Annotated in this window: 53 protein-coding genes (1 of these 53 only partly in view); 16 read left to right on the forward strand and 37 right to left on the reverse strand. The window is 53.5% G+C overall.

Going from position 1 to position 53,855, the window contains the following annotated elements; translation table 11 throughout:
• The 11 genes from ON072_RS09530 to ffh all read right to left on the reverse strand — a co-directional run.
• On the reverse strand, nt 1–324 hold the start of the coding sequence (locus ON072_RS09530) for a cation:proton antiporter (RefSeq protein WP_096140804.1). 978 nt of this gene lie to the left of the window's left edge; the window shows 324 of its 1,302 coding nt (coding positions 1–324); the start codon lies at nt 322–324; the stop codon falls past the left edge of the window.
• 46 nt (nt 325–370) lie between these two features.
• Complete coding sequence (locus ON072_RS09535; RefSeq protein WP_028779791.1) at nt 371–706, reverse strand: hypothetical protein; 336 nt, start codon at nt 704–706, stop codon at nt 371–373.
• Between the two features lie 99 nt (nt 707–805).
• Entirely contained in the window at nt 806–1,903 is a 1,098-nt protein-coding gene (locus ON072_RS09540; RefSeq protein WP_181317278.1) for a hybrid-cluster NAD(P)-dependent oxidoreductase, read from the reverse strand.
• Nucleotides 1,904–1,971: 68 nt separating this feature from the next.
• Nucleotides 1,972–3,633 (reverse strand): hydroxylamine reductase, encoded by a 1,662-nt coding sequence (gene hcp, locus ON072_RS09545; protein WP_107110673.1) that lies wholly within the window; start codon nt 3,631–3,633, stop codon nt 1,972–1,974.
• Nucleotides 3,634–3,862: 229 nt separating this feature from the next.
• Nucleotides 3,863–5,002, reverse strand: a complete 1,140-nt coding sequence (tyrA, locus tag ON072_RS09550) for a bifunctional chorismate mutase/prephenate dehydrogenase (RefSeq protein WP_144128622.1) — start codon at nt 5,000–5,002, stop codon at nt 3,863–3,865.
• A 13-nt stretch (nt 5,003–5,015) separates the two neighbouring features.
• A complete protein-coding gene (locus tag ON072_RS09555) occupies nt 5,016–6,107 on the reverse strand; it encodes a 3-deoxy-7-phosphoheptulonate synthase (protein WP_044734945.1) in 1,092 nt (363 codons plus the stop codon).
• A gap of 311 nt (nt 6,108–6,418) precedes the next feature.
• Nucleotides 6,419–6,772: a 50S ribosomal protein L19 gene (gene rplS, locus ON072_RS09560; RefSeq protein ID WP_025010567.1), complete on the reverse strand. Its 354-nt coding sequence runs from the start codon at nt 6,770–6,772 to the stop codon at nt 6,419–6,421.
• Between the two features lie 34 nt (nt 6,773–6,806).
• On the reverse strand, nt 6,807–7,550 hold the full coding sequence (trmD, locus tag ON072_RS09565) for a tRNA (guanosine(37)-N1)-methyltransferase TrmD (protein WP_025887856.1): 744 nt from the start codon (nt 7,548–7,550) through the stop codon (nt 6,807–6,809).
• Nucleotides 7,551–7,566: 16 nt separating this feature from the next.
• Nucleotides 7,567–8,097, reverse strand: a complete 531-nt coding sequence (gene rimM, locus ON072_RS09570; RefSeq protein ID WP_025010565.1) for a ribosome maturation factor RimM — start codon at nt 8,095–8,097, stop codon at nt 7,567–7,569.
• A gap of 21 nt (nt 8,098–8,118) precedes the next feature.
• Nucleotides 8,119–8,370, reverse strand: coding sequence for a 30S ribosomal protein S16 (gene rpsP / locus ON072_RS09575; protein ID WP_025010564.1), 252 nt, complete (start codon nt 8,368–8,370; stop codon nt 8,119–8,121).
• Nucleotides 8,371–8,574: 204 nt separating this feature from the next.
• Nucleotides 8,575–9,948 (reverse strand): signal recognition particle protein, encoded by a 1,374-nt coding sequence (gene ffh / locus ON072_RS09580; protein WP_025887855.1) that lies wholly within the window; start codon nt 9,946–9,948, stop codon nt 8,575–8,577.
• Nucleotides 9,949–10,253: 305 nt separating this feature from the next.
• On the opposite strand from ffh, the gene ON072_RS09585 reads away from it, so the two are divergent.
• Together ON072_RS09585 and ON072_RS09590 are read left to right on the forward strand one after the other, a co-directional pair.
• Complete coding sequence (locus ON072_RS09585) at nt 10,254–11,042, forward strand: cytochrome C assembly family protein (RefSeq protein WP_025010563.1); 789 nt, start codon at nt 10,254–10,256, stop codon at nt 11,040–11,042.
• A gap of 100 nt (nt 11,043–11,142) precedes the next feature.
• Complete coding sequence (locus ON072_RS09590) at nt 11,143–12,411, forward strand: HlyC/CorC family transporter (protein ID WP_025010562.1); 1,269 nt, start codon at nt 11,143–11,145, stop codon at nt 12,409–12,411.
• 23 nt (nt 12,412–12,434) lie between these two features.
• On the opposite strand, the gene ON072_RS09595 is transcribed toward ON072_RS09590, so the two are convergent.
• From ON072_RS09595 to rpoE, 12 genes are all read right to left on the reverse strand, one after another.
• Nucleotides 12,435–12,974: an Mpo1 family 2-hydroxy fatty acid dioxygenase gene (locus ON072_RS09595; protein ID WP_261753130.1), complete on the reverse strand. Its 540-nt coding sequence runs from the start codon at nt 12,972–12,974 to the stop codon at nt 12,435–12,437.
• Between the two features lie 295 nt (nt 12,975–13,269).
• The gene (acpS, locus tag ON072_RS09600) at nt 13,270–13,650 is read right to left on the reverse strand and encodes a holo-ACP synthase (RefSeq protein ID WP_028779787.1); all 381 of its coding nucleotides are present in this window, start codon (nt 13,648–13,650) and stop codon (nt 13,270–13,272) included.
• Complete coding sequence (gene pdxJ / locus ON072_RS09605; protein WP_025887852.1) at nt 13,650–14,387, reverse strand: pyridoxine 5'-phosphate synthase; 738 nt, start codon at nt 14,385–14,387, stop codon at nt 13,650–13,652. The genes acpS and pdxJ overlap by 1 nt, the downstream gene beginning before the upstream one ends.
• Before the next feature lie 112 nt (nt 14,388–14,499).
• Nucleotides 14,500–15,225 (reverse strand): DNA repair protein RecO, encoded by a 726-nt coding sequence (recO, locus tag ON072_RS09610; RefSeq protein ID WP_261753129.1) that lies wholly within the window; start codon nt 15,223–15,225, stop codon nt 14,500–14,502.
• 8 nt (nt 15,226–15,233) lie between these two features.
• Nucleotides 15,234–16,223: a GTPase Era gene (gene era, locus ON072_RS09615; RefSeq protein WP_025887851.1), complete on the reverse strand. Its 990-nt coding sequence runs from the start codon at nt 16,221–16,223 to the stop codon at nt 15,234–15,236.
• A complete protein-coding gene (gene rnc / locus ON072_RS09620; protein ID WP_028779786.1) occupies nt 16,220–16,903 on the reverse strand; it encodes a ribonuclease III in 684 nt (227 codons plus the stop codon). The genes era and rnc overlap by 4 nt, the downstream gene beginning before the upstream one ends.
• Nucleotides 16,900–17,814 (reverse strand): signal peptidase I, encoded by a 915-nt coding sequence (lepB, locus tag ON072_RS09625; RefSeq protein ID WP_025887849.1) that lies wholly within the window; start codon nt 17,812–17,814, stop codon nt 16,900–16,902. The genes rnc and lepB overlap by 4 nt, the downstream gene beginning before the upstream one ends.
• A 436-nt stretch (nt 17,815–18,250) precedes the next feature.
• Nucleotides 18,251–20,041 carry a translation elongation factor 4 gene (lepA, locus tag ON072_RS09630; RefSeq protein ID WP_025010555.1) on the reverse strand — a complete coding sequence of 597 codons (1,791 nt, stop codon included), beginning with the start codon at nt 20,039–20,041 and terminating at the stop codon, nt 18,251–18,253.
• Between the two features lie 117 nt (nt 20,042–20,158).
• Entirely contained in the window at nt 20,159–20,638 is a 480-nt protein-coding gene (locus tag ON072_RS09635) for a SoxR reducing system RseC family protein (RefSeq protein WP_144132571.1), read from the reverse strand.
• Nucleotides 20,639–20,648: 10 nt separating this feature from the next.
• Nucleotides 20,649–21,581, reverse strand: coding sequence for a MucB/RseB C-terminal domain-containing protein (locus ON072_RS09640; protein WP_025010553.1), 933 nt, complete (start codon nt 21,579–21,581; stop codon nt 20,649–20,651).
• Nucleotides 21,582–21,590: 9 nt separating this feature from the next.
• Nucleotides 21,591–22,211: a sigma-E factor negative regulatory protein gene (locus ON072_RS09645; RefSeq protein ID WP_107110666.1), complete on the reverse strand. Its 621-nt coding sequence runs from the start codon at nt 22,209–22,211 to the stop codon at nt 21,591–21,593.
• 24 nt (nt 22,212–22,235) lie between these two features.
• Nucleotides 22,236–22,814, reverse strand: a complete 579-nt coding sequence (rpoE, locus tag ON072_RS09650; RefSeq protein WP_025010551.1) for an RNA polymerase sigma factor RpoE — start codon at nt 22,812–22,814, stop codon at nt 22,236–22,238.
• Nucleotides 22,815–23,013: 199 nt separating this feature from the next.
• On the opposite strand from rpoE, the gene nadB reads away from it, so the two are divergent.
• Nucleotides 23,014–24,624, forward strand: a complete 1,611-nt coding sequence (gene nadB / locus ON072_RS09655) for an L-aspartate oxidase (protein ID WP_025010550.1) — start codon at nt 23,014–23,016, stop codon at nt 24,622–24,624.
• Nucleotides 24,625–24,641: 17 nt separating this feature from the next.
• Here nadB and ON072_RS09660 read toward each other — a convergent pair whose 3' ends face one another.
• The 10 genes from ON072_RS09660 to rppH form a co-directional block, all read right to left on the reverse strand.
• Nucleotides 24,642–25,064, reverse strand: coding sequence for a protein YgfX (locus ON072_RS09660; protein ID WP_025010549.1), 423 nt, complete (start codon nt 25,062–25,064; stop codon nt 24,642–24,644).
• Nucleotides 25,045–25,284: an FAD assembly factor SdhE gene (locus ON072_RS09665; RefSeq protein WP_028779782.1), complete on the reverse strand. Its 240-nt coding sequence runs from the start codon at nt 25,282–25,284 to the stop codon at nt 25,045–25,047. The genes ON072_RS09660 and ON072_RS09665 overlap by 20 nt, the downstream gene beginning before the upstream one ends.
• Nucleotides 25,285–25,382: 98 nt before the next feature.
• Complete coding sequence (gene nhaR / locus ON072_RS09670; protein WP_025010548.1) at nt 25,383–26,291, reverse strand: transcriptional activator NhaR; 909 nt, start codon at nt 26,289–26,291, stop codon at nt 25,383–25,385.
• Nucleotides 26,292–26,307: 16 nt separating this feature from the next.
• Entirely contained in the window at nt 26,308–26,691 is a 384-nt protein-coding gene (locus ON072_RS09675) for a hypothetical protein (RefSeq protein ID WP_037474378.1), read from the reverse strand.
• The gene (gene nhaA, locus ON072_RS09680) at nt 26,688–27,863 is read right to left on the reverse strand and encodes a Na+/H+ antiporter NhaA (RefSeq protein ID WP_025010547.1); all 1,176 of its coding nucleotides are present in this window, start codon (nt 27,861–27,863) and stop codon (nt 26,688–26,690) included. Before nhaA ends, ON072_RS09675 begins: the two co-directional genes overlap by 4 nt.
• Before the next feature lie 116 nt (nt 27,864–27,979).
• On the reverse strand, nt 27,980–28,774 hold the full coding sequence (gene thyA / locus ON072_RS09685) for a thymidylate synthase (protein ID WP_144380182.1): 795 nt from the start codon (nt 28,772–28,774) through the stop codon (nt 27,980–27,982).
• Nucleotides 28,774–29,601 (reverse strand): prolipoprotein diacylglyceryl transferase, encoded by an 828-nt coding sequence (gene lgt / locus ON072_RS09690; RefSeq protein ID WP_071238279.1) that lies wholly within the window; start codon nt 29,599–29,601, stop codon nt 28,774–28,776. The genes thyA and lgt overlap by 1 nt, the downstream gene beginning before the upstream one ends.
• A gap of 37 nt (nt 29,602–29,638) precedes the next feature.
• On the reverse strand, nt 29,639–30,439 hold the full coding sequence (locus ON072_RS09695; protein ID WP_044734949.1) for a sulfite exporter TauE/SafE family protein: 801 nt from the start codon (nt 30,437–30,439) through the stop codon (nt 29,639–29,641).
• Between the two features lie 49 nt (nt 30,440–30,488).
• The gene (gene ptsP / locus ON072_RS09700) at nt 30,489–32,723 is read right to left on the reverse strand and encodes a phosphoenolpyruvate--protein phosphotransferase (RefSeq protein ID WP_274626036.1); all 2,235 of its coding nucleotides are present in this window, start codon (nt 32,721–32,723) and stop codon (nt 30,489–30,491) included.
• A 25-nt stretch (nt 32,724–32,748) separates the two neighbouring features.
• On the reverse strand, nt 32,749–33,273 hold the full coding sequence (gene rppH, locus ON072_RS09705; protein WP_025010542.1) for an RNA pyrophosphohydrolase: 525 nt from the start codon (nt 33,271–33,273) through the stop codon (nt 32,749–32,751).
• A 697-nt stretch (nt 33,274–33,970) separates the two neighbouring features.
• On the opposite strand from rppH, the gene mutH reads away from it, so the two are divergent.
• Nucleotides 33,971–34,645 (forward strand): DNA mismatch repair endonuclease MutH, encoded by a 675-nt coding sequence (mutH, locus tag ON072_RS09710; RefSeq protein WP_025887835.1) that lies wholly within the window; start codon nt 33,971–33,973, stop codon nt 34,643–34,645.
• 123 nt (nt 34,646–34,768) lie between these two features.
• Entirely contained in the window at nt 34,769–35,851 is a 1,083-nt protein-coding gene (locus ON072_RS09715; protein ID WP_025010540.1) for an adenylate/guanylate cyclase domain-containing protein, read from the forward strand.
• A 51-nt stretch (nt 35,852–35,902) separates the two neighbouring features.
• Here the strand turns inward: ON072_RS09715 and oxyR are convergent, their stop codons facing one another.
• The 3 genes from oxyR to ON072_RS09730 form a co-directional block, all read right to left on the reverse strand.
• Complete coding sequence (oxyR, locus tag ON072_RS09720) at nt 35,903–36,811, reverse strand: hydrogen peroxide-inducible genes transcriptional activator OxyR (RefSeq protein ID WP_028779775.1); 909 nt, start codon at nt 36,809–36,811, stop codon at nt 35,903–35,905.
• 258 nt (nt 36,812–37,069) lie between these two features.
• A complete protein-coding gene (locus tag ON072_RS09725; protein ID WP_025010539.1) occupies nt 37,070–37,435 on the reverse strand; it encodes an Hpt domain-containing protein in 366 nt (121 codons plus the stop codon).
• 148 nt (nt 37,436–37,583) lie between these two features.
• A complete protein-coding gene (locus ON072_RS09730; RefSeq protein ID WP_025887834.1) occupies nt 37,584–38,504 on the reverse strand; it encodes a TIGR01212 family radical SAM protein in 921 nt (306 codons plus the stop codon).
• A 500-nt stretch (nt 38,505–39,004) separates the two neighbouring features.
• Between ON072_RS09730 and gltB the strand changes: the two genes are divergently transcribed.
• The 8 genes from gltB (at nt 39,005) to ON072_RS09770 (ending at nt 48,852) form a co-directional block, all read left to right on the forward strand.
• The gene (gene gltB, locus ON072_RS09735) at nt 39,005–43,453 is read left to right on the forward strand and encodes a glutamate synthase large subunit (protein ID WP_208136007.1); all 4,449 of its coding nucleotides are present in this window, start codon (nt 39,005–39,007) and stop codon (nt 43,451–43,453) included.
• 6 nt (nt 43,454–43,459) lie between these two features.
• Entirely contained in the window at nt 43,460–44,866 is a 1,407-nt protein-coding gene (locus tag ON072_RS09740) for an FAD-dependent oxidoreductase (RefSeq protein ID WP_101059495.1), read from the forward strand.
• 218 nt (nt 44,867–45,084) lie between these two features.
• Entirely contained in the window at nt 45,085–45,777 is a 693-nt protein-coding gene (locus ON072_RS09745; protein ID WP_144134869.1) for a 5'-methylthioadenosine/adenosylhomocysteine nucleosidase, read from the forward strand.
• 19 nt (nt 45,778–45,796) lie between these two features.
• Complete coding sequence (locus ON072_RS09750; protein ID WP_274626037.1) at nt 45,797–46,786, forward strand: cobalamin biosynthesis protein CobD/CbiB; 990 nt, start codon at nt 45,797–45,799, stop codon at nt 46,784–46,786.
• Nucleotides 46,787–46,856: 70 nt separating this feature from the next.
• Complete coding sequence (locus ON072_RS09755) at nt 46,857–47,231, forward strand: DUF2721 domain-containing protein (RefSeq protein WP_025010535.1); 375 nt, start codon at nt 46,857–46,859, stop codon at nt 47,229–47,231.
• Entirely contained in the window at nt 47,231–47,854 is a 624-nt protein-coding gene (locus tag ON072_RS09760; RefSeq protein WP_071238283.1) for a trimeric intracellular cation channel family protein, read from the forward strand. The genes ON072_RS09755 and ON072_RS09760 overlap by 1 nt, the downstream gene beginning before the upstream one ends.
• Nucleotides 47,855–47,856: 2 nt before the next feature.
• Entirely contained in the window at nt 47,857–48,330 is a 474-nt protein-coding gene (locus tag ON072_RS09765) for a nuclear transport factor 2 family protein (RefSeq protein ID WP_025010533.1), read from the forward strand.
• Nucleotides 48,331–48,420: 90 nt separating this feature from the next.
• Nucleotides 48,421–48,852, forward strand: coding sequence for a hypothetical protein (locus tag ON072_RS09770; protein ID WP_071238284.1), 432 nt, complete (start codon nt 48,421–48,423; stop codon nt 48,850–48,852).
• 87 nt (nt 48,853–48,939) lie between these two features.
• Here ON072_RS09770 and tyrS read toward each other — a convergent pair whose 3' ends face one another.
• Entirely contained in the window at nt 48,940–50,136 is a 1,197-nt protein-coding gene (gene tyrS, locus ON072_RS09775; protein ID WP_025010531.1) for a tyrosine--tRNA ligase, read from the reverse strand.
• Between the two features lie 124 nt (nt 50,137–50,260).
• Between tyrS and ON072_RS09780 the strand changes: the two genes are divergently transcribed.
• From ON072_RS09780 to aqpZ, 3 genes are all read left to right on the forward strand, one after another.
• Nucleotides 50,261–51,661, forward strand: a complete 1,401-nt coding sequence (locus tag ON072_RS09780) for a peptidoglycan DD-metalloendopeptidase family protein (protein WP_101059497.1) — start codon at nt 50,261–50,263, stop codon at nt 51,659–51,661.
• A gap of 14 nt (nt 51,662–51,675) precedes the next feature.
• Complete coding sequence (locus ON072_RS09785) at nt 51,676–52,785, forward strand: anhydro-N-acetylmuramic acid kinase (RefSeq protein WP_025010529.1); 1,110 nt, start codon at nt 51,676–51,678, stop codon at nt 52,783–52,785.
• Between the two features lie 265 nt (nt 52,786–53,050).
• The gene (aqpZ, locus tag ON072_RS09790) at nt 53,051–53,749 is read left to right on the forward strand and encodes an aquaporin Z (RefSeq protein WP_028779766.1); all 699 of its coding nucleotides are present in this window, start codon (nt 53,051–53,053) and stop codon (nt 53,747–53,749) included.
• The last annotated feature ends 106 nt before the right edge of the window (nt 53,750–53,855 follow it).

A 53,855-nucleotide genomic window follows, 5' to 3' on the forward strand; every position in this document is an offset into this window, starting at 1 on the left:
AGTTCCTAGCAGAGCCAGACAGAGAATTTCCCATTTCTGGCTGGCCAGCACCTTGAGCCTTATCTGCAGCGCACCGGCGAAGAGCAGAAAACCCAACATACCGTTCAGCAGCAGCGCCTGAAAGTCGAGCCGCTGCAATACCGAAATGGTTTTGATATGGATATCCAGCTCAAACAACTTACCCACCACCAGTATAATCAGGCTAAGGAGCATGGCCAGGCCTGTGATGGCTATGGTTTCTTGCAGTGAGTGAAAACGGCTGGATAACAGCGAGATAATCAGTGCCAGCGCCGCCAGCACACAGAAGAGTTGATAGTCCGTCATATTTCCTTGCGATCAGGCTGACCGCTTCCCTGGTAGCAGACAAGAGCTACATGGCTTGTCCATCTGTGAGGCTGAGCCAGCCCTTGAAGATTCGGTAACTGAACCAGATAACCCCCAGGGCGCACAAGCTGAGGCTGAGCCACAGCGGATTGACCCAGTAGCCCATAGCCAGTAGCAGTGCCAAACCCATAATACTGCGCCTTTGCCAGCGCAAGTGAGAACCCAGCAGCGACAGAGGTGCAACCTGCCTTTGGCTTAAGTTAATCAACAGGCTCAGGATCACAGGCAGGAAAAACAACGGAAAGGCACACATAAGCGCATATAAAAAATGGCCCATGCTGCGATCTTCACTGGCAAATGCTTCTGAGGGTAAGCTGGTCATAGTCTGTCTCCGGCCAACATCTGGAATGCAGGGCCCAAAGCTCTTGCCCTGCTTTAACCATACTGTGAGATCGCCACTTCTGCAATGCCGGAAACAGAATTAGAAGGGGCCGGTTTCCAGTTGAATATCACTCTTCACCCGGCTGGAGCACGCCAGCACCATACCTGAGTCAATCTCATCCTGGCTAAGTGTTTGCTGGCTGCTGCTTTCCACCTCACCGGAGACAACCCGGCACTTACAGGAGCCACAAACGCCGCTGCGACAGGCGGCAATAATGGGCAAACCTTCAGATTCCAGCGCTTCTAGCAGGGTCTGCTCACCATTGATGCTGAGCTCAAGGCCGGCAACACTCAAGCGGTAATTAACCGAACCGTCACCCGCGGGCGCCGAGGTATTTTCAGCAAAGCTTTCCTTGTGAAAGCGCGTCATATCGAAGTCTGCTTGCGCCAGCATCTCCTCTGTGGCAGCCATATAAGCCTCTGGGCCACAGACATACACGGTGCGCTGGAGATAATCCGGCACCAGTTGTTCCAGTGCCGCCAAGCTCAGGCGTCCCGGTAACATAGGGCACTCGGCAAGGTCCCCGGAGACTGAGGCTGTCTCACCTCCCTGCTCCAGCAGATAGCCCAGCTTAAAGTTATCGTGACGGCTGTTCATGGCCCGCAAACTGCCTCGGAAGATGAGATCCTGTTCGCTTCTGGCACAGTGAATAAAGGCGATATCGCTGTCAAGATAACTGTCGGTCAGAAAACGGCTCATGGAAAACATCGGCGTGATGCCACAACCGGCGCTTAAAAACAGGTAGCGCTCGGCCGGTATATCGATAAGGTTGAACTGGCCGTAGGGCCCGGAAGCCATCAGGCTGTGGCCCGGCTTAAGATTATCGATAAGGTAGTTGGAAATTTTGCCGCCCTCAACCCTCTTGATGGTCAACATCAATGAGTTTGGCCGAGATGGCGAAGAGGAGATGGTATAACAGCGGCGATACTCCTCACCGGCAATCTCCAATTGCAATGCCACAAACTGCCCGGGCTTGAAATGAAAAGACAGCGGCTGAGTCGCTTTAAAACGAAAACTCACCACATCCGGGGTTTCCTGCCAGCGGGCGACACAAATGAGCCGCAGCTCTCCGGGAACCCATTGACCAGCCTGATATTGACTGATTGCCGGCGAAACTTGTAATGGATTGAGTGTCATTGAAACTCCCTCTACAGAGAAAGAAATGGCCGGAATGCCGCAGGCATTCCGGCCTCAAGAGATACGCATCAAGCAGCGCCGAGAATCGCCTCCAGGTCTTCCTCAACCGTGCCGACATTGCGCAGGCCGAACTTATCTTCCAGTACCTTCAGCAAATTGGTGGTCAGGAAGGCCGGCGGAGTTGGGCCGGTACGTATGTTCTTCACTCCCAGTGATAGCAAGGTCAGCAGGATCACTATCGCCTTCTGCTCAAACCAGGACAACACCAAACTCAGCGGCAATTCGTTGATATCACACTCAAATACCTCGGACAGTGCCAGCGCCAGCTGAATCGCCGAGTAGGCGTCGTTACACTGGCCGATATCCAGCAGTCTGGGGATACCGTTGATATCACCGAATTCGAGCTTGTTGAACTTGTACTTGCCACAGCCCAGGGTCAGGATCAGGCTGTCTTTTGGGGCAGCCTTGGCAAAGTCAGTGAAGTAACTGCGCTCGGCCTTGTCACCATCACAGCCGCCAATCAGGAAGAAGTGGCGGATATTGCCGTTCTTGACGTTTTCAACCACGGCAGGCGCCGCGTTCATCAAAGCGTTGCGGGCGAAACCTATGGTGATCATATGGGGGATCTCATCATAGGCAAAGCCTTCAAGCGCCAGTGCCTTGTCGATAACGGCACTGAAATCGTCGCCGGTCAGGTGAGTCACGCCCGGCCAACCAACGATACTGCGGGTAAAGATACGGTCGGCATACTGACCGACATAGGGATCGATAATGCAGTTGGAGGTCATCACCACGGCGCCGGGGAAGTTGGCAAATTCCTTCTGTTGATTTTGCCAGGCGCTGCCGTAGTTCCCCACCAGATGCGGGTATTTCTTCAGTTCAGGATAGGCCAGCGCCGGCAACATCTCACCATGGGTATAGACATTGATGCCCTTACCTTCTGTCTGTTGCAGGATGAGCTCGAGATCTTTCATATCGTGGCCAGAGACCAAGATTGCCTTGCCCTTCACCGGCTTGGTGTTGACCTGAGTCGGCTCTGGATGACCAAAGGCCGCGGTTTCACCGGCATCTAGCATAGCCATCACAGAATAGTTGAGCTGACCTATCTCCATCGCGGTGGCAAACAGCTTGTCAGCATCTGTGCTGTCGGTCGCCAGAAAAGCCATGATTTCGTGGAAACGACCGGCCACTTCGCTGCTTGTCTGATCCAGAACCCGGGCGTGTTCCATATAGGCAGCCGCCCCTTTCAGGCCGTAGAGGCACAGGAGCCGCAGACCGAGAATATCCTCATTGAGGTCATCACCTCGGTTGGGCGCAGCCACTTTGGCCTGTTGTAACAGCTCGGCCTTGGACGCCCCCAGCAGCAGAGTCGCCGCGGCGGACATAGGCTCGGGTGTCACGCCCCTTTGTTCGCAAAGCTCCAGATAGCGCTGCTTTAACTGATCTCGCAAGCGAGCGGCCTCTTTTGCATATTCGCTAATCCGCTCATCGTCGAAGTTGACATTGGTCAGAGTGGCGAAAAACGCCTTGGGCACAAAGGTATCGACTTGCGGATCGATAACCTCAAACTCCCGGAGTTTGACGGCATAGGCGGACAGCCCCTGCAACATGTAAATCAACAGATCCTGCAGATCCGAGGTCGCGGCCAATTTACCGCACATCCCCTGGGCATAGCTGCAGCCATTACCGGCCGGGGTTCGAATGGTTTGCTCACACTGAATACAAAACACGGCATATCTCCTTTAATCATGCTTTATTTTTGCATGTTTTAAATCAGTGTACTCTTTCATCGCTCAGACGAAAGAACGTGAGTCACAAAGCTTGAAGGGGATCACCTTAAGCGATTGCTGAACAAATGGCTTTTTGACTTCTATCTGGCTGATACAAATGAAAAAGGAGCCTAGAAGGCTCCCTTGGATAAATCGCGTTGCACTGCCAGCGGAGTTGACCGCCTTGAGATCAGTGACTCTTCATATCATTGACCGACTGCAGCATACTGCGGCTCTCGCTGCGAAACTGGGGGGCAAAGTCACCGAACCATTCGGCCACCTCACGGAACTGGCGCACAAAGCCATCTCTGTCGCCGGCCTTGAGCATGGCCAAAGCACCGGCATAGTTGTCCAGATAGTCGGAGATAGCCCCCAGGCTCTCCTGTTGGGCGAAGATGATATCGGCGTAAAGCTCTGGGCTTTGGGCAAACAAGCGACCGACCATGGCCAGCTCCAGCCGGTAAATCGGTGAACTGAACTGCAGCAGACTATCGAGATCGGCCTGCTCCCGGCACAAGTTGAGGCCATAGACAAAGCTGGAAAAGTGGCGCATCGCCTGCACCAGTTGCATCGCTTTATCATGTTTGCCGGCATCCGCTTCCACCAGCCGTGCTCCCCAAATAGCTATCTGCTCCAGCAGCCAGGCATAGGCCTCGCTCTGCCGACCATGGCACACCACAACAACCTGCTTGGCAAGGCTGCCCACATCCGGGCCAAACATGGGATGAAGCCCCACCACCGGCCCGCTGTGGGCCTCGAGCATGGCTTGCAGCGGCTCCGACTTTATCGAGGTCAGATCCGCAAGAATGCAATCCTTGGGCAAGCGCTGCAAACGGGAGCGAATAAGCTCACAGGTAATGGCAATCGGCACTGTGACCAATACCAGACCGGCCCCGTCGAGGATAGCATCGGCATTATCCCAATCATCTTTATCGAGCAGATGTACTGGATAGCCGGAGAGTGTCAGCATCTGGGCAAACAGGGTGCCCAACTGGCCACGACCGCCGATGATCACCACCTTGTTGATATCCGGGTTCACCTGCTTGAAACCCACATCCTTCTCGTTGAGATAGGATTCCCGCATCAGGCGCCTGAGCACATCTTCTATCAACTGCGGCGATACCCCCAGACTTTCGGCTTCAGCACGGCGCTTGGCCAACATGGCGGCCTCCCGCTGCGGTGCATAGATGGGTAGGCCGGCGTTGTGTTTGACCGCGCCGACCTGGGCCACCAAATCCAGCCGCTGACGCAGCAACTTGAGTAACTCTTGGTCGACGCCGTCAATCAGTCCGCGTAACTTTTCCAGCTCTGCCGTGGTTTTCTCACTCATCTCAAATCTTCCGTCAGCCATTTGCCACCCTGAGCATATCAAAGCGAGTGGGTAAAATAGAACTCAGTTGCGCCGCTCCTTGCCTGAGCAGTTGCTCCGTGTCCTGCCAATCTATGCAGGCATCTGTGACCGAAACTCCGTAGTCAAGCTCGGCAAGCGGCTTGTCACAGGCCTGATTACCGGCAAACAGATGGCTTTCCAACATCAAACCTATGATGGAACGATTGCCCGCCGCTATCTGGTCAAATACATCCCGGCACACAGGCAGCTGCCGCCGATGATCTTTGTTGGAGTTGCCATGACTACAGTCGATAATCAGCCTGGCATTGAGCCCGGCACCATGCAGCTGCCGTTCACACTCGGCCACAGAATCGGCGTCATAGTTGGGGCCAGCCCCACCTCGCAGGATCACATGCCCGTCCGGGTTACCGGCGGTTTGCAGCAAAGCCACCTGCCCTTGCTGGTTGATCCCCATGAATCTGTGACTGCTGGCCGCCGACTTGAGGGCGTTAATGGCCACCCCCAGATTGCCATCCGTGCCATTCTTGAACCCTACCGGCATGGAAAGCCCGGAGGCCATCTCCCGGTGGGTTTGTGATTCTGTGGTTCTGGCGCCTATGGCTGACCAAGTCACCAGCTCGGAAATATATTGCGGACTGATGGGATCCAGCGCCTCGGTGGCAACCGGCAACTCGAGTTCGGCCAGAAACAGCATCAACTCCCGCGCCATCCGCAACCCTTTTTCAATATTGAAGGACTCATCCATATCGGGATCATTGATCATCCCTTTCCAGCCCACTGTAGTTCGGGGCTTTTCAAAGTAGACCCGCATCAGGATAAAAAACTGGTCCTTGAGCTCGTCATGGAGCTTTTTCAGTTTCAGGGCATATTCCTTGGCCGACTCAATATCGTGAATAGAGCAAGGGCCGGTGACGACCAACACCCGGTTGTCACGCTTGTGAACTATGTCGGAAACCGTCTTGCGGGCACTGAGAATATAGCGATAACCGTGATCAGAAAGTGGCAACTGCTGCTTGAGTTCTTCGGGAGTTATGAGGACTTGTTCGGCACTGATGTGCACATTCTCTATATTACTGGACTGCATTCTGATCACCTGAAATTAATTTGCGCGACTTGCTCAATCGCATCATTGTAGCGGTACACCATTACGGCATTACACTATGCCGAGACTGGGCCAAGAGATCAAGGGCGAAACCAGAAAAAATTTTCATGTCGTCGCAAAGGTGGGAGCAATAGGCTGGGCACTTAGTCTGTGCAGGCGTGCAGGATTGTGAGCTTGGCTGACTTGCGCGATAGCAATCTGCTGTCGCCAGTTCGTGGAGCAGAGAAAGAGAAAACAAAAACCCGCCATATAGGCGGGTCTCTGTGCGAACACTTGCGTCTTTATGTAGCGGCTTACTTAGTAGCCAGCTTCTCACGGATACGTGCAGACTTACCTGAACGCTCACGCAGATAGTACAGCTTGGCGCGACGAACGCGACCACGACGCTTAACTTCGATGCTGGAAATCAGTGGGCTGTGCGTTTGGAAAGCACGCTCAACACCTTCACCATTAGAGATCTTACGTACGGTAAATGCAGAGTGCAGACCGCGGTTACGCTTAGCGATAACCACGCCTTCAAAGGCCTGCAGACGCTCTTTGTCACCTTCTTTAACACGAACCTGAACGACTACGGTATCACCGGCACCGAACTCAGGTACGTCTTTTTTCATTTGCTCATCGTTGAGCATTTTAATGATGTTGTTCATAACTTACTCCGTTCTAGAATTAACTGAGCTGCGACTAGGCTGAGTCCATTGCGTCAACGAACTGCGCTAATAGAGTCGTCTGTTCGTCAGTCAGAGCTAGATTTTCAAATAATTCTGGTCGTCGCTGCAGTGTTCTTATCAAACTCTGCTGTAGACGCCAGCGTCTAATTTCTTCGTGGTTGCCGCTGAGTAACACCGCCGGAACATCCAGTCCATCGAGACATTCAGGCCGGGTATAGTGAGGACAATCCAATAATCCGTCAGAGAAGGAATCCTGCTCTGCCGAGGCCTGTTTGCCCAGCACGCCGGGAACCAGTCTCGAAACCGAATCTATCAGGGTCATTGCCGGCAATTCACCGCCCGAGAGCACGTAATCACCAACCGACCACTCCTCATCCACTTCCGTCTGAATGATGCGCTCATCGATACCTTCGTAGCGACCACACACCAGGATCAGCTTGGATGATTGTGCCAACTCAGATACGCCTTGCTGAGTTAGCTTGCGTCCCTGAGGTGACAGATATATCACCTTGGCTCCTTCACCTGCCGCAGCCTTGGCTGCATGAATGGCATCGCGAAGGGGCTGAACCATCATCAACATTCCGGGACCACCACCATAAGGTCTGTCGTCCACAGTGTTGTGTCTGTCATGGGTGAAATCCCTGGGATTCCACGTCTGTACTTCCAGCAGGCCATTCTTCACGGCCCGACCCGTCACGCCAAAGTCTGTTACTGCTCGAAACATCTCCGGGAACAGGGTGATTACCCCTAACCACATAAGCTGTTTCCTCGACTCAGAAGTCCGGATCCCAATCCACTAAAATCTGTTTCGCCGAAACGTTCACCTCTTTGATGAACTGTTCGGTGACAAAGGGGATCATACGTTCCGCTTTGCCAAAGCTATCTTTGGCGTTGGCCTTCACCAGCAAGACGTCGTTGGATCCTGTTTCCACGATCTGATCGACCTTGCCCATGTTGTAGCCCTTGGTGTTGATCACTTCGCAGCCGATAAGATCGCGCCAGTAGAACTCATCTTCCGGCAGGTCTTTCATCTGCTCAGGCAGTATGCCGATCTCACAGTTAGTGAGCATCTGCGCCCGCTCCCGCGTCTCTACCCCTTCAAGTGCGGCAACAACCGCCTTGCCCTGATAGCGCCACTGGGTGACCTTCACTTCACGCCATTCGCCCTGCTCTTTAATGAGCCAAGGTGAATAGTCAAAAATACCTTCAACAGAATCGGTATAGGCGGTGATTTTCAGCCAACCTTTAATGCCATAGCTGGAACCAAGTTTGCCCAACACGATTGGCTGTGGGTTACTGCTCATCAATCTATACCTTAAACGCTATTAAGCAGCTGCTTTACGAGCGTCTTTGATCAGTTTTGCTACGCGTTCTGTAGTTGCAGCACCGTTTGAAACCCAGTGCTCAACACGGTCCAGATCCAGGCGCAGAGTTTCTTCCTGGCCTTTGGCCAGAGGGTTGAAGAAACCTACACGCTCGATGAAACGACCGTCACGGGCATTGCGGCTATCAGCAACAACGATGTTGTAAAATGGACGCTTTTTCGCGCCACCACGAGCTAAACGAATGGTAACCATGCGTTCTTTATCCTCTAATGATTTGCTTTTCAGCAAAAATAAAAACTGGAACCCCGTGTTCGCGAAGAGTCCCAGATAGAAAGCCGGAAGATTTTACCTGACTTTCGGGCGAATGCAACCGATCCCGGCTAATTTTACAACGCCCATTCACAGCTTATCCCAAGCGGGACAATAGCTAAGAACATCAGGTAAGGTCATTTGGTATCAACGACCGGGGAATTTCATTCCCGGAGGCAACATGCCTCCCAGACCGCGCATCATCTTATGCATGCCGCCTTTGGCGGACATTTTTTTCATCATTTTCTGCATCTGGGTAAACTGCTTCAGCAAGCGGTTTACATCCTGAATTTGAGTGCCGGAACCGGCGGCGATGCGGCGTTTACGCGAGCCCTTGATCATATCCGGGCGCTTACGCTCATCTGGCGTCATGGAGTTAATAATAGCCTCCATCTGACCTGTGAGCTTACCGTTTTGCACCTGCGCCAAAGCATCGGGAGGCAGTTGACCGACACCGGGTAGTTTTTCCAGCATCCCCATCATGCCGCCCATATTCTTCATCTGTTGCAGCTGCTCACGGAAGTCTTCCAGGTCAAAACTGCCGCCGGACTTCACTTTAGAGGCCAGCTTAAGGGCTTTTTCCTTATCGACACCGCGCTCAACTTCTTCGATGAGCGACAACACGTCTCCCATCCCCAGAATACGGGAAGCGACCCGGTCAGGATGGAAAGGCTCAAGGGCATCAGTCTTCTCACCCACACCCAGGAACTTAATGGGCTTACCTGTAATATGGCGAATGGACAGGGCGGCACCGCCTCTGGCATCACCATCCACCTTGGTGAGGATCACCCCGGTCAGCGGCAGCGCTTCATTAAAGGCCTTGGCGGTATTAGCCGCATCCTGACCTGTCATGGCATCGACCACAAACAAGGTTTCAACCGGCTTGACCGCAGCGTGCAGCGCCTTGATCTCATCCATCATCGCCTCGTCCACATGCAGACGACCGGCGGTATCCAGAATCACTACATCGATAAACTTACGCTTGGCGTAAGCTATGGCATCATTGGCGATATCCACCGGTTTCTGGCTGACGTCCGATGGGAAAAATTCGACTTCAACTTCATTGGCCAGGGTTTCCAGCTGCTTGATCGCCGCCGGACGGTATACGTCGGCACTGACCACAAGCACAGACTTCTTCTGTCTGGTACGCAGGAACTTACCCAGCTTGGCGACACTGGTGGTTTTACCCGCGCCCTGCAGGCCCGCCATCATCAATACGGCAGGTGGCTGGGCGGCCAGGTTGAGGGCCTCATTGGCCTCACCCATGGCTTTTTCCAGTTCACTCTGGACAATTTTGACAAACACCTGGCCCGGGGTCAGGCTCTTGGCCACTTCCTGGCCAACGGCACGTTCTTTGACGCTGCTGACAAATTCCCGCACCACAGGCAGGGCCACATCGGCCTCCAGCAATGCCATACGAACTTCGCGCAGGGTGTCCTTCACGTTCTCTTCAGTCAAGCGACCCCGACCACTGATATTTTTCAGGGTGCGGGACAATCTGTCGGTGAGATTCTCAAACATCGTCCAGTTCTATACCGTTTATGAATGTAAAATGATGGGGCGTATTATAACTATGCCGGGGTATTAATGCAGCCCTGTTCTCAAGATGGGGTTAAATAGACGCTTATCAAGGTGCAAATAAACATTTTGCCCTAATGCGGGTGGGAACCAATTGCCGTATTTTATGCACTAACTGTCGGGAACTGCATAATTTTGTCGTCTGGGTCACTGCCCAATTACCGACGGCTCATGTTATTCTAACGCAAACAAGTTTTTCCGATGCCGCCCACAGAGGCCAATTACACATAAGGATAGGTTAATCCCAGATGGTCATTCTCTCTGCTGCCGCGATGTTTTTCTACAGCATAGCGCTGATATTAGTGACAAGCCGCTTATTTCATGCCGAGGGGCCCAACCGCCGTGCCGTAGCCGGTTTTGCCGCCTTGGGTGTGATACTGCACGCCGCAGCCCTGTACCAGGCAATCTTTACCGCCGATGGCCAGAACTTCAGCCTGACCAATGTGATATCCATGGTGAACTGGATCATCGCCCTAGCATTCACTCTAGTACTTTCCCGTATCAAGGTCATAGTCTTGGTGCCTGTTGTGTATGCCTGCTCTGTGATATCCGTAGCCCTGCTATGGCTGCTGCCGCCCAAATACATTACCCATTTTGAGCTGCACCCCGAAGTGTTGGTCCATGTGGTGTTGTCACTGATGGCCTACAGTGCCTTGATGATAGCGGCACTCTATGCCATCCAACTGGCCGTTATCCAGAACAAGCTGAAGAAAAAGCAGCTGATGTTGAGCCCGGCTATTCCGCCACTGATGACGGTCGAAAAGCAGCTGTACCACCTGATCATCATAGGGGTGATTTTGCTGAGTCTGTCGCTCGCCACCGGCTTTATCTTCCTTGATGATATGTTTGCCGATGGCAAGGGTCACAAGGCGGTACTTTCCATTCTGGCTTGGTTCGTCTATATCGCCATGTTGTGGCAGCAATATACCGTGGGTTGCCGTATCCGCACGGCGGTGATCTACAGTTTGACAGGCGCCAGCCTGCTCTCCCTGGCTTACTTTGGCGCCCGCATCGTCAAAGAGCTCATCCTGAGCTAATCTGAGTCGAGTCGGGCAAGGCCTAGACCTTTGCCTGACTTGACACTCCATCCAATTGCCAGTATTTACTAACTTTCGCTATTCCTGACGGGGCCCCTTTTTGGACGATATATCGACCGGCATACTCCTGATAATTCTACTGCTGTTAATCCTGATTTCGGCGTATTTTTCCGGTTCGGAAACCGCCATGATGACCCTAAACCGCTACAGGTTACGTCATCTGGCCAATAATGGTCACAAGGGCGCCAGACGCGCCATTAAGTTGCTGGACCGCCCCGATAGGCTCATAGGCCTGATCCTCATAGGCAACAACCTGGTCAATATCCTGGCCTCCTCAATCGCCACTATTTTAGGGATTCGACTCTGGGGCGACTTGGGATTGGCCATAGCCACCGGGGTACTGACACTTGTGGTATTGGTATTTGCCGAAGTGACGCCCAAAACTGTGGCTGCGCTGCACCCCGAACGTATCGCCTTCCCCTCCAGCCTGGTACTCAAGTGGTTGCTGTGGCTGTTTTCGCCTCTGGTCAAGAGCGTCAATATTATCACCTCCTTTATTCTCAGGCTGATGGGAATACGCTCCATCCGTGCCGATGATGCCCTGAGCCAGGAAGAGCTGCGCACAGTAGTACATGAAGCCGGGGCCCTGATCCCAAGACGCCACCAGGAGATGCTGTTATCGATTCTGGATCTGGAAAAGGTTACAGTGGAAGACATCATGGTGCCCCGCTCCGAGCTCTATGCCATCAATATCAATGATGACTTCAAGAGTATCAACAAGCAGGTTATTCAGAGCCCGCATACCCGGGTACTCTTGTATCGTGACAACATAGATGATGCCGTGGGTTTTGTGCATCTGCGTGATGCCTTGAGACTGCAGTCCAAGGAGCAGTTCAGTAAATCCTCGCTACTTAGAGCCGTGAAAGAGCTGTACTTTATTCCCGAGGGCACACCGCTCAACGTGCAATTGGCCAACTTCCAGCACAATAAGGAACGCATAGGCCTGGTGGTGGATGAATACGGTGATATTCAAGGATTGGTGACGCTGGAAGATATTCTTGAGGAAATCGTCGGTGACTTTACCACTTCCATGGTCACTACTCCCAGCGAAGATATTACCCCGCAGCAGGATGGCAGCTTTCTGATCGATGCCACCATCAATATCCGCGATCTCAACAAAGAGATGGAATGGGACTTCCCCACCGACGGCCCCAAGACCCTCAATGGTTTGATTCTGGAATATCTGGAAGAGATACCCCAGGCCAATACCAGCCTGAGGCTCGCGGGTTACCCGATGGAAGTGGTGGAAGTGGCCGACAACATGATCAAGACAGTGCGGATCATGCCGCAGTTTTATCGCCCATCCTGAAACTCAACCAACTTTGAGCTGAGTCATTGGGCAGTATTGGCTGCCCTTTTGGCGGCTTCCAGTGCCCGGCGTTTGTCCCGGGCTATCGCGGTGATGGTGTTATCCAACTCACCTTCCAGCCCCAGCATAAAAAACACTTCGGCCATCAGGAAAAAGGGGCCAATAAGCAGTTGGTTAAGATCATCGATAAAAGCCGGTTTGGCCTTTTCATACTTGTGGCCAATAAACTGGAATATCCAACCTATGACAAAAACCGTTATGCCCAACCAAATACTGGCATAGCTCAGGGTATAGAGCCATTCGGTTGTCAGAATCACCGGCAGGATAAACAGTGCCAGTCCCAGCGCCAAACGCCAATGCAGCTTGATGTAATAAAGCATCACCCCAACAGCCAGCAACATGGCGACGCTGAGAGTGCCACTTGAAAAAGGCAGGCGCCACAACGACAGCATTAAAAATACTGACCAGATAATCAATGGGATACCGATAAAATGAGTTTTGATATTGGTAGGGTTCAGATGCACACTCTTATAAGTGGACAACTGTTCAACAGCCGACTTCATGACGCTCTCCTTGGTTTTGTTATTATTCTCCTCCCGCCAAGCAGGGACCTCGAGTGTCTATTTGATTCCGGTGCAGGCCCATATACTTGAGCTTCAGATAAGTGCCTGTACTCAGATGCGATTAATACACCTGATGGTTTGAGAGTACCGCAACAATTAACCAGTGACAACGCCATAAAAAAAGGAGCCTCTCGGCTCCTCTCATGCTTTGACAAACTGTACTTTGACAAACCTGACAAACAGCCAGTCTGACGACTTGGACAAGGCCCTCAGTACCAGGCAAGACTTAGTTATGTTAGTCACTTAAGATTACAGTCGCCACCGCATAGTGACGTTCATCGGCAATGGACAGCAGTGCCCGCTTGGCGCCCAGTGTTTCCAGGCGCTGGTGCGCGCCATCACTGAATTCAAGCTGGGGCGCACCATCGGCATTATTGCTGATATGAATATGCTGAAACGAGACTCCACGGCCTATTCCGGTTCCCAGCGCCTTGGCAGCCGCTTCCTTGGCCGCAAAGCGCTTGGCCAGAAATCGCGCCGGTTCGCTCAGCGTCTGAAAGCGGGCATATTCGGCCTCGGTCAGCACCCGTTTGGCCAGCCTATCTCCGCCCCGCTCCAACTGAGCCTCAATGCGGGCGATTTCCACTATGTCGGTTCCCAGTCCCAGCACAGCCATTACTCGCCTCTGCGACCTTCCAGCATGAGTTGCTTCATATCTCTGACCGCCTTGTCCAGGCCGTCTATCGCCGCCCTGGCTATGATGGCGTGGCCGATATTCAGCTCATGCAACTCAGGGATGGCAGCTATCGGCTTCACATTGTGATAGTGCAACCCGTGCCCTGCGTTGACCACCAGGCCCTTGCCATGAGCATAGGCAGCCATTTCCGTGATACGGGCCAACTCCTCGCTCTCCTCTTCGGCGCTATGGGCGTCGGCGTAGCGGCCGGTATGAATTTCTATCACGGGCGCCCCCACGGCTACGGCGGCATCTATCTGCTCGCGGTTGGCATCGATAAAGAGTGATACCTTAATGCCCTGCTCGGCCAGACGTTTAACCGCCGCGGCGATTTTCGGCTGCTGACCGGCAACGTCCAAGCCGCCCTCTGTAGTAAGCTCTTCACGTTTCTCCGGCACCAGACATACATAGACAGGCTTAACCTCACAGGCGATATCCAGCATCTCTTCGGTCACCGCCATTTCCAGATTCATCCGGGTCTTGAGCGTCTTGGCCAGCAGATAGACATCGCGATCCACTATGTGGCGTCTGTCTTCACGCAGATGGATAGTGATCCCCTCGGCGCCCGCGTGCTCGGCCACGGCCGCTGCATGCACAGGATCCGGGTAATGGGTACCACGCACCTGCCGCAAGGTGGCGATATGATCTATGTTCACCCCTAACAAGATTCGATTCATCTTTAACTCCTTGATAATTCCTGGAATGCACCAGCCTGTTCGGCGGTATAAAAGCAGTTTCTATTCTCTGCCCATTGTAACGGCAGCATTTGAAAAAAGCGGGCTGAAGAGCTCATTTCTCTCCTCGACTGGACGGCTGTGGGGCCCTTGGCGAATTTCCCCCCCGGCGGGCAAACAACTGCCTGCTGAGCAGTGGCTTATCACCGAGCAGTGGCCGGAGCAATTGCCGGGTCAAGACTTTGGCGGCTTGCCAATCCTCTTGCTGAAGGCGGTTTTCTGCCAATGCCAATAGAGTGCTTCCCGGCAGCGCCTCTTGCCGCTTGGCATCACTAATAAAGGGGATGAACCCCTGTTCGGGAATAAATCTGTAGCAGCCATCGGCTTGGATATCGGCGCCATCAGCATCCTTCACCAATGAGGGCATGCAGCCAAGCTCGGATAAGAGTCTGAGCTCGAAATAGCGCAGTGTTGTCTGCTCAAAGCCCTTGGCCAGCGCCAGCAGGCTCTGATGATAACTGAAAAACAGCGCTTCGCCACTCTGGTGGTTGCCCAGTACCCGCACCAAGAGTTCATTGAGGTACATGGCCGCATATAAAGCGTCCCCGGACAGGGGCACTGCCGGGGACGCACTCTCAATTTGAGTAAGGGTTCTGAGGTCGCTGCGGCCACTCAGTTGGAACAGCAGCGGCTGAAACGGCTGCACTATGCTCTTTATCGAGCGCTTGCCACTGCCGACTCTGGCAACGGCGTCGACCCGACCAAGGCCATCCACCAGCAGGTTCAACAACATGCTGGATTCCCGATAGGGCCGGGCGTGCAGCACATAGCCTCGCAGCATAGTCGGCCTCAGTCTTCGCCGTAACCCAGGCTGCGAAGGGCACGTTCATCATCGGCCCAGCCCGACTTCACCTTGACCCAGACTTCCAGGAACACTTTGTTATCAAATAACTGCTCCATGTCCTTGCGGGCCTCAGTGGCGATAGTGCGGATCCGCTCGCCCTTCTTGCCGATCACCATGCGTTTCTGGCCGTCGCGTTCAACCAGAATAAGCGCATTGATCTGATAGACGCCATTCTCCATCATCTTGAACTGCTCGATTTCCACCGTGGCATCATAAGGCAGTTCATCACCGAGAAAACGCATCAGTTTTTCACGGACGATTTCAGAGGCCATAAAGCGTTGTGAACGGTCGGTAATATAGTCTTCCGGGAAATAGTGCACGCTCTCGGGCAGTGACTCTTTCGCCAGCGACATCAAGCGGCCAACGTTGGTACCCGACTTGGCAGAGATAGGCACAATTTCATCGAAGGCATACTTCTGTCCCAGGGCTTCCAGGTGCGGAAACAGTGTCTCCTTATCCTTGATATAGTCAACCTTGTTCACCGCCAGCACTGTCTTGCGCTCACTGCCGCCATGACGCAGTTTATTGAGCACCATTTCGTCATCGGCGGTCCAGTTGAGACCATCGACCACAAAGATCACCATGCAGACATCGGCCAGCGAGCTGGCGGCAGCGCGGTTCATCAAACGGTTGATGGCGCGCTTTTCCTCTATGTGTAGTCCAGGGGTGTCGATAAAGACTATCTGCGATGGGCCTTCGGTGTGGATCCCCATGATCCTGTGGCGGGTGGTTTGCGGCTTACGGGAGGTGATACTCACCTTTTGGCCGAGCAAACGGTTGAGCAAGGTGGACTTGCCGACATTGGGGCGACCGACTATGGCCACCATACCGCAGTAGGTAACATCATAGGCGGGTGTCGGTGACTGCTGGTTCATCTTGGCCAGCAGTTCATCCAGGCTCGGCTCCTGGGCCGGTACCTCTGGGGTCTTACTCATTTTTTCAGTAACTCCAATATCCCAGCAGCGGCTTGCTGCTCGGCTTTTCTGCGTGAACTGCCGGTGCCGGATACGGCTTGAGCCAGCTCTTCGATACGACATTCTACGGTAAAGGTCTGATCGTGCGCCTCGCCGGAAACCGCCACCACTTTATACTCAGGCAGAGGTTTCTTATAGCCCTGCAGGTACTCCTGCAACTGGGTCTTGGCATCTTTCTGGCTGACCCCGGGTTGAATCGCCTTCAGTCGCTGCTGGTACCAGCCCAAGAGCAGTGGTCGACAGGTTTCCAGATCTGAGTCCAGGTAGATGGCACCTATGATGGCCTCCACCGCATCGGCGAGAATGGATTCGCGGCGAAACCCGCCGCTCTTGAGTTCGCCCGGGCCCAGGGTCAGATAGTCACCCAGCTTAAACTCCTTGGCGATTTGTGCCAGGGTGTCACCGCGCACCAAGGTGGCACGCATCCGGCTGAGATCGCCTTCGGTCGCCTTGGGGAACTGATGATACAGGGCATCGGAAATCACTATCGACAGGATAGAGTCACCGAGAAATTCCAACCGCTCGTTATGCTTGTTGGCCGCACTTCTGTGAGTCATGGCCTGCTCCAGCAGCGCCATGTTATTGAATTCATACCCCAGAGTACGACACAGACGGGCAAAATTCTTCACAGGTTCTCTCACTTCAAACCACCTACACGTTCAAAACGCACACCGCTTGGCACCCAGGTAGGTAACCAATCCTGAGGCTGGCGCTCAAACTCAAAGCTTATCCAGATTGCCACAGCCTTACCCACCAGGTTGGCTTCAGGCACAAAGCCCCAGAAACGGCTGTCGGTACTGTTGTCGCGGTTATCACCCATGGCAAAATAGTGGCCTTCAGGTACGACAAACTCGCCTTGAGCAAAGCCTGGCTCACGGTAATAGAAGGCCGATGGCTCAGGGCGGGCCGGGTTGATCAGAATATCGTGTGTCACCTCACCCAGTTGCTCGCGAAAACGCAGCAGATCCACGCCGTCATCCTGGAATTCGCCTTTATTGACCGGTGCTCTCAATACCAGTTTAGGACCTGGACAAGGTTGTTGCTCTTTACAGGCTTCCTGAATATAGAGTTCCTTGTTGCGATAGATGATCTTATCGCCTGGCAAACCGATAACCCGCTTGATGTAATCGACCCGCTCATCTTTAGGGTATTTGAATACTATGATATCGCCGCGCTCCGGCTCGCCGGTTTCCACCAGCTTGCTGCGCCATACAGGATCTTTCAGGCCATAGCTGAATTTTTCCACCAGAATGAAGTCACCCACCAGCAAGGTTGGCATCATGGAGCCGGAAGGGATCTGAAACGGCTCGTACAAAAAAGATCTCAGGATTAGCACAAAGGCTATCACAGGGAAAATGGACTTGGAGGTTTCCACATAACCTGGCTCCTGGATAATTTTTTCAGTGACTTCATCGGTCAAGGTGCCATTTTGCGCTTGAGCCAGTGCCAGTTTAGCCTGACGCTTGGGGGCCAGCACAAAGGCATCTAGCGCCCAGATAAGGCCACTGACCAAGGTCACCAGCACCAGAATAATGGAAAAATAGGCTGCCATTGGTTATTTAACTCCTGCCTTGTATTAAATTGGAATAAGTCTTGTCAGCTTTAGGGAAGGTGCGAACAAGTCCTCGTGGCACTCTGGCTTACACAGCAATTGGCGTTCAAGGCATCTGACTGAAGGCATGCCGGGGCCTGCCAAAGGCGGATAACGCAGAGAGCCGGTTGCTGTGCAAGCCCCGAAGGGCGTGGCTTACAAGCCTGCCTGCTGTGTTGTGCTTCTTGCAAAGGACTAGGGCCATTTGCTGCGAACCACGCCTTGCATCCTGGCCTGTAAGCCGACGCAGAGCACACATGGGACTTATTCGCACCTTCCTTGTTAGTTTACCCATATTTGCCGTTCCAGGGACAGGTCTCCCCTTAAACTAACTAAAGCGCCGCAAAATGCGGCGCAAATGAGATGTTGCTATCCAGGGCGCCGTGGCGCCACAGGATCACTCGTTCAGTTTCAATACCGCCAGGAAGGCTTCCTGTGGAACTTCCACGTTACCGAGCTGCTTCATCCGTTTCTTACCTTCTTTCTGCTTCTGCAGCAGTTTCTTCTTCCGGGAAACGTCACCACCGTAACATTTGGCGGTTACGTCTTTACGCAGTGCTTTCACGGTTGAACGGGCCACAATTTGACTGCCCACCGCGGCTTGGATTGCAATATCAAACATCTGCCGCGGGATCAGCTCTTTCATCTTCTCCACCAGGGCGATACCACGGTGGCGTATGTTGCCCCTGTGGATAATCATCGCCAGTGCATCGACTCTGTCGCCGTTGATCAACACATCCAAACGCACCATGTCGGCCGCCTGGAAGTAGACAAAGTTGTACTCGAGCGAAGCATAGCCACGACTGGTGGACTTAAGCCTGTCAAAGAAGTCCATCACGACTTCGGCCGCCGGAATATGATAGGTCAGTGCTACCTGGTTGCCGTGGTAAACCATATTCTTCTGTACACCGCGCTTTTCAACACAGAGGGTGATCACGTTACCCAGATAATCTTTGGGCACCAGAATATTGGCTTCGACGATAGGCTCACGCATCTCTTCGATATAGTTGAGTGCCGGCAACTCGGATGGGTTATCCACATAGACAACATCGCCATTGGTCAGTTCAACTTCATATTCCACAGTCGGTGCCGTGGTGATCAGATCCAGGTCGTATTCCCGCTCCAATCGTTCCTGGATGATCTCCATGTGCAGGAGTCCCAGATAACCGATACGGAAACCAAAGCCCAAGGCGGTGGAGTTTTCCGGCTCAAACTGCAGTGAAGCATCGTTAAGGCTCAACTTATTCAGCGCATCACGGAAGCTTTCATAGTCGTCGGTAGAGATGGGGAACACACCCGCGTATACCTGAGGCTTCACTTTCTTGAAGCCAGGCAGAGGCTTGTCTGCACCGTGTTTGGCATGGGTCAGTGTATCCCCCACAGGGGCCCCGTGGATCTCTTTGATACCGGCGATGATAAAGCCTACTTCACCGGTTCTCAGTTCAGTTTTTTCTGTCTGCTTGGGTGTGAAGATCCCCACCTTGTCGGCGTTGTAAGTCTGGCCTGTGCTCATGACCTTGAACTTATCGCCCTTCTTGAGCACGCCGTTCTTGATCCGCACCAGAGACACAACCCCTTGGTAGCTGTCGAACCAGGAGTCGACGATCAGAGCCTGCAGCGGCCCTTCCGGATCACCTTCCGGTGGAGGAATTTGTGCCACTATGGTTTCCAGCACTTCGTCTATGCCAACACCAGTCTTGGCAGAGCAACGTACAGCGTCTTTAGCTTCAATGCCGACTATGTCTTCAATCTCGGCCGCAACCCGCTCTGGCTCAGCCTGAGGCAGGTCAATCTTGTTGAGTACAGGAACGACGTCCAGATCCATTTCCAGCGCGGTATAACAGTTCGCCAGTGTCTGGGCCTCAACCCCTTGACCGGCATCAACCACCAGCAAGGCTCCTTCACAAGCCGCCAGCGAGCGGGAAACTTCATAGGAGAAGTCAACGTGCCCTGGGGTATCGATGAAGTTCAGCTGATAAGTTTCACCGTCTTTTGCCTTATAGTCGAGTGTAACGCTCTGGGCCTTGATGGTGATACCGCGTTCGCGCTCCAGATCCATTGAATCCAGCACCTGAGCAGCCATTTCACGGTCGGTTAAGCCGCCACAAACCTGGATCAGGCGATCTGAGAGGGTAGATTTGCCATGGTCGATATGGGCAATAATCGAAAAGTTTCTAATATGTTTCATTATGCTGCAATGACTAAATTCTAATGGGAGACTGTGCTCAAAGGTGCGAAATTGTACCCGATTGCTGGGCCAATACCAATTAGATTCACACTTTGAGCCTTTGTGGGAAGGACAGGATTAGTGGCAGTGAGTTTCTGAAGCGCTCTCCATGGCTTGGCCAAGATTGGCGAGAATGACGGGTTGAGCCCGGTTTTCAATCCTGCGTGCCTGAGACTTGCCCAGTTGCCAAGCCAGCAAGGCAAAGGCGATCGCCATGGATATGGCACCGCCATCTGTACTGAACCCGGCGAGCGAGGCAACAAAGCGCCCCAATAACCCGCCCATAAACAACCCGGCCAAAGGCAGCATGTAAACCAGCAGAGCCGCCTTGAGCACTACGCTTTCCGGCAAGCCCAAACGCAGCAAAGTGCCTTCGGGATAAGTTTCAGTGCTGGGCAGGGAAAACTCCTGCAACCGACTGCCAAACGCCTTGGCAACTGCCGAAGTGCCGCAGGATTCGCTGCTGGAACAGTGATTGCAGGCACTCTTCAACTCCACCTGCACCTTGACCCAACCATCATTGTCTGTACCTATGACCTTAGCCACCTGTTCCATCATAACCCAGTCCTCACTCCAGCCTTAGGCCCGAAGCGATACGGATAAGCGTTTGTGTCGGCACCTTACCGACTGCAACCACTTCCAGATTACCGACTCGGTCAGCCGCCATGGAAAGGCCATTACGGGTCATCAGTTCTTCCGGCATGGGCGCATCACCGGCGCGGGCAACGTAGACGGAGATATTGCTGAGGCCATCGGTGAGGGCAATGTATTCCACCGGCTCATGACTGCCTATCAGGCGATGATGATCGCGAACCACCACCTGAAAACCGGGCGGCAGCCAATCAAATTGCCAGTTCTGGCCATCTTCCCGCTCTGATGGATTCATCACCGCCGGCCATTCCTGCTTGTAGGCCTCCACCAGCAGAGGTGCGGTTTCCTGCAGTTCTATCAATTCAATGACCAACAGCTGCTCCAACAACTGCTTGTCCTGATTCAGCATGTCATAGCGCAGCGGCAGGAAGGTTTCCATATCCATCCACACCTGGAAACCATAGCGATATTCATCATTGGGTAAAATGCGAACCATCTGTCCGGGACGTCCGGCAATACGGCTGCGGCCACCCAGCACCAGTTGGTACCCGGCTTCGAGGTCGCCACTGTCACCGAAGAAGGCTGCCGGCATCACCCCTTGAATACGCTTGGCTTTGATGCTGTAGGCGGGCTGTTCGTGTTCGATAAAGGTCACTGTATTGCCGACACGAACGGCATTCTTTGGCGGACCATTGAGGTGTTCGAGAAAGGCAACTTCCTCGCCGTTGACTTTACCGTGCAGGTATACCAAAGGCCGAATATTATCGGCCTGAAGTTGGATGAGAGAAATCTTGTATTCTTTTTCGCGCAGAGCCTGACTCATTTTTTCAAGCCAGGCTTTGGCGGACATATCATCCTGCGCTAAGGCAGGTACTGCAAAGGCCAGAATGGCCAGGAGGAAAAGGCGCAAGAGATTTCCTTAACGATTCATAGGAACAGGAACGACCTCATTATTGTTATCCATAACCACACCGGCATTCAATCTCTGTTGCAACATATGATCCTGAATATAGCTGTTGATCCTGCGGCGTTGCTCAATCAACTGCTCATTGGTATAGCCCTGTGGCTGCTGAACCGGCCCGGTTTGCAGACTAACGGGTGAGGCGCTGCCCACCAAAGGACGGGTAATAAGCACAGGGGATGCAGGATCCTGGCTTTCGGGAGTCTGGTTGTAGTTCTGAACACCAACAATGGCAACCATGGCAACGGTGGCGGCAATCGCATACTGGCCAAACTGCTTGAACATGGGGATCACTCTAGCACCGCTGGCAATCTGACGCTGAGGCTCATCGGCCACAGATACCTGGGTTGAGGTGACAGGTGCGACAATCGCCGGCTCCTTGTCGATAGCGGCCGCAATACTGGCGGACAGATCCAAGGGGATAGCGGAAGGTAACTCGCCACGCATGGCATCACCGATAAGATGATAGTTACGCCACTTGTCGTGAGAAGCAGTGTCACCAGCCAGTTCTGCCAGCGTCTGAGCGTCGGTTTCGCCGTCCACTGCCGCAGAAACCCACTCCTGACCTAATTTATCCATTACTCACCTGTCTCTATTAAAGGATCATCTTTCCAGCAAAGGCTGGAGCTTCTTGTCTATGGCTTCCCGGGCACGAAAGATACGGGATCTCACAGTACCTACAGGGCAATCCATCACATTGGCAATATCCTCGTAGCTCATACCATCAAGCTCACGCAAGGAGATAGCCATCTTTAACTCTTCCGGCAGCGATTCGAGAGTGTCGAAGACAGTCTTCTTTATCTCGTCTGAAAGCATCAACCGCTCAGGAGAGGCGAACTCTTTCAGGGCATCACTGCCATCGTAAAATTCGGCTTCATCGGCATCAACATCGTTCGCAGGTGTTCTGCGCCCCTGTGACACCAGATGATTCTTGGCCGTATTTACTGCTATTCGGTACAACCAGGTATAAAAGGCACTCTCACCGCGGAAATTAGGTAACGCCCGATAAGCCTTAATAAAAGCCTCTTGCGCCACGTCTGCTACATCGGCCTGATTCCGTACATAACGGGATATCAGGTTGATGACCTTACTCTGGTACTTTTGCACCAGCAGGTTAAAAGCGTTTTTATCGCCACGTTGTACGCGCTCAACCAGTTGTTGATCACTTGTTTGTCCACTCATCCGAGCCGACTTCTCCCAAATCTTATAATGCTGATTTCTCAGTCGCTCGAATCATATTCACTTATGTAGACTAGCGTGCTTCGAAAAAGTTCTGATGTTTTGCAAAAAATGTACTGTGAATATCCTGAGCTGGGTTGTATCCATCCCTTGCGAGTTGGTTTACCATAACCGAACCCCCAGTCACATCTCATGATACCCGATGAAACAAGTAGTTGAACACCAATCTGACGTCCTGGTCATAGGCAGTGGTGCAGCGGGCTTGACTCTCGCCCTTCACCTGGCTGAAAAAACCAAAGTCATTTTACTCTCCAAAGGTCCTCTCAACGAAGGCTCAACCTATTATGCCCAAGGGGGCATAGCCTCGGTTTTCGACGAGGAGGATACCATAGAATCCCATGTGGCCGACACCTTGGTCGCCGGCGCCGGACTCTGTGATGAAGCCGTGGTAACCTACACCGCCGAAAATGCCCGCGCCGCCATGCAATGGCTGATTGAATGCGGTGTTGCCTTCGATAAGGAAGAAAATCCCGATGGCAGCATCAATGACAGCGCCTACCATCTAACCCGCGAAGGCGGCCACAGCCACAGGCGTATTCTGCACGCCGCCGATGCCACCGGCAAAGAGGTACAGACCACACTGCAGGAGATGGCCCAGGCACACCCCAATATTCTGGTACTTGAGCGTTACAACGCCATAGATTTGATCACCACCCGTAAACTGGGCCGTCCGGGCAACCGGGTATTGGGCGCCTATGTCTGGAACCGTAACCTTGAGCAGGTTGAAACCATCAAGGCCAAGTTTGTCGCCCTGGCGACCGGCGGCAGTTCCAAGGTTTACCAGTACACCTCAAACCCGGATATCGCCAGTGGCGATGGTATTGCCATGGCCTGGCGTGCCGGTTGCCGGGTGGCCAACATGGAATTCAATCAGTTCCACCCAACCTGTCTATATCATTCAGATGCCCGCAATTTCCTGCTGACAGAAGCTTTGCGTGGTGAAGGCGCCTATCTGCGCCGTCCCGATGGCAGTCGCTTTATGCCTGACTTTGATGAACGCGCCGAACTGGCGCCCAGAGACATAGTAGCCAGGGCCATAGACTATGAAATGAAGCGCCTCGGTGCCGATTGCGTCTATCTGGATATCAGCCACAAGGACCCGGAATTTGTCATCAAGCATTTCCCCACCATTTACCAGCGCTGCCTGGACTTAGGGATAGATATCACCAAGGAACCTATCCCTGTGGTGCCTGCCGCTCACTATACCTGCGGCGGGGTAATGACAGATTTTCACGGTCAGACAGATCTCAATGGCCTCTATGCCATAGGTGAGGTGGCTTATACCGGACTGCACGGTGCCAACCGCCTGGCGAGTAACTCCTTGCTGGAGTGTCTGGTATTCGCCCGCGCCGCTTCGACCGATATTCAAAGCCAGCTAGGTAAAATTGCCATGCCCGGCAATATCCCGGCCTGGGATGAAAGCCAAGTATGTAACTCGGATGAAGAAGTGGTTATTGCCCACAACTGGCACGAGCTGAGACTCTTTATGTGGGACTATGTGGGGATTGTGCGCTCAGACAAGCGTTTGGAGCGTGCCCTGCGCCGCTGCGCCATGCTGCAACAGGAGATCCAGGAGTATTACAGCAACTTCCACGTCAGCAACAACCTGCTGGAATTGCGCAACCTGGTGCAAGTGGCCGAGTTGATCATCCGCTGCGCCATGGCCCGCAAGGAAAGCCGCGGCCTGCACTGTAATATCGATCATCCGCAGAAACTGGAGAATCCGCAGCCGACCATTCTGCAACCTGAATAACTTGGGCGGGAATGAGTTCAGTTAGCGGACTTTGAGCGCTGCAACAATAGACGACACAGGTGACGATAGTCTGTGTCGTCAAACATATCGGCAAACAGCCAGCAACGCCCGTAGTTATCCTCCCCCTGATAGGTAAAAGTCACCACAAAGGGGCTGACCCAAGGTCTGCCACTAAGTTCGAAACTCGAACCGGGTTCGAACTGTCCTTCACCCAATTCATTAAGCCAGAAACAGAGTTGCCAGCAGCGCAAACGCCACAGCGCAAGGCCAAAGCCTGCCAGCATTAGCAGTAAACATAGGTATTTGAACAATAAATAGAAAGGATAATCCAGCGCCGGCCAGGCAAGAAAGCTGCTCAGGCAAATAGCAGCCAGCACCGTCAGACTCAGATACTGGCTGAAGGAAGAACTGAGTTGAAACCTATGGCGCTGCCCGGCCACGAACGCGCACTACCATCTGTGCCAGTTGCGGATCCGGACATTGCTCATGCCCCATAAACCAGGCAAAGAGCTCAGGATCTTCACACTCAAGCAGACGAACAAATAAGGCCTTATCCTCAGGGCTCAGAGTCTCGTAATGCTGTTCCACAAAGGGTTGAAACAGTACATCAAGCTCCAGCATACCACGGCGACATGCCCACTTAACTCTGGGGGTACTCATCAAGTCAGACACCTATCATGCTCCAATCAAGAATTTTGTCGCAAGTTTACATTCTGGCGTCTGCGCTGTCGAATATCCGCCTTAATCATCCACCCGTATCAGAACTGCTGCACCTGAAGGTCACGACCGGCGAACAAGTCACCAAAATCGGTTTCCAGCAAGCGCTGCACCGCCGGATGCTGGATCATCCGCTCGGCGAACATCACATGATATTCCTCTTTGATCTCCATGGTTTCACCGAGCAGACGTATGTTGTGCTCGAGAATATCTTGCTGATAGATGGAGGGGGCGACAAATATCCCCTTACGGAAATAGCCAAAGGCCTTCATCATAGCCGCATCGTCAAACTCACCGAGAATCTTGACATTAAGGCGTTTCTCATCAAACCAGCGATAGAGTTGCTGGCCCAGAGAAGTACGCCGGCTGGGGATCAGCAAGGGCCCCTCTTCCAGACACTCGGGAAAGCCACTTTTAAACTCCTGCGCCGAGAAGAAGGCAATACCGCACTCCCCCAACTTCTTGGAGAGAATTTCCGGATACTTGAGAGACTCACCGGCGCAGTCCGACAGTATCATATCCAGTTTATGCTCCCTGAGCCTGGCCATCAGGCTTTCGTGGGTTGCCTCATAACAGGCCAGGTGCATGGAACTGTTGGCCGGGATCACCGACATCAGCACCCGACTGGCCAACGCCTTGGAGAGAGCATCGGCAATACCCACCTCAAACAGGATGGATTCATCCTTGCGATAGTTGAGCACATCAAGCATCTCATAAGAGAGGCTGAACATTTTGTCGGCGTAACGAAACACCAGCTCGCCCAATTCAGTAGGGGCCAGGTTGCGCCCCACCCGCTTGAACAGACTCCCCTTGAGCCTTTCTTCCAGCGTCCTTATCTGGCCGGTAATGGTTTGGGGAGTTAAACAGAGTGTCTCGGCAGCCTTGGTCACTGAGCCTTGCTTATGCACCATCCAAAAATAATACAGGTGGTTGTAGTTCAAATGAGACATAGGCTGCCCCGACTCCTTACTTCAAACGCTGACAGTCCAGCAAATTATTTACGGCAAGCTGTAGTGTATCTATATCCTTGACCTCACCGCTTTCAAAGGCTTCGCTGATACCCTGTACCAGTTGATCCCTATCCGGGATCCTGTCCAGGCAATACTTGCGATTGGCTTCCTGAAAGCGCTTTCCTCCCCGATACTTAAGGGCGCGGGCTTCATAGCCGTTGCTGTCCAGGCGAGCGCCTACCGCTTGTGGCTTATACATGAGGGCACCATCAACAACGCCTTCGAGGTAACTCTGACACAGGGCTGCTTCCTTGTCTGCAATACAGGCTTCTATCTGTGACGCCTGAGCCAAAGGGGCTAAGCCCGCCAGAATGAGTCCGGCCATTATGCTTGTTTTCATTCCTTTTCTCCTTTTTCAGGTAACACTTTTGACAGCCAGAAATAGCCCACGACTGCCGCCAACATAGATCCGATCAGGATCCCCAACCTGGCCAAATCGCTATAGACAACGCCACCATGCTCAAATGCCAGAGAGGCAATAAACATCGACATGGTAAATCCTATACCGCACATCACAGCCACAGGCATGATATGGCGCCAGGCAATGCCCTCAGGCAACTCAGCCAGACGCAACTTAACCGCAATAAAACTGAACAACACCACACCAATCGGCTTACCGAGCAACAGACCCAATGCAATACCCAGAGGTACAGGCGATACCAGGCTTTCCAGCGACATGCCCCCCAAGGCTACCCCGGCGTTGGCAAAGGCGAATACCGGCAGGATCAGGAAGGTGCTCCAGGGGTGCAGCGCATGCTCCAGGTGCTCGGACGGTGAACCACCTTGCTTGTCGCGCAGCGGAATACAGAAGGCGATGATCACCCCGGCCAAAGTGGCATGAACCCCGGACTTGAGTACGGCGACCCAGAGAATGGCCCCCAGTACGCCATAGGCTCCAAGCGCGGTCACACCGCGGCGGTTCAAGGTAACCAAACCTATGACGGCAGCGGCGGCAATCAAGAGGCTGATCATGGATAGATCACTGCTATAGAACAGCGCAATAATAACGATTACACCCAGGTCATCTATGATTGCCAGCGCCAGCAAAAACACCTTGAGCGCCACGGGAACCCGGTTACCCAAAAGTGCCATGATCCCCAGCGCAAAGGCGATATCAGTCGCGGCCGGAATCGCCCAGCCCCCCTGAGTCACAGGATCATTGGCATTGAACAGCAGATAGATAGCGGCCGGAACAACCATACCACCTATAGCGGCAAAGGTTGGCAGAGATGCCTTGGAAACACTGGACAGCGCCCCCTCCAGCAGCTCACGTTTGACTTCCAGACCAATCAACAGAAAGAACAGCGCCATCAGACCATCGTTGATCCACAGCAGCAAGGGCTTGTTGATATCCAGGGCCCCGAGACGCAACTGCATCGGGGTATCCAAAAAACCTTGATAGAGGCCGGAAAGCGGTGAATTAGCCAGGACCATAGCCAAAGCTACAGCAATCAATAACAAAATACCGCCGGCAGATTCCTGGCTCAGGAAATTCCGAAGTGCCTTTTCCATACTAAACTCCCAAAAACATAATTGATTTGAGTGTAGTAGATGGATTTAAGTAAGTATAATCGAAAGTTTCTGAGGAATACCTCGAGATATGCGAAGTATTCCACGAAAAACCCGGTTTAGATAGCGACAGGCGCCTTAATATGAGGATGAGGATCGTAACCGGACAACTCGAAATCTTCGAATCGGTAGTCAAAAATTGACTCGGGTTTACGGGTTATTTTCATTTGCGGCAAAGGCTTGGGCTCACGGCTGAGTTGCAGCGCCGTTTGCTCCATATGATTGGAGTAAAGGTGGGTATCACCGCCGGTCCAAACAAAATCGCCCAATTCAAGATCACACTGCTGCGCTACCATCATGGTCAACAAGGCGTAGCTGGCGATATTGAACGGCAGTCCCAGGAACACATCACAGCTGCGCTGATACAGCTGACAGGACAACTTGCCATCGGCTACATAAAACTGGAAGAAGGCATGACAAGGTGCCAGCGCCATCTTGTCGAGCTCGGAGACATTCCAGGCCGAGACAATCAAACGTCTGGAGTCAGGTTGCGCCTTGATCTGCTCTATCACCTGAGTGATCTGATCGATATGACCACCATCGGGCGTTGGCCAACTGCGCCACTGAGCGCCGTAAACCGGCCCCAGATTACCGGCCTCATCGGCCCACTCATCCCAAATCGTCACTTTGTTTTCACGCAGATAGGCAACATTGGTGTCCCCTTTCAGGAACCAAAGCAGCTCATGGATGATGGAGCGCAGATGGCACTTCTTGGTGGTCACCAAGGGGAACCCCTTACTAAGGTCAAAACGCATCTGGTAGCCAAATACAGAGCGGGTTCCCGTGCCGGTACGGTCACTCTTGTCGGTACCGGAATCTAAAATATGTTGCATTAAATCAAGATATTGCTGCATTACTGCTTGTCCTTCACCACGCCGGCCTGCGGCGCATTACGCATTAACAGATAGAGTCCAAAGAGGATCATGGGCACTGACAGTATCTGTCCCATGGTCAAAAAGCCCAAATAAAGCCCGAGTTGGGCATCCGGCTGTCTGACCGTTTCCACTATGCAGCGGAAGATACCATAGCCGAGCAAAAACATCCCGGACACGGCTCCTGTCTTGGGACTGCGTCTGCTGAACCATTGCAGCAAAATAAACAGCGCTACCCCTTCGAGGGCAAATTGATACAGCTGCGAAGGGTGACGAGGCTCGGGGCCACCTGAAGGAAACACTATTGCCCAAGGTACATCTGTGACTCGGCCCCAAAGCTCGCCATTGATAAAGTTACCAAGACGCCCGGCGCCCAGGCCAATGGGCACCACGGGGGCCACCATATCCGCCACCGCGAAGAAGCTGCGCTTCTGTTTCCAGGCGATGTAGAGCATGGCCAGAATAACCCCCATCAAACCGCCGTGGAAGGACATGCCACCTTCGCTAATCTTGAATAGGTACAAGGGGTCTGCAATAAAGAAATCCAGATGGTAGACAAGCACATAACCTATGCGGCCCCCCAGGATCACCCCGAGAAAAGCGTAAAACAGCAGATCCGATACCTGTTCGCGGCTCCATACCCCCTTGGATCTGTCAGCCATACGGTTGAGCAGTATCATAGCGGCCAAAAAGCCCAGCAGGTACATGAAACCATACCAACGCAAAGCCGGTTCAAAAGTCTGGCCGAACAGCTCAAAGGGGCCAAAAGAGACGATCACAGGATCAATATTGGGAAATTCTAAAGCCATAACAGAAAGACGATTCCTAAATTAACTACGGCGCAGATCAGGCCAGGATAAGTTTAAGACCCACAACAACCAATAACAGTGCAAATATTTTCTTCAGTACCGGCGTCGGCAAAGTGCTGGCCGCTTTTACACCCAGCGGCGCCACCAACATTGAGGAGGCAATAATGCCCACCAAAGCCGGCAGGTAAACGTATCCCAAAGTGCCGCTTGGCATATCCGGGGCGTTCCAGCCTGCGATAACATACCCTAAACTGCCCCAAAGGGCGATGATAAGGCCGGTAGCCGATGAAAAACCCACCGCCTGACGCATCTGCAGCCCACACCAGGTGAGGAAAGGCACCAGAAGCACCCCACCACCTATGCCCATCAAGGCGGCAATAATGGCAATAATCGCCGAGACTATGAGTAAAACGGGAAATGGCGGCAAGCCCTCTTTCGCCGATGGACGAAAAGGAAATGCCATCTGGACGGCCATTAATATTACAAACACGGCAAAGGCGCGGCGCAGATCATCGGCCGGGATCAATTCGGCGATAAACCCCGAACACAAGGCCCCCAGCGCCAGACCCGGCAACATGGATTTAAACAAGGGCCAGGGAATATTGCCGTGGCTGTGATGGGCGCGGGCCGATGAAAAAGAGGTCAAAATGATGGCCGCCAACGAAGTGGCAATGGCAACATGGGGCAACTGCGCGGCGGGAACTCCCACCTTGGGTAAAATATACAACAGCGCTGGCACCACAATAAGACCACCGCCTATCCCCAACAAGCCGGCCATAAAGCCGACAAAGGCCCCCAACGCCAGACAAACACCGAATACCCAGAGAAATGTGTCCACAGAGGTTCCTTAATTCTTGTTGTTATTCCATACACCCGCCACGGCAGGTTCAATTGAGAATGGCCGCCAGCTCTCTTTGCCCCAAATAATCGTGCACCAGTTGCCGCACTTCACTGCCGCTCCTGAGTGTCAGCGCCTCGGCCAACAACTGCTCGAGTTCACTGCTGCGCACTCGCCGCAGCAGATAATTTATTCTGGCCAAACTCCCCTGGTTCATACTCAGGCGGTTATAGCCCATGGCGACAAGCAGCAAAGCGCCGCCGGGTTCACCGGCCAATTCGCCACAGACACTGGCACCTAGGCCATATTGACGGCAGGTCTCCCGCGCCTGTTTCAGTGAACGCAATATCCCAGGATGATAGCTGTCAAACAGAGCGCTGACCCTGGGGTTGTTGCGATCTACCGCCAACAGATATTGGGTCAGGTCGTTGCTGCCGACGGAAACAAAATCAACACGCTTGGCGACTTCATCCAGTTGAAACAGCAGCGCCGGCACCTCCAGCATAATGCCGACTTTGGGTCTTTTCAGCTCAGGGTTCACATCCGACTTAAGCTCGGAATAAGCCTGCTCGATATATTCCAGCGATTGATCTATCTCATCGAGATTACTGACCATGGGCAGCAAAATATGCAGTTGCTCACCGCTGCCGCTGGCCTGGAGCATGGCGCGAATTTGCACCAGAAACAGCTCGGGATGGTCCAGCGACAAGCGAATGCCACGCCAGCCCAAAAATGGGTTTTCCTCCTTGATGGGGAAATAAGGCAAGGGTTTGTCCCCGCCCACATCCAGGGTGCGCATCACCACGGGCCGACCGGACGCCGCCTCCAGCACCTGGCGATACACCTTTACCTGCTCAGACTCGCTGGGAAAGCGCTGTTGCAACATGAAGGGGATTTCGGTGCGATACAACCCAATACCATCGGCGCCTTCGGCGATTTCCGAGGCCAAACCGCTTAGCAATCCGGCGTTCATGTAAAGGTGAATACGCTTGCCATCGACCGTCTCGGCCGGCAGGTTCAGCTCTCTGGCGTATTGCCGCTGCAACGCTCTCTCGGCAGACAATAAACTGCGGTACTCACCGACCACGGCCGGAGACGGTGACACCATCAGCTGACCGCGAGTGGCATTGAGCACCAAAAGCTTCTTGTCGATGTCGGCAGCCAAGACCTGGCCGACCCCTGTGATGGCCGGTACACCCAGCGCCCGGGCCAGAATAGCGGCATGGGAGTTGACCCCGCCAAGCTCTGTCACTATCCCGGCCAACTTTTGCCGCGGAAACTCGGCCAACAAGGTAGTATCCGCCTCACGGGTCACCAGAATAACCGGCTTATCGGCATTGAGCTCCAACCGTTCCGGCTCAATCAACTGGCGCAGCACCTTCTGCCCCAGGTCACGGATATCGCTGGCCCGCTCTTTGAGATAGGGGTCTTCCATCGCCATAAACTGGGTGATGTAACGCAAAGACACGCGACTGACCGCCGACTCGGCGCACCAACCCGCAAGCACCTCATCGCGATATTCGCCCCCAAGGCTGGCCTCTTCCAGCAAGAGTTGCAGCGCCGAGAAGATAGACACCACCTCTTCATCCTGCTCACGGTCAAAACGCTGTGCCAGGGTACTCAGGGTGTTACGGCAACGCTCGATTGCTGTCTTGAGGCGCTCAAGCTCATTGGGGATATCTGCTGCGGTTTGATCCGGCTGCTCCAGTGATATCTGCCCGCCCAGCACCAAAGCATGGGCAATGGCGATACCATTGGAGGCCGGCGTGCCCTGAAACAGGATTTGCAGCTGATCTTCCTTGACGCTGGCTTTTTGTTTGAGGCCGCGAATGGCCATGGCCAACTGCGCCGCCAGCGTCATTAGAAAGGCTTCTTCCCCTTCACTGAACTGACGGGCACTGGGCTGCTGCACTACTATGACGCCAAGCAACTGTTTCTGATAGATAATGGGCGCGGCGAGAAAGGCGCGATATTCCTCTTCGGCCACTTCGGGAAAGAGTTTGAATCTGGGATGGGCTCTGGCATCAGCAAGGTTGATAGCTTCTTCACGCTCGGCAACCAGGCCTACCAGACCTTCGGTCAACGGCATGCGAACCCGGCCGACGGCACTGGGTTCCAAGCCATCTGTGGCGGAGAGGACCAACTCATTTTTATCCAGAATATAGATAGAACAACACTGAGTGCTCATGGCGGCCTTTATCTGGCCGACCAATAGCTCAAGGGCAGCCTCAAGATCCCTTGCGGCCGCAACTGCCTGAGTAATATCCCTGAGCGTGTTTAACACCTGTTCCCCCTTTCGATATCAAACCTCAGCCTGCTGCTCTTTGTCGTCCCCGTCGGCGTGAAGGCTCCCGTGTCTGCAATGCCAGAGCCGTGGTGGCGAACTCTTTCATAACCTTACGGTAGACGTCACGTTTAAAAGATACGACCTGACGCACAGGGTACCAATAACTTACCCAGCGCCAGTCATCGAACTCAGGATGGCCGGACGAATTCAAGTTGACGGCACTGTCCTGACTCTTGAGCTGGAGCAAAAACCATTTCTGCTTTTGGCCGATACAGACAGGCTTGCTGTCCTGGCGCACCAAACGCTTTGGCAATCTGTATCGCAACCAGGAGCGGGTGGATGTCAGTATCTGCACATGTTCCGGCCTGAGCCCTACTTCTTCATACAGCTCTCGATACATGGCATCTTCAGCGGATTCACCGTCATCCAATCCCCCTTGGGGAAACTGCCAGGAGTGCTGACCGAAACGCCTGGCCCACATTACTTGGCCAAATCTGTTACAGATAATGATGCCCACATTTGCGCGAAAACCGTCGCTGTCAATCACATGGACTCCGAAAAAGCGATAAATTTCAATGATTCGATTGTTTCACAATCCCACGTCGGCAGCAATTCTCTATTTACGGCTTTTTCTCTGGATAAGCAAATGGAGTTTCCCACTTTATCAACAACCGCTCTGCCATGTTTGAGTGGATATCCACAAAAACTGTGGATATCTCTGTTTGAAACTCGACTGAACTTCTGGAAACGCTGTTTTTTGCAACCCTTACAGTCTAAGCCCAAAAGTAAAAATCAAAACAAAATCACTTTAAATACAAAAAGATAGATAAATAAAAAAGAAAGCAATCGACAGCAACCCTATCAACAGAGCACTTTTTAACCAACGAGTAATCAGAACCGACTTGCGGGCAATATCACAAAACTTTATTCACACCCCATGGCCAAAAACTTGGCTTAAAGGTCCAAAATGGTGTCAAAACCCGGTTGACACTCACCATTATTTGCTTTATTGAAGCCAAAAATACTCAGTTATCCCAAAATGTTGTGGATAAGTTTGTTGGCAACACAGGGGAAATCGGCGAGTAACTCAGGAAAACCATTATTCGGCGGTCAACCAAAAACACTTTAGCCAATAAAAACATTAAGATACAAACTTGCACACAGGGGATTGGCTTGGTTTGCACAGTGGCGGTCGGTTTTTGTACAACCTTGTTATCCAGTGCCGCTCAGGTAAAATCAGCGCCATGAAAACCAATATCATGCCGCCAAGCTCATTGGCACAACTACTGCAGCGCGCTGACGATATCGCCGGGCTGACTCTTGGACAGCTCGCCGAATCCTTAGGGGTAGCCGTGCCCAGAGACTTTCGCCGCGACAAAGGTTGGACCGGACAACTGCTGGAACTGGCATTGGGGGCGACAGCGGGCTCCAAACCTGAGCAAGACTTCCTGCATCTTGGGGTAGAGCTTAAGAGTATCCCGATAGATGAGCGCGGCATGCCGCTGGAAACCACCTATGTTTGTGTCGCGCCGCTGACCAATATCTCAGGACTGCGCTGGGAACAGAGTCTGGTGTATCACAAGTTGCAGCGGGTACTGTGGATCCCGGTTCAGGGAGACAGAGAACTTTCCCCAGGTGTTCGACGTATCGGCTCACCGCTGCTGTGGGAACCCAGCACCGAGGAAGACAGGCTATTGCGCCAGGACTGGGAAGAGATCATGGAGCTTATCAGCATGGGCAAAGTCAGCAAGATCACCGCCAGGCACGGTGAGGTATTGCAGCTCAGACCCAAGGCGGCCAACAGCAAAGTGTTGACCGAAAGTATTGCCGAAGACGGCAGTATTCAGATGACAAACCCAAGAGGCTTTTATCTCAAGACCCAGTTCACCAAAGGACTACTTGAGCGCTTTTTTGGTTGATATCGACTCTAATCCGCACTTGCCTTGATTAAGATCACAATTACCACTGGAAATCAGAGGGGTATATTCTATAAACTAGCGCATCCTGAGAAGGCCCCTTAAATTTAGGATAGATTTCACCTCGTGAGAGCGCGTCGCCAGGCCAAAAAGCTTCTGTTTGCCATTATGGCATGGACGGGAGCCATGGCAGCTTTTGTATTTTTTCGCTATGCCCAAACCACTGAGCTACCTCAGTGGGCTGTCGGCTCGGCGGATCTCGCGACCCTGGCCGCCTACATGGGAGTGATTTTCGGCAGTCTGCATTGGATGTCGAACCTGATAGCCGATTTCAGTGCCATCAATCGCCTACCCTACGTCTTCTCCGTCATCTTCAAAGGGCTGTTTCTGCTCTTGGGCGCCACTACTTTGGCTTATATGACCCAGTACCTCAATATGTGGGCCATAGAGAACCATATGGCGACCTTGAGACAGATGCTGACAGTGCATATCCTCTATAGCCCCTCATTCCAGGCGCTAATCATCTATCTGGTGGTCGTACGGGTCGGGCTCGCCTTTATCGAACAGATGGCCCTGCTGGTGGGGCCCAGGATCCTGCTGAATATAGGTCTGGGTAAGTATCATAAGCCCAGATACGAGCAGCGACTGTTTCTCTATCTCGATATGGTGGCTTCCACCACCCATGCCGAATCTCTGGGGGATTACCGCTTCAGTCGACTGATCCAGGACAGCTTCAGCTTACTTTCCGACACAGTCACCAACAATGATGCCGAGATCTATCGTTACATGGGTGATGCCGTGCTCATTCACTGGCCATTGGAAGACGGCATCATCAACGACAGATGCATGAACATCTACTTTGAATTCAGCCAGCAGCTCAATTGGCAGCGACGCTATTTTGAAGAACATTACGGCTTTGTCCCCAAATTCAAGGCGGCAGCTCATTGCGGCCAAGTGGTTGCAGCCGTGGTTGGGGTGCAAAAACAGGAGATCAGTTTCTTCAGCGACGTGCTCAACACCTTGGCGAGACTGCAGGATCAGTGTAATCCCTTAGGACAAAGGATGCTGCTCTCCGGCGCGCTGGTAGCGAGGCTGGAAAACGACGACAGTGAGTATCAGCTCACCAATCTGGGACCGGTCAAGCTCAAGGGAAAACAACACTCCATTGAAGTTTTCGGGGTTAAGCCCAAACAAGGTAATCAGTCATAAAAAACGGCCCATCAAAGGGCCGTTTTTTATTGATATGGATTGAATCCAAGCCTAAACCTGCTGCTGCAGCAGCTGCTGGATCTCCAACCCCAAAGTTCTGAAGGTCAGGATCCGGCTGGTTGTCTGACGCCACACCAAGCCTATCTCACGAAATGGTGCCTCCCCTGGAGGGCTCATCACCGCAAGATCCGTGTCTTTCAATATCCCTGCATCTATCGCCATCTGCGGCAGGAAAGTCGTGCCCAGTTTACTGTTCACCATCTGTACCAAGGTATGCAAACTGGTGGCGGCAAAAGGATTGACCTTGGCGCTGTCACCCAGCTGGCAGGCACTGATGGCATGACCGGTAATGCAGTGCTCACTCTGCAACAGAAAAATACTCTCATCCGGCAGCGCCTGATAGTCCACCGGTTCATGAATATCGGCAGACAAGTCCTTGTGCACCACCATCTTGAAAGGGTCAATACCCACCTTCATGCTGTGATAGCCGGAAGTATCGGCCGGCAGAGCCAACAACAACAGATCCAACTCGCCCTTACCCAAGGCAGTCAACAAACGCTCTGTGGTGTCCTCTTTGAGCAGCAGACTCAGATCCGGATAAGACTTCTGGCACTGCTTAACTACACGGCTCAGCAGGAACGGGGCAATGGTGGGAATACAGCCAAGCCTAATCTCCCCTGTCATGGGGGCGCCTTGGTTCTTCACCAGCTCCACCAGATCGTCGACATCGGTCAGAATCTTCAGCGAACGCTGCACCACTTCTTCACCAATAGCGGTAAACATAAAGGACTTGTGGTCCCGCTCGATCAGCTGATAGCCCAACTGCTCTTCCAGATTCTGGATCCCGCTGGAGAGTGTCGATTGGCTCACATGGCACACCTTGGCCGCCCGGTTGAAGTTCTGCTCCTGATGCAGATTCACCAGATAATAGAGGTTTTTCAAACTGGGTAAGTGTTTCATTTTGTCGATTACCAATTGAGTAATGCATTAGAAAGTTCTATCTAATCTAACACAAAAAGTCTGCCGAGCAGCAGTATCAAATCAGGAGTGTGACCGAGGCGATAAATCATCCAGGTAAGAAATCTATCACTGAAGCGGAAATAGCAGAAAACCCAAGCCTTGACGGCTAAGGTTCAGGTAATAGAAAAGGGGTAGTGGCGGGAGTTTCTGAGTACCTTGGCAGCGCCGGAGCTTCTCTCCGGCACCCAAGGCCGGAATTTATGCTTTGGCTTCGAGGAAAGACTTAAGTTGCTGCAGATCTTCACCGGCATGTTCAACAATGATTGTCAGCCACTCTTTGTGCCCGGCTTCCCATTCTGCTTCTTCACCGTGTTGCAGTTGCTGTGCTGTCTGTTGGATCCGTTTCAATCCTACAGAGCCGGCAGCACCTTTGAACTTGTGAGCCTCGGCACACAGGGTATCCTTGTCTCCGGCCGCCTCGGCCTTTTGCAGGTTCGCGACATACTCTGGCAGCAACTGTTCAAATAACACCACACTCTTGAGTAAGGTGCCGGCACCTATAGCACTACAGTACTGCTCCAGGGTATTGAGATCTAAGATAGTATCCAGTTCAGTTGTGGCCATGAAGGCGCTCCTCGAATGTGTCAGATTTACCACATCATACCCGCTAAAATTGCAGGTGCAACTTATAGGCGTCAAACGGGTCAAAACTTTCTTGCATTTAACATTAGTGATACAAAAAGCGAGAACAACTCATACAAAAGTTTATAGGCTATTGATTTAAATTGATTAACCCAGAGCCCTGCCCGCCCTTGGCCGCCAACTCATCCACCAGTGCTACCAAACCTATCCAGCGCTGAGCGCACCAATCCGGCGCCAGCAACACGGGACGACTGGCATAGGCGGTCACCCGATGAAACACTATCTCTTTTGGCGTATGACGGATCAACTGCGCCGCACTGATAACATACTCCTCCAGTGTCGGCGGCTGCAACCTGCCCGCTTCCCAGGCCTTGGCCATGGTACTGCCGGCCACTATATGCAGGGGGTGCAGTTTAAGACCATCCACTCCAGAGTCCAAAACCGCATCCAGAGTTTGTAGATGCTCCGTCATACCTTCTCCCGGGAGTCCGAGGATCAGATGAGTACACACCTTGAGTCCGCGACTACGGGCTCGTAAGACGGCGTCCTGATAGACGGCAAAGTCATGGCCACGGTTAATCCGTTTGAGCGTGGCATCGTGAGCACTCTGTAAACCCAGCTCCAACCAGACTTCACTGCCGTTTTGTTGATATTGCGCCAGCAGATCAAGCACTCTATCCGGTACGCAATCCGGGCGGGTACCGACACACAAACCCACTACCTGCTCGCTCTGCAGCGCCTCATCGTATTTACGCTTGAGCTCGGCATACTCTTCATAGGTACTGGTATAAGCCTGGAAGTAAGCCAAAAACCGCGAAGCCTTTGCCTGCATCTTCTGTTTGCCGGCCTCGAGCTGAGCCGCAATCGACAAGTCGGTTCCATGTTCATGACTGAAGGATGCGACATTACAGAAAGTGCAACCACCGCGCCCCAGAGTTCCGTCGCGATTGGGACAGGTAAAACGCGCATCCAGAGTCAGCTTTTGTAACCGTTGACCAAATTGTTGCCGGCAGTATTGACCAAAGGTAGTGACAAAGTCGTCCAGTCCCATTTGCTTCTCTCAAAAAAGTCGCCAGTCTAACGACTCCTGTTCAGGGCCGCTCTGCTCCAGGTCAATTTATGTCACAAATGACTGCTGCTTTTGCTGGTGATCGATGACCAATTCGATTGGATACAACCCGATCCAGCTCACACTTTTGTGAATATTTAGTCACTCCAGGCAATTTTTTAACGCAAGAGACAATCAGGCTGGAAATCAGTTTTTCTTCTGCAAGGATAATTCGAGGCTATTTGTTAAAATTAAGTGAACATCAAATCACCCCAAAGTAGATTTTCTTTTCATTCATAGTGTTATACAGCTCAATTTTCAGTTTACGTTAACGTAATGTAATTAAAGATTCTGTATGAAACACCCCAAATATCATCAAATATATGCAATATTTAGGTTTGACCTTTAGCAAGTCTCAGGATAATTTGGATGGTTCGGGTGCATATCTATAGAGTTTGGTACTCTCTCCCGAGTAGTAATAGTGATGTTAAGGGAGGTTTTGTATGAGCTTGTATCATCCCAGTTTCGAGCGGGATAACTGTGGTTTTGGATTGATAGCCCAGATGGATGGCGAAGCCAGCCATCGCATTGTTCGCACGGCAATCCATGGCCTCGACCGCATGAAACATCGTGGTGGTATTGCAGCTGACGGACGCACTGGCGACGGTTGCGGTTTGCTGATGCAAATGCCCACAGGATTCTTTGAGGCCATTGCGGCCGAGCAGGGCTGGCATCTCAGCCGTAAGTTCGCCGTTGGCATGCTGTTTTTAAACCAGGACGAAACCCTGGCAGCCGAAGCCAGAATATTGCTTGAGCGGGAACTGGAGAAAGAGACCCTGAGTATTGCCGGCTGGCGTCCGGTTCCGGTTAACCCGGAAGTGCTCGGCGAGATAGGCAAGTCCAGTTTGCCGCAAATTTGGCAAGTGCTCATCAATGCTCCCATTGGCTGGCGTGAAAAAGATCTGGAGCGGCGCCTCTATATGGCTCGGCGCCGCCTCGAGCAGCAATTGACCCAGGATAAAGACTTCTATGTAGCCAGCCTTTCCGGCCAGGTCATTGTCTACAAAGGCTTGATGATGCCGGCCGATCTGCCGGCCTTTTATCCGGATCTGGCCGATATTAGGCTGCAAAGCTCTATCTGCCTGTTCCACCAGCGCTTCTCGACCAACACCTCACCCAAGTGGCCACTGGCACAGCCGTTCCGTTTTCTGGCCCACAATGGCGAGATCAATACCATCACGGGTAACCGCCAATGGGCTCGGGCGCGGGCTTACAAGTTCAACTCACCGCTGCTGCCTGACTTGCAGCAGGCCGCCCCGTTTGTCAATGAAACCGGCTCAGATTCGTCGTCACTGGACAATATGCTGGAGATGCTGCTGGCCGGCGGCATGGACCTGTACCGCGCCATGCGTTTGCTTATCCCGCCTGCATGGCAGAGTAACCCCGAGATGGATGAAGAGCTCAAGGCCTTCTATGACTTTAACTCCATGCATATGGAGCCTTGGGATGGCCCGGCCGGGATAGTCATGACCAACGGTCGCCACGCCGCCTGCGCGGTTGATCGCAACGGGCTGCGGCCATCACGCTATGTGATCACCAAAGACAGAATTCTCACTCTGGCCTCGGAAGTGGGTATCTGGGACTATGGCCCGGATGAAGTGATTGAAAAAGGCCGGGTCGGCCCGGGTGAACTTTTGGTGCTCGACACCCTCAGCGGCCGTCTTTATCAGTCATTCGAAATCGATAACGACCTCAAACGTCGTCACCCCTATAAGGAGTGGATGGCAAAGAATAGTCAGACTCTGGTGCCGGCTGAGCAACTGTCGCCGCAGGATCAGGGCGTCAGTGAATTCAACCAGGGCACTTTGCTGCAGTACCAGAAGCTGTTCGGCTACAGCCGAGAAGAGCTTGAGCAAGTGATCTGGGTACTGGCCAGCAAAGGCGAAGAAGCCACCGGCTCCATGGGCGACGACACCCCGATGGCAGTGCTGTCGAAGAAACAGCGCTCGCTGTATGACTATTTCCGGCAAAAGTTTGCCCAGGTCACCAACCCGCCAATCGATCCGCTACGGGAGAAACATGTGATGTCGCTGGCCACCTGTATCGGCCGCGAGCAGAACCTATTTAACGAAACCACGGGACACGCCTATCGGGTGATGTTTAATTCGCCTATCTTGCTGTTCAGTGACTTCAACCAACTGCTGAGTCTGGACAGCACTTATTACCGTGCCAACAAGGTTGACCTTAACTATCCGGCCTCCGAAGGCCTGAGTCAGGCAATCAAACGGATCACGGATGAAGCCGAGCGCCTGGCACGCACCGGCACCACCCTGATAGTGCTCTCGGATCGCGCCGTCAGCAAAGACACCCTGGTCATTCCGGCCGCCATGGCGGTAGGTTCAGTGCAGCAGATGCTGGTGAACAAGAGCCTGCGCTGTGACACCAACATCATAGTGGAAACAGCCTCGGCCCGGGATCCGCACCATTTCGCGGTACTGCTGGGCTTTGGCGCTACGGCCATCTACCCCTATCTGGTGTACGAGTCCATTGCCGAACTCGCCAAGCGCCATCAGGCCGAGGATATCGTCAATCTGATGCTCAACTTCCGCTACGGCATTGAGAAGGGGCTGCGCAAGATCATGTCCAAGATGGGGATCAGCACAGTCGCCTCCTATCGCTGCAGCCAGCAGTTTGAGGCCATAGGCCTGGCCGACGAGGTAATTAAACAATGCTTCAACGGCGTGGTCAGCCGTATTCAGGGTGTGGGTTTCGATGGCATAGAAGCCGATCAGCAACTGCTGAGTCAGGCGGCCTTCCGCCCCCATGTGCCGCTGCCGCAGGGCGGTTTGCTCAAGTACGTTGAGGGCGGCGAGTACCACTGCTTCAACCCGGATGTGGTAAACACCCTGCAACAAGCTCTGAAAGAGGTGGATTACCCGCTCTATAAACGGTTTGCCGAGTTGGTAGACCAAAGGCCTGTCGCCACCTTGAGGGATCTGCTGAGCATCAAACAGCAGCGCGAGAGCATAGCGCTCAAGGATGTGGAAGGGGCCAAGACACTCTTCCCCAGATTCGACAGCGCCGCCATGAGTATCGGCGCCCTGAGCCCGGAAGCTCACGAAGCGCTGGCCATCGCCATGAACCGTCTCGGCGGTCGCTCAAACTCGGGCGAAGGCGGCGAAGATGCCCGCCGATTCAACAGCGAGCGCAATTCGGCCATCAAGCAGATAGCCTCTGGCCGCTTTGGGGTAACCGCCCATTATCTGATTAACGCCGAAGTGTTGCAGATCAAGGTCGCCCAGGGTGCCAAGCCCGGTGAAGGCGGTCAGCTGCCCGGTCATAAGGTCAGTGTTGAAATCGCCGGCCTCAGGCATGCCCGCCCGGGCGTGACGCTGATTTCACCGCCGCCGCACCACGATATCTACTCTATCGAGGATTTGGCGCAGCTGATCTTCGACCTCAAGCAGATAAACCCCAAGGCGCTTATCTCGGTCAAGCTGGTCTCTGAGCCGGGCGTTGGCACCATAGCCACAGGGGTCGCCAAGGCCTATGCCGATATGATTACTGTTTCCGGCTACGATGGCGGCACAGGCGCCAGCCCGCTGACTTCGGTCAAGTATGCCGGCAGCCCTTGGGAGCTTGGCCTTGCCGAAGTTCACCAGTCTCTGGTGGCCAATGGTCTGCGACATAAAATACGCCTGCAGGTGGATGGTGGTCTCAAGACTGGCACAGATGTTATCAAGGCGGCCTTACTGGGTGCCGAGAGCTTCGGCTTTGGCACTGTGCCCATGATAGCGCTCGGTTGCAAATACCTGCGTATCTGCCACCTCAACAACTGTGCCACCGGGGTCGCCACTCAGGACAAGACCTTGAGAGACAAGCACTATCATGGCTTGCCCGAGCGAGTGATGACTTACTTTGAGTTTGTCGCCGAAGAGGTGCGTGAATGGATGGCCAAGCTGGGGGTCAGTGAGTTTGAACAATTGGTAGGACGCAGCGATTGGCTGCAGGCCATCGAAGGCCAGACCGCCAAGCAGCAGGGACTGGATCTGAACCCTATCCTGTTCAAACCCGAAGTATTGCCAAGCACCAGTCTGACCTGGAAAGAGACCAATACGCCGGCAGATCCCGGCAGCCTGAACCAGGAACTGCTGGCCAAGTGCGCCGAGCACGTCACCAAGGGCGAAGGTTTCGATGTCTGCTTCCCCATCAATAATACCGACCGCTCGGTAGGCGCCGCGCTTTCGGGCCATATCGCGGCAACCTGGGGCGTAAAAGGCTGTCCCAAGCCGATAAGGCTCAGCTTCAACGGCAGCGCCGGTCAGAGTTTCGGGGTCTGGAACAGCCCTGGACTCGAGCTGTCACTGTGCGGCGACGCCAACGACTATGTGGGTAAAGGTATGTCCGGCGGCAAAATCGCCATCTATCCGCCGCTCGGCAGCGCCTTCCAATCCGAGCGCAGCGCCATTGTCGGTAATACCTGCCTCTATGGTGCCACCGGCGGCAAACTGTTTGCGGCGGGACGGGCTGGTGAGCGTTTCGCGGTCAGAAATTCAGGAGCGCTGGCGGTAGTTGAAGGGGTCGGTGACAACGGCTGTGAATATATGACAGGCGGCATAGTGGTGGTGCTGGGTACCACGGGCGTCAACTTTGGCGCCGGTATGACCGGCGGTTTCGCCTATGTGTTCGACCAATTCGGCCGCTTCAACCGTAGGGTCAATACCGAACTGGTCGACACCCTCAAGCTGGAGTCGCCGATTCATCAGCAACACCTCAAAGGGCTGATAGAGCAGCATGTGGCCGAGACCGGCAGTGAACACGCCAGTGCCATTCTCAGTGAGTTTGAAAACTGGCTCGATTGTTTTGTCCTGGTCAAGCCCAAGAATATTCAGGTTTCGGATCTGCTCAAACTGGAACAACCGAGCCCGGAACTGGCCGTAAAAGCGGGGTAAGCGAGCATGAGTAACGATTTTCAGTTTATCGAAGTGGGTCGTATCGACCCGATCAAGCAGGCTATCTCACGCCGCAAGACAGAGTTTATTGAGATTTACCAACCCTTTGCCCAGGCGCAGGTAGACCAGCAGGCAGACCGCTGCCTGGACTGTGGTAACCCTTACTGCGAGTGGAAATGCCCGCTGCACAACTATATCCCCAACTGGCTCAAGCTGGCCAAACAGGGACGTATCCTGGAAGCGGCAGACCTGGTGCATGAAACCAATACCCTGCCGGAGGTCTGCGGCCGAGTCTGCCCGCAGGACAGGCTATGTGAAGGCGCCTGTACCCTGAATGATGATTTCGGCGCCGTCACCATAGGCAATGTGGAAAAATACATCACGGATACCGCCATCGCCCAAGGCTGGCGCCCGGACATGAGCCAGGTGACGCCCAGAAGCGAGCGGGTCGCCATCATAGGCGCGGGGCCGGCCGGTCTTGGCTGCGCCGATATCCTGGCCCGCAACGGAGTCAAGGCGGTGGTCTTTGACAAGTACCCTCAGATAGGCGGCCTGCTGACCTATGGTATTCCCGCCTTTAAGCTCGACAAGTCAGTGATGGCTACCCGCCGCAGCGTGATGGAAGGCATGGGGATAGAGTTCCGCCTCGGCGTCACAGTCGGCCAGGATATTCCCTTTGCCGAGTTGCTGGCCAACTTCGATGCCGTGTTCCTCGGTATGGGTACCTATAACGCCATGCAGGCGGGCCTGCCCGGTGAAGAGGCCGAAGGGGTTATTCAGGCCCTGCCCTACCTGATTGCCAACACCCGAGAGTTAATGGGGCAAGCCGATCCGGCGCAGCCCTATATCGACCTCAAGGGCAAGAAGGTAGTAGTACTCGGCGGCGGTGATACCGCCATGGACTGTGTGCGCACGGCGGTGCGCCAAGGCGCCGAATCTGTTATCTGTGCCTATCGCCGCGACGAGGAGAATATGCCGGGTTCGCGCCGTGAGGTGCAAAATGCCCGCGAAGAAGGGGTCGAGTTCCTGTTTAATCGCCAGCCGGTGGCGATTGCTACAGACGATGGCAAGGTCAAGGGAGTCGAATTTGTTGAAACCGCGCTAGGCAACGCCGATGCCAGCGGTCGTCGGCGTCCTGAGCCCATCCCGGGCAGCGACCAGCTGCTGGACGCCGACGCCGTGATTGTAGCCTTCGGTTTCCAACCCAGCCCGGCGCCCTGGTTTGCCGAGTTTGATATCGCCCTGGATCAATGGGGCCGGGTAAAAGCCGAGAAAGAAGCGGCCAATCCGTTCCAAACCAGCAATCCTAAAGTGTTTGCCGGTGGTGACATGGTCAGGGGTTCAGATCTGGTGGTCACCGCCATCGCCGAAGGACGTGATGCGGCGCTTGGGATACTCAACTTCCTCAGCTGACAACTCAACACTTTGAGCGCATCCGGGAACCCACCTCCCGGGTGCGCTTTTTTTCATCTGTTCTACACTCCGGGAATAGCGCAGCCAAAGCCGTTTATTACATGCGGCCTGACTTCAGCGACCAGGCTGTCACCGGCTGACTTATTCGCACCATCCTTGGCTTGTGCTATATTAAGCCGCCCTCAGGCTCACTCAAGACATTTAAAGAAGGTTAAGCCATGAAAATCGGTATTATCGGCGCCATGGAGCCGGAAGTTGCTCACCTGATTGCCTCTTTGGAAAACCCACTGCACAGCAAGGTTGCCGGCATTGAATTTGTCAGCGGCACTCTGGTTGGCAAAGAAGTCATAGTTACCCGCTCCGGCATAGGCAAGGTTGCCGCCAGCATAGCGACCAGTCTGTTGATTGAAAAGTTCGCCCCGGATGCGGTCATCAATACCGGCTCGGCCGGTGGATTTGTCGATGCGCTGCAGATAGGTGACATAGTGATTTCCGATGAAGTCCGCTACCACGATGTCGATGTCACCGCCTTTGGCTATGAGATGGGCCAGATGGCGCAGCAACCGGCAGCCTTTATTCCTGATCACAAGCTGATGCTGGCGGCCAAACAGGCTATCGCAGGTTTGGGAGAGGTCAAAGCCATTGAAGGCCTTATCTGCACAGGTGACAGCTTTATTTGCGATCCCGAGCGCACCGCCGTCATGCTGAAGCATTTCCCCACCATGGCCGCCTGTGAAATGGAAGGCGCGGCCATTGCTCAGGTGTGTCATCAGTTCGGCGTGCCCTTTGTGGTGATCCGCTCTCTGTCCGATAATGCCAACAACGACTCTCCGGTCGACTTTGATGCCTATCTGGTCAAGGCGGGGCATCACTCGGCCCTCATGGTCATAGGCATGCTGCATCACCTTTAGTTAAGGAGCACCGGAGCCCATGAGCCTGCCCTTCTACGAGCAGTTGCTGGCCTTAGACGGGTCCCTTATTCAGGGGTTTCTGGTGCTGTTTTTTGCCTTGTTGCTGGCGCGATTGGCGCCGCTGCCCCAGGCTTTTCAACCTCTGGCCTGGTTGAGCCACCTGGCCAAGTCACTGGCCGCCAAGGTCAAACGGGGCGACAGAGACGAAAGGCAACAACTGATTGCCGGCTCTCTGGCCATTTTGCTGCTGGTGCTGCCATTTTGGTTAATCATCACCTTCCTGCTGGAACTGGCGGCATTCCCCTGGTTCTTTGAGTTTTTGATCCTCTATCTATGTCTCAACGATGCCTGTTTCATTCAGGAAGCCGAAGAGATATACCAGGCCCTCAGGCGGGGAGACAAACCGGCCGCCAGAGAGTTGCTCTCCCCCTGGGTCGCCCGCGACACTGCCGAACTATCCGAGGCTGGCATCGCCAAGGCTACCATAGAAAAGCTGGTAACCACTCCCATTCACGGCACTGTTACTGTGGTGTTTTTCTTCTGCCTCGCCGGCGCGCCCATGGTGCTGTTGGTGAGAATGTTAAAACAGCTGGAGCAAAGCTGGTGGTGTCTGGATCCACAATTCCGTTTCTTCGGTCGGCCCGTGTTTCTGGTCAATCAGGTGCTGCTGTATATCCCGGCGCAGCTGTGGCGTTTTACCCTGGCGATTCAGGGCGGCCCCCAGGCACTGAAACTGCTTTGGCAAACACCTCACAGCCGCTTTCCCATCGGCTTTAACTTCCAGGTGGCAACTATGGCGGCGTATGTATTGATGACAGAGCTTGGCGGACCACAAAAGTATTCCGGCATCAAGGTTCAGGTGGAGAAAGTGGGCCCGGGCCCAGTGCCGGATCACAAGACCATTCCCAAGGCGATTTCACTGACATTTCGCACCTTCGCCATCTGGTTTGCTTTCGTCGTATTGTTACCTCTGATTTGGGTTTTGTTACGTTATTCACAAACGCTTTAAATTATTCATTTTCTCCTTATAATGCCTTCATTCCCCGCTTGCCACTGAGAAAACTGCCGTGCTGGACAATATGCATATCTCTTTGACGACCCCGGCACTGCTGTTTCCGGCTATTTCCCTGCTACTGCTGGCCTATACCAACAGATTTTTCTCGCTGGCCGCCTTGATCCGCACCCTGAGTGGCGGTGATAAACCCGTTGCGGCCGAACAGCTGAAAAACCTGCGCCGCCGCATCGTTATCATCCGCCGCATGCAGGAGGCCGGTGTCACCAGCTTCGCCCTGTGCGTGCTGTGTATGATTTTTATCTATCTTGGCTTCAATACCACAGGCTCGGTAATTTTCGGCGCCAGTTTGCTGTTGCTGCTGTATTCCTTGATCCTGTCGGTGATTGAAATCCGTATCTCGGTTGATGCCCTCAACATTCATCTCAAAGAGATGAGCTAATGACACTGTGGGTCTATAGCCTGGATCTGTTTGGTACCGCCGTATTCGCCCTTTCCGGCGCTCTGGCTGCCGGCCGGCACAGGATGGATCCATTCGGTGTTTTGGTGCTGGCAGCGGTCACCGCCATCGGCGGCGGCACCCTCAGAGACACGATTCTGGGCGCTCCGGTATTCTGGCTTCATGACCACAACTATCTCTACGTGATACTGCTGACCGTGGTATTGACCTTGATTCTGGTACGCCGGCCCTGGCGTTTGCCCCCATCTAGCCTTGCCATAGCCGATGCCGTCGGCCTGGCACTCTTTACCGTTATCGGCGCCCAGAAGGCTCTGACAATGGAATACGGCGGTATGATAGCCGTAGTCATGGGCTTGATCACCGGAGTGGGAGGAGGCATTATTCGGGATCTGCTTTGCCGCCGGATCCCCATGGTGCTGCGTACCGAAATCTACGCTACGGCATCTATTCTGGGCGGTTTGGTGTACACCTGCAGCCTACAGCTGAAACTCGACGCCGAGGCGGCGCTGATGCTGGCTTTTATCACAGCCTTGATAATGCGTCTGGCCGCCATACGTTGGCACCTGTCGTTACCTGCGTTTGACTTGAAGACCAAGAGAGAATGATTGTGCGTTATTTGGGGTTGATCCTGGCATTGTTAAGCTCACCATTGCTGGCCAACAGCGGCGATATGCCGCCGGAGCAGCAGATGGCCGTGCGCTATATCCATGCCCTAACCACTCACGACTATGATGAGCTGGCAACCTTTTACAATCGCGACAGTGTCTTCAACGACAAAACCGCAGATCGCAAATACACGGGTGGCAGGCACATCATAGAGTTTCTGGAGCGGGCCCACCGCGGCGTGCTCGAGTATCAATTCAACATAGAGCACATGTTCAACTCTGGCTCTCTGGTGGTGATGATAGGCAACTATCACTACAAGGGTCCGGGAGAGCAATTCGGCAAACCGGGCAAAATCATAGACATCGCCATTCCCGGAGTGACCACGCTAAAGCTGGATACCCTTAATCACAGGGTTAAAGAGCATATGGATCTGATGGACTATCAGACCATGGCGGACCAACTCTCGGCTCAATAATCCTTGCCGGGAACCCGGCCTGTTTTTTACTGTCCAACCCTCTGAGTGCCAACAGCGAGATCAGGGTTCACTCTGATCCGAGAGGTAAAGATGAGTCGCTTATCCGTACTGGCTGCCCTGCCCCTGTGTTTCCCTTTGATGACTCAGGCCCAGGCAGCATTCAATGCCGAAGAAAAATTTGAACCACCTCTGGTGGTTTCCTACGCTGCACAACCTGTAAACCGTTTCAATAAAAAGCTGTTGCAGGCGCAACATCAGCAGGCTCCCTGGAGTCAAAATCCTGAAGGGATCAGCCGCCAATACTCAGGCTCGGCCTTTAAGTTCGTTCGCATCAGTCACTCTCACGGCAAGACCCTGACCTACAATGTCAGCACCCAGGAAGGGCATCCTCAGATGCTGCTTATTCTGGCGCTCGATAACAATGCCGGCGACTGGTCAGTGGAAAAAGCCGTGCTCAGTTGGCGCTGCCAGAACAAGGTCTACTTTGGTACCGACAACTGCAGCCCGCCTCACAAACACTGAGCCTGATACAGGCAAGAAAAAACCCGGCCGTGCCGGGTTTGATATTTTAAGGGCTAAAACAAGCGCTTAGATTGAAGTACTTTGGGCTCAGGCCAGTGTTACCTTGGCAAACTTACGCTTGCCGACCTGGAATACCGCGCATGTGCCGGCGTTCAGTACCAGCTTGCTGTCTTCAAGCTTGTCACCATCCATCTTCACCGCACCTTGTTTGATCATTCGCATGGCATCGGAGGTTGAACCAACCAGACCCGCCTCTTTCAACAGATTGGCAATCGCCAGTCCTTCACCGGCTTCCAGAGTCAGCTCGGGAATATCGTCCGGCATGGCACCCTTTTGGAAACGATTGATAAAGGCTTGATGGGCAGCCTCGGCAGCTTCTTCACTGTGGAAGCGACCGATAATCTCTTTCGCCAAGGCTATCTTGATATCCCTTGGGTTGGCACCGGCTTCGACATCGGCCTTGAACTGTTCAATTTCAGTCAGTGGACGGAAAGACAGCAGCTCCAAATAACGCCACATCAACTCATCTGAGATAGACATTATCTTACCGAACATCTCATCCGGAGCTTCGCTGACACCTATATAGTTGCCGGCAGACTTGGACATCTTCTTCACGCCGTCCAGCCCTTCCAGCAGTGGCATCATGATCACCGCCTGTGGCTTCATGCCCTCGGCTTTCTGCAACTCACGGCCCATCAGCAGGTTGAACTTCTGATCTGTACCGCCCAGTTCGACATCGGCATTCAGCGCCACTGAGTCATACCCCTGCAGCAATGGGTACATAAATTCGTGGATCGCTATTGATTGACCCGAGGCATAACGCTTCTTGAAGTCGTCGCGCTCCATCATGCGGGCCACTGTCTGACGGGAGGCCAGACGGATCATGCCGGCAGCGCCGAGATCTTCCAACCAGCTGGAGTTGAACTCAATCCTGGTCTTGGCAGGATCTAGAATCTTGAACACCTGTTCCTTATAGGTCTCGGCGTTGGCCAGCACCTGCTCACGGGTCAGTGGCGGGCGAGTGCTGTTCTTGCCACTCGGGTCGCCGACCATACCGGTAAAGTCACCGATGAGGAAGATAACCTCGTGTCCTAGGTCCTGGAACAGTCTGAGTTTGTTGAGAATTACGGTATGGCCAAGGTGAATGTCCGGCGCAGTCGGGTCAGCACCCAACTTGATTTTCAGTGGTCGACCTTCTTTCAGCTTTTCCAGCAGATCCGCTTCGAGCAAAATCTCGTCGGTACCACGTTTAATTTCCGCCATTATTTGTGCTAAATCAGCCATCTCGCCAACAACTCCCAAGGCTCTTCAAATTCAAAGAGACTTATGTTACTTGTTAGCCAGCCTAAATGAAAGTGTGTACACTAAGGCAATAAGCCCAAGAATTAAGAAATTGGTATCGGGGTCGATGGCAAAGCTTATTACTCTCTTCAGACTGCTGCCCAGAAAGCATCAAATCCTGCTCAGTATTTTAACCACCATTACCTTGATAACCCTGTTGCTTCCTTCTGACGAAGCAGAGGCATCGAAAAACAGCGCCAGCCCGGAAACCCAGGTACGCTACCAAGTGCCACTGGCCTTTCGTACCCCCACCTCACCTACGGCCCAGCAAGTGGTTGAAAGCGGGCAACATCCGGATTCAGAAGCCGCCGCCGAGGCGCTGACAGAGAAACTCAATCAACAGGCAGAAGCCGCGCTTGAGGTTCCGGAACAAACCAGTCCGGCCGTTGCCGAGCTGGAACACTTCGAGATTAAAAGCGGCGACACCCTGGCGGCACTCTTCAGCCGCGCCTCGCTTACCGCCAGAGAAGTTCACGACATTACCCAACTGCCGCTGGCAAAAAAAAACCTGCTGAAGATAATGCCAGGTGACGAAATCGCCATAGGCAAAAACGCCGATGGCGAGCTGCAGGAGCTAAGATACCGCCTCGATGCCGTATCCACCCTGATAGTCCGCAAACAGGGCAAGAGTTATGAAGAAGAACTGGCAGTAAAAACCGTTGAGACCCGGGATAAATTCGCCCGTGCCAATATCAAGAGCAACTTCTGGAATGCCGGTGTCGAAGCCGGACTGACACCGGCGCAGATAATGCAACTGGCCACCATATTCGGCTGGGATGTCGACTTTGCCCTGGATATCCGCGAAGGTGACAGCTTTGCCCTCATGTATGAAGAAGAATATGCCGACGGCGAGTTTCTGCGTAACGGCAACATATTGGCCGCCGAATTTATCAACCAGGGCGAGCGTTACACTGCGGTAAGATACAAAGACGGTAACTACTACTCAGAGGAAGGCCGCAGCATGCGCAAGGCGTTTCTGCGCTCACCGGTTGACTTCAAGTATGTGAGTTCCAACTTCAACCCCCGCCGTCTGCATCCTGTTACCGGTCAGGTGAAGGCCCATCGCGGGGTAGATTATGTTGCCGCCATAGGCACTCCCATCAAAGCCGCCGGCAGCGGCCGGGTGGTCAAGGCCGGCTACAATCAATACAACGGTAACTATGTGTTTATCAAACACAACGAAACCTATACCACCAAATACCTGCACCTCAACAAGCGTAAGGTTAACCAGGGTGAAAGCGTCAAACAGGGACAGATCATAGGTACCCTAGGCCGTACAGGTCGGGTAACAGGCGCACATCTGCACTATGAGTTTATCGTCAACGGTGTACACAGAAATCCACGTACTGTGGATCTCCCCAAGGCTGAAGCTATTGCCAAGAGCGAACGTGTCGCCTTCCAACAACTCAGTAGCCAATTGATGGCCACTCTGCTGCGCAACAAACAAGTTCAGGTTGCGATGCAATAACAGGGACAGCATAGATGAATTCTGGATACTTTATTGGGCTGATGTCCGGCACCAGCATGGACGGCGTTGACGCCGTGTTGGTGGACTTCAGCAGTGGCCAACCCAAACTGCTTGGCCAACATACAGAGCCGTTACCCACCCATCTGTTCAAGGGCTTGCAACGTCTCTGCCAACCGGATACTGATGAAATCAATCGTTTGGGACGGCTGGACCGCACAGTAGGTAAGGTGTTTGCCAGCGCGGTCAAGCAACTGCTCGCCAACACTGGGGTGAGTAAGGAACAGGTCTGTGCCATCGGCAGTCATGGTCAGACAGTGCGCCATATGCCCAATCTGGAAGTGGGTTTTACCTTGCAGATTGGCGATCCCAACACTATCGCCGCCGAAACCGGCATAGATGTTATCGCCGATTTTCGCCGCAAGGATATCGCCCTCGGCGGCCAAGGCGCGCCGCTGGTGCCGGCATTCCACCAGCAGATATTTTCAAGCCCTGGCACCAACCGCATCATCCTCAATATTGGCGGCATAGCCAACATCACTTTCCTGCCCGCCGATAACCGGGAGATCCTTGGCTTTGATACCGGCCCGGGAAACACCCTGATAGACGCCTGGAGCCAGCAGATAAGACAACTGCCGTTCGATGAAGACGGTCAGTGGGCCGAAAGCGGCAACAGCTCGGCGGAATTTCTGGCACAACTGTTATCACACCCCTATTTCTCGCTGGATTACCCCAAGAGCACGGGCAGAGAGCTGTTCAACAACGCCTGGTTGGATCAACAACTGGCACTGTTCAGCCATCTGCCGGAAGAGGATATTCAATCGACACTCCTGGACCTCACCTGCCATAGCATTGCCAGGGACATAGCCAAGTTGAGCCCGGATGGCGAAATCTACGTCTGTGGCGGCGGTGCACTCAATGGCGCGTTGATGAAACGCCTCGGTGCCCAGTTGCCCAACCATAGCATAGCCACCACCTCTGTGCTGGGTATCGATCCCAAATGGGTGGAAGGCATAGCGTTTGCCTGGTTGGCGCTGCGCCACCATCAGGGGTTGCCGGCCAATCTGCCGGCGGTAACAGGTGCCAGCCGCGAAGCCGTACTCGGTGCCCGCTTCCCCGCTGCCTGACCCTTTCGATACAAGGTGCTGTAACAACAGCACCTTGACGTTAAACATCAGCCTTGTTTACCCCAAACCAACCTGAGCAACAGCGAATTTTCCAGCCTGTTAACCTTAACCTTCGCGTCCTCCAAGCAGCTGATTTTTCTGACACAAATTGGCGCTTCAGCTCACATTGAACTAGTGTTCATCTGGCTATACTGCGCAGGTATTCGGGAGCTATCCTGAATACCCGCGAATTTGTGGGAAACACATCACTGCACAGGATGCAACAATGAAGATGACACAAAAAATGCTCGCCGAATTTCTCGGCACCCTCTGGTTGGTTCTTGGCGGTTGCGGCAGCGCCGTATTGGCAGCCGCCTTTCCTGAGCTGGGGATCGGCTTTGTCGGGGTTGCCCTCGCCTTTGGTTTAACCGTGCTGACCATGGCATTTGCCATTGGCCACATTTCAGGTTGCCACCTCAACCCGGCAGTCTCTTTCGGACTCTGGGCCGGCGGCCGCTTTCCTGCTGCCGAGCTACTGCCTTATATCGTCTCCCAGGTGGCAGGGGCCATTGTCGGCGCCGCCATTCTCTATGTGATAGCCTCGGGTCAGGACGGATTCTCTCTGAGCGCCGGCTTTGCCTCTAACGGCTTTGGCGAGCACTCTCCCGGGGGTTACAGCCTGACGGCCGTGCTGGTTTGTGAACTGGTCATGACACTGTTCTTTCTGCTGATCATTCTCGGTGCCACTGACAAGCGAGCTCCAGCTGGTTTTGCTCCCATCGCCATAGGCCTTGGGCTGACACTTATCCACCTTATCAGTATCCCTGTGTCCAACACCTCGGTGAATCCGGCCCGCAGCACAGGACCGGCACTGTTTGTCGGTGATTGGGCCCTGAGTCAGCTATGGCTGTTTTGGGTTGCGCCTATTGCCGGTGCAATCATTGCGGGACTCATCTACCGCGCCTTTGAGAATCCATCCGAGTAAATAGTCTGGATAGTCAAAAAATCGATTGCGCCCTGCGGGGCGCTTTTTCTTGGTTCATCGCAGATTAGCGTGGACTGGAAATGAAAACGGTTGGAGAGTTATTGTT

Source organism: Shewanella sp. K8, from assembly GCF_028823715.1.
Lineage (GTDB): Bacteria > Pseudomonadota > Gammaproteobacteria > Enterobacterales > Shewanellaceae > Shewanella > Shewanella algae.

Bases quoted from the DNA above. Each gene is read 5' to 3' on its own strand.
- ON072_RS09535 (WP_028779791.1), bottom strand. From the start codon at position 706: ATGACCAGCTTACCCTCAGAAGCATTTGCCAGTGAAGATCGCAGCATG.
- ON072_RS09540 (WP_181317278.1), bottom strand. From the start codon at position 1,903: ATGACACTCAATCCATTACAAGTTTCGCCGGCAATCAGTCAATATCAG.
- tyrA (WP_144128622.1), bottom strand. From the start codon at position 5,002: ATGAGTGAGAAAACCACGGCAGAGCTGGAAAAGTTACGCGGACTGATT.
- ON072_RS09555 (WP_044734945.1), bottom strand. From the start codon at position 6,107: ATGCAGTCCAGTAATATAGAGAATGTGCACATCAGTGCCGAACAAGTC.
- rplS (WP_025010567.1), bottom strand. From the start codon at position 6,772: ATGAACAACATCATTAAAATGCTCAACGATGAGCAAATGAAAAAAGAC.
- trmD (WP_025887856.1), bottom strand. From the start codon at position 7,550: ATGTGGTTAGGGGTAATCACCCTGTTCCCGGAGATGTTTCGAGCAGTA.
- rimM (WP_025010565.1), bottom strand. From the start codon at position 8,097: ATGAGCAGTAACCCACAGCCAATCGTGTTGGGCAAACTTGGTTCCAGC.
- rpsP (WP_025010564.1), bottom strand. From the start codon at position 8,370: ATGGTTACCATTCGTTTAGCTCGTGGTGGCGCGAAAAAGCGTCCATTT.
- ffh (WP_025887855.1), bottom strand. From the start codon at position 9,948: ATGTTTGAGAATCTCACCGACAGATTGTCCCGCACCCTGAAAAATATC.
- ON072_RS09585 (WP_025010563.1), top strand. From the start codon at position 10,254: ATGGTCATTCTCTCTGCTGCCGCGATGTTTTTCTACAGCATAGCGCTG.
- ON072_RS09595 (WP_261753130.1), bottom strand. From the start codon at position 12,974: ATGAAGTCGGCTGTTGAACAGTTGTCCACTTATAAGAGTGTGCATCTG.
- acpS (WP_028779787.1), bottom strand. From the start codon at position 13,650: ATGGCTGTGCTGGGACTGGGAACCGACATAGTGGAAATCGCCCGCATT.
- pdxJ (WP_025887852.1), bottom strand. From the start codon at position 14,387: ATGAATCGAATCTTGTTAGGGGTGAACATAGATCATATCGCCACCTTG.
- recO (WP_261753129.1), bottom strand. From the start codon at position 15,225: ATGCTGCGAGGCTATGTGCTGCACGCCCGGCCCTATCGGGAATCCAGC.
- era (WP_025887851.1), bottom strand. From the start codon at position 16,223: ATGAGTAAGACCCCAGAGGTACCGGCCCAGGAGCCGAGCCTGGATGAA.
- lepB (WP_025887849.1), bottom strand. From the start codon at position 17,814: ATGGCAGCCTATTTTTCCATTATTCTGGTGCTGGTGACCTTGGTCAGT.
- lepA (WP_025010555.1), bottom strand. From the start codon at position 20,041: ATGAAACATATTAGAAACTTTTCGATTATTGCCCATATCGACCATGGC.
- ON072_RS09635 (WP_144132571.1), bottom strand. From the start codon at position 20,638: ATGATGGAACAGGTGGCTAAGGTCATAGGTACAGACAATGATGGTTGG.
- ON072_RS09645 (WP_107110666.1), bottom strand. From the start codon at position 22,211: ATGGATAAATTAGGTCAGGAGTGGGTTTCTGCGGCAGTGGACGGCGAA.
- rpoE (WP_025010551.1), bottom strand. From the start codon at position 22,814: ATGAGTGGACAAACAAGTGATCAACAACTGGTTGAGCGCGTACAACGT.
- nadB (WP_025010550.1), top strand. From the start codon at position 23,014: ATGAAACAAGTAGTTGAACACCAATCTGACGTCCTGGTCATAGGCAGT.
- ON072_RS09665 (WP_028779782.1), bottom strand. From the start codon at position 25,284: ATGAGTACCCCCAGAGTTAAGTGGGCATGTCGCCGTGGTATGCTGGAG.
- nhaR (WP_025010548.1), bottom strand. From the start codon at position 26,291: ATGTCTCATTTGAACTACAACCACCTGTATTATTTTTGGATGGTGCAT.
- ON072_RS09675 (WP_037474378.1), bottom strand. From the start codon at position 26,691: ATGAAAACAAGCATAATGGCCGGACTCATTCTGGCGGGCTTAGCCCCT.
- nhaA (WP_025010547.1), bottom strand. From the start codon at position 27,863: ATGGAAAAGGCACTTCGGAATTTCCTGAGCCAGGAATCTGCCGGCGGT.
- thyA (WP_144380182.1), bottom strand. From the start codon at position 28,774: ATGCAGCAATATCTTGATTTAATGCAACATATTTTAGATTCCGGTACC.
- lgt (WP_071238279.1), bottom strand. From the start codon at position 29,601: ATGGCTTTAGAATTTCCCAATATTGATCCTGTGATCGTCTCTTTTGGC.
- mutH (WP_025887835.1), top strand. From the start codon at position 33,971: ATGAAAACCAATATCATGCCGCCAAGCTCATTGGCACAACTACTGCAG.
- oxyR (WP_028779775.1), bottom strand. From the start codon at position 36,811: ATGAAACACTTACCCAGTTTGAAAAACCTCTATTATCTGGTGAATCTG.
- ON072_RS09725 (WP_025010539.1), bottom strand. From the start codon at position 37,435: ATGGCCACAACTGAACTGGATACTATCTTAGATCTCAATACCCTGGAG.
- ON072_RS09730 (WP_025887834.1), bottom strand. From the start codon at position 38,504: ATGGGACTGGACGACTTTGTCACTACCTTTGGTCAATACTGCCGGCAA.
- gltB (WP_208136007.1), top strand. From the start codon at position 39,005: ATGAGCTTGTATCATCCCAGTTTCGAGCGGGATAACTGTGGTTTTGGA.
- ON072_RS09740 (WP_101059495.1), top strand. From the start codon at position 43,460: ATGAGTAACGATTTTCAGTTTATCGAAGTGGGTCGTATCGACCCGATC.
- ON072_RS09745 (WP_144134869.1), top strand. From the start codon at position 45,085: ATGAAAATCGGTATTATCGGCGCCATGGAGCCGGAAGTTGCTCACCTG.
- ON072_RS09750 (WP_274626037.1), top strand. From the start codon at position 45,797: ATGAGCCTGCCCTTCTACGAGCAGTTGCTGGCCTTAGACGGGTCCCTT.
- ON072_RS09755 (WP_025010535.1), top strand. From the start codon at position 46,857: ATGCATATCTCTTTGACGACCCCGGCACTGCTGTTTCCGGCTATTTCC.
- ON072_RS09760 (WP_071238283.1), top strand. From the start codon at position 47,231: ATGACACTGTGGGTCTATAGCCTGGATCTGTTTGGTACCGCCGTATTC.
- ON072_RS09770 (WP_071238284.1), top strand. From the start codon at position 48,421: ATGAGTCGCTTATCCGTACTGGCTGCCCTGCCCCTGTGTTTCCCTTTG.
- tyrS (WP_025010531.1), bottom strand. From the start codon at position 50,136: ATGGCTGATTTAGCACAAATAATGGCGGAAATTAAACGTGGTACCGAC.
- ON072_RS09780 (WP_101059497.1), top strand. From the start codon at position 50,261: ATGGCAAAGCTTATTACTCTCTTCAGACTGCTGCCCAGAAAGCATCAA.
- ON072_RS09785 (WP_025010529.1), top strand. From the start codon at position 51,676: ATGAATTCTGGATACTTTATTGGGCTGATGTCCGGCACCAGCATGGAC.
- aqpZ (WP_028779766.1), top strand. From the start codon at position 53,051: ATGAAGATGACACAAAAAATGCTCGCCGAATTTCTCGGCACCCTCTGG.